The organism is Achromobacter sp. HZ34 (assembly GCF_002209485.1).
In the GTDB taxonomy this organism is placed as follows: domain Bacteria; phylum Pseudomonadota; class Gammaproteobacteria; order Burkholderiales; family Burkholderiaceae_B; genus Bordetella_C.
In genome coordinates, this window is the sequence record NZ_NJIX01000001.1 from 918,636 (window position 1) to 976,306 (window position 57,671).

Consider the following 57,671-nt stretch of genomic DNA (forward strand, 5'->3'; position numbering starts at 1 on the left):
CACCGAAGGGGTGCGCTTCCTGCCGCTGCGCGGCCCGGCGCCGCGCGCCTTGCTGGACCTGGCCTACCGCCGCCATTCGCCGTCGCAGGCGGCCCGCAATGCCGTCACGGTGATGATCGAAGCGGCCAGCGTGAAAGGTGCTTGAAGCTCCATCCCCGCAAGAGCAGGCACCACGACATCAAGCGCAGGGGCGCGAATGCCCGCCGCGCCGGGCGCCGGTGCATCATCCTTCGCGGCGCGGCAGGCCTATTACCATGTCATCGAATTGCGGCGGCGGCTCGTCCTGAAGGACTTTCTTCAGTGCCGAAAGAAAGCGCTTGGCCATCAGCGGCAGCGGTTGCAGGTCGGAATACGTGGCCCAGATGCCGATGTGCGCGGACGGGACGATGGGCCGCACGGCCACATGCGCCCGTGCCTGCGGTCCCACGCACCAGCTGTCCACCAGCGCCGGTCCCAGCCCCTGCTGGACGAAAGCCAGCGCGGTCACGGGCGAATGCACTTCGATGGCGGCCGGCGGGCGGCTCGGCGTGTAGCCCAGGAATGACGTCAGCACCCGGCCCAGCGGCGCATCGCTCGGATAACCGATCCACGCCGCCGCGGTGAACTCGGCGGGCGCCACGGCCTTACAGGCCGCCAGGGGATGCTCGCGCGGCATGATGCATACCACCTCGCTGCGGCCCAGTTCCACCGACACCAGGTTGGGATGCACCGGCGGCCGCATGGACACGGCGATATCCGCCTGCCCGCTTAGAAAATGCGCCGCCAACTCGTCATAGGTGGAACTGCGATAGTCCACCCTCGCCCCCGCGCGGCCCTGCCGCAACACGGCCAGCGCCTGCGGCACCATGCGCTGGCCGAAGCTGGCGCTGGAAATCACCCGCAGCGCGCCAGCGCCGGATTGCGCCAGGTTGGCAGCCAGTTCGTTGACCCGCTGGATGCCGCCATAGACCTGTTCGACCTCGGCGAACAGGCGGCGCGCCTCGGCGGTGGGAGTCAGGCGGCTGCGGCCGCGCTCGAACAGGGGGAAGCGCAGGCGGCTTTCCGTCAGGGCCAGCACCCGGCTGATGGCCGGCTGGGACACGTGCAGCATGCGCCCCGCGCCACTGATCGAACCGGACAGCATGATGGCGCGAAAAACCTCGATCTGGCGCAGATTCAACGGGGGCCGCGCCCCGCCCCCCGAGCCATCATCGGACAGCTCCGCAGCAAGGTCTGCAGCCGGGTCCGCGACCGCATCCGCAGCGATATCTCCGACCGCCGGATCAGCCAGGCCATCCGGCATGGAACCCGTCGACCGAGGTTCCAGATCGCCCTTCCTCCCCCCTTTGCGCGGTTTACGTGCAGTGTCTTGCATCGGGCCGCTGCCCCCTTTTCATCCGTTTGACGATAACGGCGGATTATAGGTTTTCCATATTTTTTGATATGCGGGTTCCTTCGGCCCGGTGCTAGTCTGCCGCCCTGTGTCGAACAAAACGTCACGCGTGAGGCCGCCCCTCCGCGCCGCTCGCGACGTGACGGCACCTCCACCTGCAAAAAACATCAAGGGAAACCTCCATGCCGCAACCGTTCTTCCGTCTGTCGACCTCCTTCCGCCTGCTGGGCGCCACCGTGGCGTTGGCGTGTGCCGCCGGCACTGCCCACGCTGCCGGCACCTGGCCCGATCATCCCGTGACCTTCGTCGTGCCTTCCGCCGCCGGTGGCTCGCCCGACGTGCTGTCGCGCCTGGTGACGACGCAACTGGCCAAGCAGGTGAACGGCTCGGTGATCATCGAAAACCGCCCCGGCGCCGCCGGCAATATCGGCATCAACCTGATCAAGCGTGCCGCGCCGGACGGCTACACCATCGGTTACGGCAACATCAACACCCTGGCGGTGAACCGTAGCCTGTTCAAGTCCCTGCCCTACGACGTGGACAAGGACCTGACCCCCATCGCCCACATGTTCGATCTGTACAACGTGCTGATCGTGCCGTCCAACTCTCCCGCGCATTCCGTGCAGGAACTGATCGACCTGGCGCACAAGCAGCCGGGCCGCCTGTCCTACGGCGCGCCGGGCATCGGCACCACCGGCCACATGGGCGGGGAATTGTTCAAGCACATGGCCAAGATCGACGTCATGTTCATTCCGTACAACGGTGGTCCTGCCGCCATCCAGGATCTGCTGGGTGGCCGCATCGACTATCTGTTCGCCAACTCGTCGGAAGCCGGTCCGCTGGTCAAGAGCGGCAAGGTGCGCGCGCTGGGCGTCAGCAGCCTGAAGCGCCTGGCCCTGTTCCCGGACGTGCCCACCCTGGACGAATCGGGCCTGAAGGGCTACGAGACCGTGGCCTGGGGCGGCGTGGTGGGACCGGCCAACACGCCGGCCGACGTGGTCGCCAAGATCAACAGTGAAATCGACACTGCGCTAAAGTCCAAGGACGTGCTGGACGGCCTGGCCACGCTGGGCGCCGTCCCGGCTGGCGGCAGCCCCGCCGAATTCAAGCAGTTGATCGACAGCGAAACGAAGAAGTGGCACGACATCATCGAGTCGGCCCACATCGAAAAGCTGGACTGATCACAGGAATCCGGACCGCCATGAATCAACAACCCGACCTCATCCTCGCCAACGCCACCATCGTCGACGGCAGCGGTGCCGACCGTTATGTGGCCGACATCGCCATCGCCGGTGAGCGCATCGCCGCCATCGGCCGCTTTCCCGACGCAACGGCGCCGCGCCTGGATGTGGCGGGCCTGGTCGTGGCCCCCGGCTTCATCGATTCCCACACCCACGACGACGGCTACCTGCTGGCGCATCCGGACATGACGCCCAAGGTCTCGCAGGGCATCACCACCGTGGTGACCGGCAACTGCGGCATCAGCCTGGCCCCCTTGCTGCCCGCGGCGGACACGCGGGTGCCGCAGCCGCTGGACCTGCTGGGACCGCCCGAATTGTTCCGCTATGCGCGCTTCGCCGACTGGATCGCCGACCTGCGCGCCACGCCCGCCGCCGTCAACGTGATTCCCCTGGTTGGCCACACCACCCTGCGCGTGGCCGCCATGGAAGACACCCAGCGCGCCGCCACCGGGCCGGAGATCGCCGCCATGCAGGCGATGATGGAAGAAGCCCTGCAGGCCGGCGCCTTCGGCATGTCCACCGGCACGTTCTACCCGCCGGCCGCGCATGCGCCCACCGAGGAAATCATGGCCGTGGGCGCGCCCATCCGCGCGCACGGCGGCCTGTACGCCACCCACCTGCGCGACGAAACCGACAAGATCGTCCCGGCCATGCAGGAAGCCCTGGACATCGGCCGCGAGCTGGATTGCCTGGTGGTGTTCTCGCACCACAAGCTGGCCGGCCAGGCCAACCACGGCCGTTCAGCCGAAACCCTGGCAATGATGGACCGCGCGGCCAAACTGCAACCGGTCTGCCTGGATTGCCACCCCTACCCCGCCACGTCCACCATGCTGCGGCTGGACCGCGTGCGCATCTCGCGCCGCACCATGATCACCTGGTCCACCGGCTATCCTGAAGCCAAGGGCCGCGATTTCGCCGACCTGATGGCCGAACTGGCGCTGGACGAGCAGCAATTGCTGGAAAAGCTGACGCCTGCCGGCGCCATCTACTTCCTGCTGGATGAGAACGACGTGCGCCGCATCATCGCGCACCCGGCCGCCATGGTGGGTTCGGACGGCCTGCCCTTCGACCCCCATCCGCACCCCCGCCAATGGGGCACTTTCACCAATGTCCTGCGCACGCTGGTGCGTGAACAGTCGGTGCTGACGCTGGAACAGGCCGTGCACAAGATGACCGGCCTGGCGGCCCGCAACTACGGCGTGGCCGAGCGGGGGTTGCTGCAGCCGGGCTATTATGCGGATCTGGTCCTGTTCGATCCCGAACAGGTCGGCGACCGCGCCACCTTCGAGGTGCCGGTACAGGCCAGCCAGGGCATCCAGGGTGTCTGGGTCAACGGCCAGCGCGTCTGGGCCGAGGGCGCGGCAGGCAGCGCCCGGCCCGGCCAGGTGCTGGCGCCCACGCGCGGCGGACAGGCCGCTGCCTGAGGCGTTGCGGCGACTGCGTGGCCTGGCGCGACGATACGCGCCGGTCGCCCGGGCGCCCATCCTGGCCGGCTGCTGCCCGCCCGCTGCGCCCCGCCGGCCAGGGACTCGCCTCAATCGGAGTATTTTTCGTGACGACATCCATATCCGGCCTTTACCTGGGCATACTCGGCGGCATGGGCCCCATGGCCGGCGCCGCTTTTGCCGAAAGGCTGGTGGCCCTGACGCCGGCCGCGCGCGACCAGGATCACATTCCCGCATTGCTGCTGAACGATCCCCGCGTGCCCGATCGCACGGCCGCCAAACTGGCCGGCGGTGAAGACCCCCTGCCCGCCATGGCACGCGGCGTCAAGCTGCTGACCGGCGCCGGCGCGCGCCTGATCGCCATCCCCTGCAACACCGCCCATCTCTGGTACGACGACCTGGTGGCGGCCTCGTCGGTGCCGGTTCTGCACATCATCGAGTCGGTGGTGGAAGACTTGCGCCGGCGCGGCATTCACGGCGGTCCCATCGGCCTGATGGGAACCGAAGGGACGCTGCGCATGGGCTTGTACCAGCAACATCTGGAACGCCATGGCTATGAATGCGTGGTGCCCACCGAAGAAGAAATGACGACGTACTGCACGCCGTCCATCGTGGCGGTGAAAGCCAACCGGCTGGCCGAGTCCTTCGAACCGGCCGCCGCCTGCGTCCGCGCCCTGGCCGCGCGCGGCGCGGTGGCCGTGGCGCTGGGCTGCACCGAACTGCCGCTGGCCATCCCGCACGACCGCCGCGCCGAGTTCGATGTGCCCTTGACCGACTCTATCGATGCCCTGGCGCTGGCCGTGATCCAGCGCTACCAGGAAGATACCGGCACGGCACGCCAGGCCGCGTAGGCACAGGGGCGGCGCCGTCCCGGCTCAGGCGCCCAGATATGCCTTGCGCACATCGGCGTTGACCAGCAGGTTGGCGCCGGTGTCGTGCAGCACCACTTTGCCGTTCTCCAGCACATAGCCGCGATCGGCCACCTGCAGCGCCTTGTTGGCGTTCTGTTCCACCAGGAACACCGTTACGCCCTGGTCACGGATGGTGCGGATGATGTCGAAGATCTGCGCAATGATCAGCGGCGCCAGGCCCAGCGTCGGCTCGTCCAGCAGCAACAGGCTGGGACGCGTCATCAGTGCCCGGCCGATGGCCAGCATCTGCTGCTCACCGCCCGACATGGTGCCGGCGCGCTGCTGGGCTCTTTCCTTCAAGCGGGGGAACAGATCGTACACATGGGCCAGCCCCTGCTGCATCTGCACCTTGTTGGCGAAGAAGCCACCCATCATCAGGTTCTCCTCCACCGTCAGGTCCTTGAACACGCGCCGGCCCTCGGGCGACACGGCGATACCGCTACGCATGATCTGGTGCGTGTCGGCCCGCGTGATGTCGCGCCCTTCGAAGGTGATGGTGCCGCTACGCGCCTGCGGCGTGCCGCAGATCGTCATCAGCAGCGTGGTCTTGCCGGCGCCGTTGGCACCGATCAGGGTAACGATCTCGCCCTTGTTCACTTCCACCGACACGCCGTTCAAGGCCTGGATGGCGCCGTAATAGGTGTGCACGTTGTCCAGCTTGAGCATGCTGTGCGCTTTGTCCGGATGCTGCATCATTCTTCTCCCAGATACGCTTTGATGACGCGCTCATCGCTGCGCACCTCCTGCGGGGTCCCGGTGGTGATGGGCTTGCCATGCTCCATGACCAGGATACGGTCGGAGATGCCCATGATCAGGCTCATGTCGTGCTCGATCAGCAGCACCGCCACGCCGAACTCGCGGCGCAGGCGGTCGATCAAGCGCTGCAGGTCCTGTTTTTCCTGGGGATTCAAGCCTGCCGCCGGCTCGTCCAGCATCAGCAGGCGGGGCTTGGTGATCATGCAACGGGCAATCTCCAGCCGGCGCTGGTGGCCATAGGCCAGGTTGCCCGCTTCGCGGTTGGCGTACTCGCGCAGCCCCATGAAATCCAGCCATTGGGCGGCGCGATTCAAGGCGTCGGCCTCGGCCTGGCGATAGGACTTCAGCTTGAGCAAGCCCGGCACCAGCCGCGTTTCCACTTGCGTGTGTTGCGCCACCAGCAGGTTTTCCAGCACGGTCAACTGCTTGAACAGGCGCACGTTCTGGAAGGTGCGCACCAGGCCATGCTGCGCCACGCGGTGGCTGGGCAGGCCGGTGATGGACGTGCCGTCCATTTCGATCTCGCCCTCGCTGGGGACATAGAACCCCCCCACGCAATTGAACACGGTGGTCTTGCCCGCGCCATTGGGACCGATGATGGCGAACACTTCATCGCGACGCACATCGAATGCCACATGGTCGACGGCCAGCAGGCCGCCGAAGCGCATGCACAGACCGGATACTCTCAGCAAAGCCTCGCTCATTTGTTGTCCAGCTCCACGTGAGGACGTTGCATCGGCAGCAAGCCTTGGGGCCGCCACATCATCATCAGCACCATGACCAGGCCGAACATCAGCATGCGGTACTCGGCGAATTCACGCGCCAGTTCCGGCAGCACCGTCAGCAGGATGGCGGCCAGGATCACGCCCACCTGCGAACCCATGCCGCCCAGCACCACGATGGCCAGGATCAGCGCGGATTCGATGAAGGTAAAGGATTCGGGATTCACCAGCCCCTGGCGCGCGGCGAAGAACGCCCCGCCGAAGCCGGCGAACATGGCGCCCAGGGTGAAGGCCGACAGCTTGATGCGGGTCGGATTCAGGCCCAGGGAACGGCAGGCGATCTCGTCTTCACGCAACGCTTCCCAGGCGCGTCCCACCGGCATGCGCTTGAGCCGGGTCGACACGAACAGCGTGATCAGGGCCAGCATCAGCGCCATCAGGTACAGCCAGACGATGACGTGCTGGTTCTGGAACGTCAGGCCCAGCATCTCGTGGAAGGTCTGGCGCCCTTCGACGCTGGACGAACGCGCCATCTCGATGCCGAATACCGACGGTTTGGGGATGCCGGAAATACCATCCGGGCCGCCCGTCAACCAGTTCAGGTTGATCAGCAGCAGGCGGATGATCTCGCCGAAGCCCAGCGTGACGATGGCCAGGTAATCGCCGCGCAGCCGCAGCACCGGAAAACCCAGCACGAAGCCGAACAGCGCCGACATGGCGCCGGCGAAAGGCAGCGCTTCCCAGAAGCCCCAGCCGCCCCAGTGGTACAGCAAGGCGTAGGTGTAGGCGCCCACCGCGTAGAACCCGACGAAACCCAGGTCGAGCAGGCCGGCGAAACCCACCACGATGTTCAGGCCCAGGCCCAGCATGACGTAGATCAGCACCAGCGTGGCGATGTCCACCGAGCTGCGGTCGCCGAAGAACGGCCACACGATGGCGATGACCACCAGCGCAATGGCCATCCACTTGTGGCCGCTGGCAGGCGCCGCCGGCAGCGTCGGCAGCGCGGACTTCATGCGCTTGAACGGCAGGCCCAGCCAGGGGCGCAGCAGCTGGCCGACGAAGACCACCGCCATGGCGATCAGGACATTGGTCCACTGCGGGTTCATCAGTGTGCGCGCGCCCTGGCGCACCAGCTGCAGGCCGAACACCGGCGTGACGATGACCGCGGTCATGATGGCCGCGATAAAAGCATTGCGTAGGTTTTGCGCCATCAGACTTTTTCCACCTCGGGTTTGCCCAACAGTCCAGTGGGGCGGAACAGCAGGATCAGCACCAGCAGCAGGAAGGCGACGATGTCCTTGTATTGGGACGACAGGTAGGCCGCGGCGAAGGTCTCCACCAGGCCCAGCAGCACGCCGCCCAGCATGGCGCCGGGTATGCTGCCGATGCCGCCCAGCACCGCCGCCGTGAAGGCCTTGATGCCGACGATGAAGCCGATGAAGGGATTGAGCTTGCCGATGGTGACGGCCACCAGCACCCCGCCCACGGCGGCCAGCATGGCGCCCAGCACGAAGGTGAAGGAGATCACCTTGTTGGTGTCGATGCCCAGCAGGTTGGCCATGTGCATGTCCTGCGAGCAGGCGCGCGAGGCGCGGCCCATGCGCGAATGGCGGATGTACAGCGACAGCCCGATCATCAGCACCACCGTCACCACGATGATCATCACGCGCGAATACGGGATGGTGACGTCGAAATCGCTGCCCATGTGGAATTGCAGCGCCCCCGAGAGGATATTGGGCACCGCCATGTCGCGCGCGCCCTGCCCCAGCGCCATCCAGTTCTGCAGGAAGATGGACATGCCGATGGCGGAAATCAGCGCCACCAGCCGCGGGCTGCCGCGCAAGGGCCGATAGGCCACGCGTTCCACCGCGAAACCGTAGGCGCCGGTCACGGCCATGGCGACCACCAGCATGGCGGCGACCATCAGGTAGACCGGCATGCCGCTTTGCGTGCCGATGGCCGTCAGCGTCACCAGGCCGACGTAGGCGCCGATCATATAGATCTCGCCGTGCGCGAAATTGATCATGCCGATGATGCCGTACACCATGGTGTAGCCGATGGCGATCAGGGCATAGATGGCACCCAGCGACAGTCCGTTGAAGAACTGTTGTGTCAATTGAGGAAGAAGGTCAGACATTATTACTTATGCTCCAAATAGATCCGGCCCCGGAAATTGCCCCCGGAGCCGGAAACCTGGATTCACTTCGTTGGAGACCCCGCCCAGACGGGGACGATCGCCATTACAGCTGGGTCTTCTTGCCGTCCTTGTCCCATTTGTAGACAGCGAACTCGAAGTTCTTCAAGTCGCCCTTGGCGTCGTATTCGACCTTGCCGATACCCGTGTTGAAGGTGTGCGAGTGCAGGTACTGGGCGACCTTGACGGGGTCTTCGCCCACTGCCTCGATGCCGTCGGCGATCAGTTGCACCGCCGCATAGGCAGGCATCTGGAAGGCGCCGTCCGGATCGCGCTTCTTGTCGTGGAAGGCCTTCACGATGCCTTCATTGCCGGGCATCTTGGTGAAGTCGGCCGGTAGCGTCACCAGCAGGCCGGCGATGGCCGGTCCGGCGATGGCCACCAGGTCCTGGTTGGCGGTGCCTTCCGGTCCCATGAACTGGACGTTCAGGCCCTGTTCACGCGACTGGCGCAGCAGCAGGCCCAGTTCGGGGTGATAGCCGCCGAAGTAGACGAAGTCCACACCCTGCGACTTGAGCTTGGTGATGACCGCCGAGTAATCGCTGTCGCCGACGTTGATACCCTCGAACAGCACGACGTTGACGCCGTCCTTGACCAGGGTGTCCTTGACCTGGGTGGCCACGCCCGAGCCGTAGGTCTGCTTGTCGTGCAGCACGGCGACCTTCTTGGGCTTGATGTTCTTGGCGATGTAGTTGGCGGCGAACGGGCCCTGCTGGTCGTCCCGGCCGATGGTGCGGAAGAACATCTTGGGCTTGGTGGTGTCGGTGACCAGGGGCGAGGTGGCGCCCGGGGTGATGCCGACGATGCCTTCCTGCTCGTAGACGTTGACCGCCGGCACGGTGACGCCGGAGCAGGCATGGGCGACGGCGAACTTGGCGCCCGAGTTCACCACCCGGTTGGCGGCGGGCACGGCCTGCTTGGGCTCGCAACCGTCATCGATGAGGATGGGTTCCAGCTTCTTGCCCTTGACGCCGCCTTTGGCGTTGATGGTTTCGATGGCGGTCAGCGCGCCCGCCTGGATCTGGTCACCGTATTGGGTATTCGGGCCCGTCATGGGCTGCGGAATGCCGATCTTGATGGTATCGGCGGCATGCACGGCGCCGGCCAGCGTAAGGGCCCCCAGTGCGAGTGCGAGGGGGGTAACGCGTTTCAACATCTTCATGCGAGGGTCTCCGCGAGGGTTGAGCGGCTCGGCACATGGCGTCGAGGGGAAATGATGGTTCCCCCCGTCGCATCGCGCGTCACCGGCTTCTTAAGCAAAACTCTAGGGCTAAACACGACGTGGCAGCCATTCTGAAAGCAAGCAGTCAGCCTGTCACTGCGTGTATTCCCCAGGTCCAGATATGTACAAACACAGGGAACTTGTGTCGCCAGGGTGGTAACGGGGCTGGCGCGCATGAAACGCGCAAAACAAAAGGCCCGGGTTTCTAACCCGGGCCTTTCCTGCGAACGCACCTGGCGCCTGCCTAGTCACGCTCAGGGCGAAGCAGGAGTCCTGTTCGTAGCGGATGGGCGCGCCAAGTTCCACATCAGGGCACGAAAAGGCGCCAGCATGCTGATATTCACCGCCAGCTTGACGGCGACGTCGCCCGTCATCCAGGTCACCCAGGGGGCGCCCGTGGCGGCGAAAGCGATGCTGAAGAACAGCGCGGTGTCGAGCAAGGCGCCCAGCACGCCGGACACCAGGGGGGCGCGCCACCAGCGCTGGTCGCGCAGGCGGTCGAACACCTGGATGTCGAGCAACTGGGCGCAGATATAGGCCACGCCGGAGGCCAGGGCAATGCGCGGGGACGCCAGCCAGACCGACACCGCCAGCGCGGCGGCGAAGCCGAACCAGGCGACGCGGCGCGCGGCACGGGGGCCGAAACGGCGGTTCAGGACGTCCGTCACCAGGAAAGCCAGGGGATAGGACAGGCCGCCCCAGGTCAGCCAGTGATTCAGGGGAATCTGCACCAGGACGTTGGAACCCACCACCACCAGGCCCATGCAGAAGACGGCCACCAGGAAATGGCCGGCCAGCATGGGTTCGTAGCCGCGGCGCTGCACGCTTGCCTTCATTTGCCGAATTCCTGGGCCAGTTCGCGCGAGCGCTGGGCGGCCGCGGCCATGGCGCGGGCCACCAGGGTCATGAAGCCGTTGTCGTCGAAGACCTTGAGGGCGGCGGCCGTGGTGCCGCCCTTGGAAGTCACCCGCTCGCGCAGCACGGAAGGCGAGTCGGTGGACTCCTTGGCCAGCCTGGTGGCGCCCTCGAAGGTGCCCAGGGCCAGTTGGCGGGCCTGCTCCGCGTCCAGCCCCACCGCCATGCCGCCCGCGATAAGGGCTTCCAGGAAGCGGAAGACGTAGGCCGGGCCGCTGCCCGACAAGGCGGTCACGGCGTCGATGCCGGCGTCGTCATCGACCCAGACGACCTGCCCCACCGATTCCAGCATGGTCTGCGCCAGGGCCCGGTCGGCCGCGCTGACGCCCGGCAGCGCCAGCATGCCGGTGACGCCCGCGCCGACCAGGGCCGGCGTATTGGGCATGCAACGCACCAGGTTGCGCCAGGGTTGGCCATCGGTGGCCAGCCACTGCGAGAGAACGTCGCCGCGCAGGCCGGCGGCCACGCTGATCACCAGGGTGCCGGGGCGCAGCCAGGGCTGGCAGGCCTTGACGGCGTCACGCATGTACTGCGGCTTGACGGCGAAGAACCAGACGTTGCACTGGGCCAGCCGTTCGTCCGGCTGGGTCGCGGTGGTGGCGCCCCGGGCCTGCCAGGCGGCGTGGCCGTCCGGGTTGATGTCGATGGCGTGGATCTGGCCGGGCGGGCAGATCTTGCCGGCCATGCCGATGGCCAGGGCGGTGGCCATGTTGCCGCCGCCGACGAAGGCGACCCGCAGGTCGCTGGAAGAGAGGTTCGTGTCCATGGTGGTGGATTGTAAGCTGGGGCCGCGGCCCGCATCGCGGCCGTGATCGGAGCCCCGGCCAGGTAGTGGGTTACCACAGCCCACTGAATCATTATCTGATGCCGATTCACGAATCTCAGGGCTACTCCGAATTTGACAGCCAACCGGGCTGGTGTAACAGTCACGAATTCGTCACAAACAATTCATATGGTGTCGTGCGCGTCGAGGACAACCCTCTGGCGGCACATTTGTGTAAATAGGAGGAATACCCCATGCGCTCCCACCGTCTAGCCCTCGCGGCAGCGGCCTTGATCGCCGCGTTCGGCGCGTCGTCGGCCCAGGCCGCCACTGAAATCCAGTTCTGGCACTCCATGGAAGGGGCCCTGGGCGACCGTGTCAATGAGATGGTCGATCAGTTCAACAAGAGCCAGTCCGACTATGTCGTGAAAGCCGTCTACAAAGGCAACTACGGTGAATCGATGAACGCCGGCATCGCCGCGTTCCGCGCCGGTAACGCCCCCGACATCCTGCAGGTCTTCGAAGTCGGCACCGCCACGATGATGTACGCCAAGGGCGCCATCAAGCCGGTCCAGCAGATGTCCGAGGAAGCCGGCGATCCCATCGATCCCAAGGCCTTCATCGGCGCGGTGGCGGGCTACTACTCGTCGTCCGACAACAAGCTGGTGTCGATGCCCTTCAACAGCTCGACCGTGGTCATGTACTACAACAAGGACGCCTTCAAGAAGGCCGGCCTTGATGCCGACAAGCCGCCCAAGACCTGGGAAGAACTGGCCGCCGCCACCAAGAAGCTGAAGGCCGCCGGGCAGGAATGCGGTTACACCACGTCATGGCCGTCCTGGGTCCAGCTGGAAACCTTCTCGGCCTGGCACAACGTGCCCTACGCCACCAAGGACAACGGCTTCGGCGGCCTCGACGCCCGCCTGGCCATCGATTCGCCGCTGCACCAGCGCCACCTGGAATTCCTGGCCAACCTGGCCAAGGACGGCGAGTTCATGTACGGCGGCCGCGGCGACGATCCCAACGCGCTGTTCATCTCGGGCAAGTGCGCCCTGATCACCGGCTCCAGCGGCCTGCGCGCCAACATCATCAAGAACGCCAAGTTCGAGTTCGGCACTGCCTCCGTGCCCTACTACGCCGACGTCAAGGGCGCGCCGCAGAACACCATCATCGGTGGCGCCTCGCTGTGGGTCTTCGGCAACAAGAAGCCCGAGGTCTACAAGGGCGTGACCAAGTTCTTCAAGTTCATCTCCAGCCCGGAAGTGGCCGCCAAGTGGCACCAGCAGACCGGCTACGTGCCGGTCACCAAGGCTGCCTATGAACTGACCGAGAAAGCCGGCTTCTACACCCAGAACCCCGGTACCGACGTCGGCGTCAAGCAGTTGAACGTGACCACCACCGCGCAGTCGCGCGGCGTGCGTTTGGGCTTCCTGCCGCAGATCCGTGAAATCGAGGACGCGGAAATCGAACGCATCGTTTCCGGCAAGGAAAGCGCCAAGGAAGGCCTGGCCAATGCCACGAAACGCGGCAACGAGTTGCTCGAAAAGTTCCAAAAAAGTGTAAAGTAGCGCGCTTTGCTCAGGGCTGAACCCCTGGGCATGCGTACAGATACACATGCGTCATCGAGTTCATGCGGATTGCCGGCTGGCCCGGCAATCCGCATTGTGTCGTTTGTCTGGATGCATCCACGGTGGTCCGAGCGCCTCGCGCCTGGACCATTACACGTTTGTTACCCCGCGCGCGCCGCCCCCGCGACGCGCTGCAAGGCATAGTCCGCCCCATGGAAAAACGCGTCGTATTCGGCCATAAGACCCTGCCCTACCTGCTGCTCTTGCCGCAGCTGATCATCACGGTCGTCTTCTTCTTCCTGCCCGCGGGACAGGCGATGTGGCAGTCGCTGCGCCTGGAAGACGCCTTCGGCCTGTCGTCGGAATTCGTCGGTCTGGCCAACTTCGCGGACCTGTTCCGGCAGACGGATTACCTCAATTCCTTCAAGACCACGGCAGTGTTCTCGTTCTTGGTAGCCTTCGTCGGTCTGTCGGTTTCGCTGCTGCTGGCCGTGATGGCCGATCGTGTGCTCAAGGGCGCCTCGGTTTACAAGACCTTGCTGATCTGGCCCTATGCCGTGGCGCCCGCCGTGGTCGGGGTGCTCTGGCTGTTCCTGTTCTCGCCGGCGGTGGGCATCCTGGCGGTTGCCCTGCGCAATATCGGCGTGGACTGGAATCCGCGCCTGAACGGCAACCAGGCCATGATGCTGGTGCTGATTGCCGCGGTGTGGAAGCAGATTTCGTACAACTTCCTGTTCTTCCTGGCCGGCCTGCAGTCCATCCCGCGTTCGCTGATCGAGGCGGCCGCCATCGACGGCGCTTCGCCCGTGCGCCGCTTCTGGACCATCGTGTTTCCCCTGCTGTCGCCCACCACCTTCTTCCTGCTGGTGGTGAACATCATCTATGCGTTCTTCGATACCTTCGCGGTGATCGACACCACCACCCAGGGCGGTCCGGGCACGTCCACGGCCATCCTGGTCTACAAGGTATACCGCGACGGTTTCGTCGGCCTGGACCTGGGGTCGTCAGCCGCGCAGTCGGTCATCCTGATGTTCATCGTCGTGGTCCTTACCGTGGTCCAGTTCCGCTACGTCGACCGCAAGGTCCAGTACTGATTTTTCCGAGGCATTAGGTTTATGGTTGAACGCCGTCCCTGGCTGGATGTACTGGCCCACGTAATTCTGCTCTGCGGCGTGGCCGTGGTGGCATTTCCCCTGTACGTCACTTTTGTCGCGTCCACGCAGACCGCGCAGGAGGTGGCGTCCGCGCCCATGTCGCTGATCCCGGGTTCGCACCTGGTCGGCAACTACATGCAGGCGCTGTTCGCCGGTTCCGGCGGCGGTTCCAGCGGTACGCCGGTGGCGCGCATGATGTACGTCAGCCTGGTCATGGCCTTGTCGATTTCCATCGGCAAGATCGTGATCTCCATGATGTCGGCCTTCGCGGTGGTGTACTTCCGTTTCCGCTTCCGCATGTTCTTCTTCTGGATGATCTTCGTCACGCTGATGCTGCCGGTGGAAGTGCGTATCGCGCCGACCTACAAGGTGGTGGCGGACCTGGGCCTGCTCAATAGCTACGCCGGCCTGGCCCTGCCCCTGATCGCGTCGGCCACCGCCACGTTCCTGTTCCGCCAGTTCTTCCTGACGGTGCCGGACGAACTGGTGGAAGCTGCCCGCATCGACGGTGCCGGCCCCATGCGCTTCTTCCGCGACGTGCTGCTGCCGCTGTCGAAGACCAGCATCGCGGCGCTGTTCGTGATCCAGTTCATCTACGGCTGGAACCAGTACCTGTGGCCGCTGCTGATCACCACCAAGGAAGACATGTACCCGGTGGTCATCGGCATCAAGCGCATGGTCAGCGGCGGCGACAGCGTGACCGAATGGAATCTCACCATGGCCACCGCCATGCTGGCCATGCTGCCGCCGGTGCTGGTCGTGATCCTCATGCAGAAATGGTTCGTCAAGGGCCTGGTGGATACGGAGAAGTGACGCTCACCCGTCCGTTCCGCACCCTGCCCCTCTGATCAAAGCTACAAACAGCGAACATCGTATGGCTACTCTCAGCTTCCGCAACGTCAAGAAAACCTATGCCGGCAATGTGCCGGTCATCCACGGCATCGATGTGGACATCGTGGATGGCGAGTTCGTCGTCATCGTCGGCCCGTCGGGCTGCGGCAAATCCACGCTCATGCGCATGGTGGCCGGCCTTGAAGAAGTCACCAGCGGCACCATCGAGATCGACGGCAAGGAGGTCAACAACCTGGAGCCGGCCGAGCGCGACATCGCCATGGTGTTCCAGAACTACGCCTTGTATCCGCACATGAGCGTGTTCCAGAACATGGCTTACGGCTTGAAGATCCGCAAGATGCCCAAGGACGAGATCCGCAAGCGCGTCGAAGCGGCCGCGCAGATCCTGGAACTGGGCCCCTTGCTGGAGCGCCGCCCGCGCCAGTTGTCCGGCGGCCAGCGCCAGCGCGTGGCCATGGGCCGTGCCATCGTGCGTGAACCCAAGGTGTTCCTGTTCGACGAGCCCCTGTCCAACCTGGACGCCAAGCTGCGCGTGGCCATGCGGCTGGAGCTGCTCAAGCTGCATCGCCGCCTGGGCACCACCAGCCTGTACGTGACCCACGACCAGGTGGAGGCCATGACGCTGGCGCATCGCATGATCGTCATGAACAAGGGTATCCCGGAGCAGATCGGCACGCCGATGGAAGTGTTCGAGAAGCCGGCTTCCACCTTCGTGGCCAGCTTCATCGGCTCGCCGCCGATGAACCTGGTCAACGTGCACGCCCATGGCGACGGCACGCTGAAGACCGACGACGGCCTGGACCTGGCGATCGCGCCCACGGCGGTACCCAGTGCCGTACGCGGCCGCGACGTCATCGTGGGCATGCGGCCGGAGCATCTGGTGCTTAACTCCCCCGGCCTGCGGGTCGAGGTGGAAATGGTGGAAACGCTGGGGTCCGAGCAATTGGTGCATGGCCGCTGCGGCAAGGCGTCGGTCGTGGTGCGCTGCACGACGCGGCAGATGCAGGAAGCGGTCATCAAGGCCGGCGACCAGTTGAACATCGGCCCCGACGGCCGCCATGAACTGCACTGGTTCGACGCTGTCAGCGGCAAGCGGATGCAGGGGACCTGAGCGGGCCTCTTGGCCAGGCGCCGCCCGCCTGCTTCAGGCGGTCTCCGGCCGCCTGGCAATGCGCGCCCTTGCCTCGGGTGTCGCCAGGCAGGTGGCTACTGCCTCATAGCCCGGCGCCCGCGGATAAGGCGCCACGCGCGTAGGCGGACTGTGGTTGGCGGGACACAGGATGATGGCCTCGTCGGGGCCCACCGCCGCCAGGTCCAGAATGGACGATGAGCGCGTCATCAGGAACAGGGGCCGTGCGCGCAGCGCTGCCCGCAACCGCAAATAGGCGATCAAGGCTTCCTGTGTGGGTTGGGACAGATCCTGCTCGACCATGTCGACCACCACGGCGCCACTGCCATCGGCCTCGAAGGCCGCCAGCAGCATGGCCAGGGCGTCCGACCTCTCGGCGCCGTCGCCCATCAGCCATACGATGGCCTGCTCGACCCGCTGGCGCAGGTCGGCATCGCCATCCAATGCGTGCAGGGCCGCTCTCGTGTTGTCGGCCGCCACACGGTCCAGACCCAGGAAGCGCGCCCCCGGCAGGCTCTCCGCGATGCGTAACGCCAATCGCGTCTTGCCGCTGCCCAGGGAGCCGATGATGTAGTTCAACGGCCGGATATCGGCCAGTTCGAAAGACTCGCCCGCCCACGGCCAGGGCAATTCGAAGGAAATGCCGGGCCATCGCTGACGGTCCCGCGAACTGCCCGCGATGTCCGCCAATTCTCTCCCTGCCGGCATCGTCCCTCGTGCCAGTCCGGACTGGATGTCGCGCAGCCTGTCCAGCCTGCGCACGCGTTCCAGGATCTCCCGGTCCAGCACCCCCTGCTGTTCGCGCAGGGCCGCCTCAAGGCTCTCGCTGGTGCCGTCCAGCACCGCGGCCACCTGGGCCAGGCTCAATCCCAATGCCCGCAGCGCCACCACCTCACCCGCGCGCGCCATGTCGTCGGGACCGTACAGCCGGTACCCCGCCGTGCTGCGGCCAGGCGTGACCAGCCCGTGCTGCTCGTAAAGCCGCAAGGCTTTGATGGACACCCCCAGGCGGCGGGCGGCTTCGGAGGCGATTACTTGAAGATCGTCCGGCTTCGTCATTGCAAACCTCATCGTTGTTGACCAGGAGCAGCCAGCATAAGGTCGGCCCCGAGGAACGGGTCAAGCGCCAGCCGACGGCCCGCGCCGCGCCTCAGGCTCCCTCCTCGGAGGCACAGAAGTGCAGCAGCCTCGCCGCTCAGATTAGGGCGCTCGAACCTGCGCGCCTCAGGACGTCCTCGGGCGTACGGTCAGGGACTGGCTGAGGACGGCGATGGGGCCTTCGGTGTCGTGGACGATGCTGTGGGTCACGCCCAGGCCGGTGGGGCCGAAGGCGACCTTGGTGTCGAAGCCCAGCCAGTCGCCCAGCGGCTGCCGGATCAGGTGAGCGGTCAGGTCGATGTTCGGAAATGCCACGTCGCTGGGTTGCGCGCGCGGGGTGACGCCGTTCGCGGTATCCAGCAGACCCAGCATCCGCGCGGTCGGACTGACATTACTGCCCGCCAGCAGTTGCACATCCGAATTGATCCAGCTGACCGCATTTCCCGGGCTCACTTCGTTGCGGCGCAGTTGTATGCTCGCGACGAAGCCGCCGGGCCAGACTTTGGACATGTCCACGGCGGGCAAGGCGTCCGGCGGCGGCAGACGTGGAAAGTCATCACCCACCACTGCGCTGGTGTCCGACGCAGCCATGAGCCAGGCCCGCAGCGTCAGTCCCACGCGCCCGGCGTGGGTCAGGCGGGCTTCCACCAATTCGATCGTCTTGCCTGGCCGGATGACCTCGATCTCCACGTCGCAGGCTTCCATGGGCAGGACACCGTAGATGTCATAGCTGGCACGGCCGATCCGCAGGCCATCCTGGCGGCGGGCATCGCGGTGCGCTTCCACCAGGTGGGCCAGCAGGCCGATTGCCGGCGCGATATGCTGCTCGGCGGGATTCCAGCCGCCGCCAACATGCAACGTAGGCACGAAGCGCGATGCGCTGACCGATTCGAAGTAGGAGGAAGGCCGGGTAGTATTTTGATTTTTCATGCGGCGTCGGAATAAGGGAGGTTTTGTGCTGAACGCGGACAATATTATGCGCATAAGACGTTTTCGGCTCGGCGACGAGCCCGCCCTCTTCCAGGTTTTCCACTCGGCCATCCACCTGATCGCCGCACGGGACTACACGCCCGAGCAGATCGAAGCCTGGGCGCCCGATGCAGGTTGGCGGCGCGATCGCCCTCTCTGTTGATGCAGATCAGGAAAGCGCACTGATGCGCCGCAGCATACGCGGGTAATATCAGCGGTAGCCGTCACCGCCATCTTCCTGGACAGGACGGACGTCCTCGGAGACATGCCATGGATCGAATCGAAAATCGTACCTATGCGGAATTGAACGTCGGCGACTCGGCAAGCCTTGCGCGTACGCTTTCGCATCGGGATATCGAACTTTTCTCCGTCGTGGCGGGCGATGCGGCGCCCATGAACCTGGACGCGGACGTCACCCATAGCGAACAGTTCCAGGCCACGGTGGCGCACGGCATGTGGGCAGTGGCCCTGCTCTCGACGGTGCTGGGCACCAAGCTGCCCGGACCGGGAACCATGTTCCTGGACCAGGCGCTGCACTTCGTTCAACCGATCGCCGTGGGCGATGCCATCACCGTATCGGTGCGAGTCATCGCCAAGGACGACGCGACGCATCGGGTGACGCTGGATTGCCGGGCGGTCAGGCAGAACGGCGAAGACGTCATCACCGGCGTGGTCCAGGTAGCCGCGCCCACGGAAAAAATCTCCCGGCCCAGGGCCACCCTGCCCGACGTCGAACTTGTCCAACGCGGCCGCGGCTACGAGCGCCTTATCGCGATGACGCGCGGTCTGGTCCCCTTGCGCACCGCCGTCGTCCATCCAGTGGATACGCCTTCGCTGGTCGGCGCCATCGAAGCCGCGCGCGCCGGGCTCATCGTGCCCGTGCTGATCGGCCCGCTCGCCAAAATCCAGGCCGCCGCCGAACGCGCGCAAATCGACCTGGCGCCCTACGAAGTCATCCCTACCGAACACAGCGAGGCCGCCGCCGAGCAAGCCGTGCGCATGGCGCGCGATGGCCAGGTGCAAGCCTTGATGAAGGGGTCGCTGCACACCGATGAACTGATGCGCGCCGTCGTCAGCGGCGCCGCGGGACTGCGCACGGCACGGCGCATCAGCCACGTCTTCGCCATCGACGCGCCGGCCTACCCCCGGCCCCTGTTCGTCACCGACGCCGCCATCAACGTGGCCCCGTCGTTGGAAGACAAGCGCGACATCATCCAGAACGCCATCGACCTGGTCCATGCCCTGGGTATTCCGCAACCACGGGTCGCCATTCTTTCGGCCGTCGAAACCGTCACCGCAAAATTGCGCTCGACGCTGGATGCCGCGGCGCTATGCAAGATGGCCGATCGGGGGCAGATCACGGGGGCCATCCTGGACGGCCCGCTTGCCTTCGACAACGCCGTCTCGGCCGCGGCGGCGGCGACCAAGGGCATCACCTCCCCGGTGGCCGGCCGCGCGGACATTTTCGTTGTGCCTGACCTGGAGGCGGGGAATATGCTGGCCAAGCAGCTGGAATATCTGGCCGGTGCCCAGATCGCCGGCATCGTGCTGGGCGCGCGCGTACCCATCATCCTGACCAGCCGCGCCGACGAGACCCTGGCCCGGCTGGGATCCTGCGCCATTGCCTTGCTGCTGGCGCATCATCAGACAGTGGTGTAAGGGGGTCTGAAAGCCCTGGCGCTGAAGACCAAAACGTCTCATCGTCCAGCGGTCCTCCGCAATACCGTGCAGCCGCCGCGGCGCGCGTCGTACCGCATTGGTTCGACGGCGACGTGCTGCCACACCCTCGCGCGGATCTGGCGGCGCTCCATGCGAGGCGGGTACCCGAGCCCCCGGGGCGGACCGTCCTGGTACGCGCACAAATCCTTTTCCCTCTTGAAGGCGAACTAATCGCCCTCCTTCGTTACCCACACGCGTTGGCGGTCAGTGGGGCGCGGATGGCGATCGCGTGTGCCTGGCCGCGGCGCCGGTGATTCCTCGCTGTCGAGGCTACGGCTGCCCGGGGCAACGCCGTCGCCATACCCAGCCAAGAGGAAGACACTCATGCCCATCGAACTCTGGATAGCCTTCGTCGCCACGTCGGCCGTACTGCTGATCATCCCCGGTCCGACCGTACTCACCATCATCAACTACTCGATCTCGCATGGGCGCCGCGCCAATGCATCCCTGGTGACCGCGGTGGCATTGGCCGACTCGACCGGCCTGACTTTATCGCTGCTGGGCCTGGGCGCCCTGCTGGCCGCTTCGCCGTTCTGGTTCAACGTGGTCAAGTATGCGGGCGGACTGTATCTGCTGTACCTGGGCTACCGGTCATTGCGTGCCGGCGCGGTGCCGGCGCAGCTGGGCAGTGGTTGCACCGCGGAGACGCGCTGGGAATTGAGCTTGAACGCTTATCTGGTGACCTTGCTCAATCCCCAGGCCATCGTTTTCTTCGTCGCCTTCCTGCCGCAATTCGTCGATCCCGATGGCAATGTGAGTCGCCAACTATTGATGCTGGCCATGACGTTCGTGGTCATGGGCATGATGAACTCCGCCTGCTACGCCGTCTTCGCCACTTCCGCCCGCCGCTTCCTGACCACCCGCCGTGCGCAACGCCTGTTCCAGATCACCGGCGGCGCCCTGCTGGTCGCCTGCGGCATCTGCGCCCTGGTGGCGGAACAGACGTGAACCTGAGCGTATATCAACTATGCTTGCCTACCGCCCGCGCGGCGCGGATGACCAGCGGGCCCAGTTCCTCGCGTGCCCGTTGCAGCGACCACCTCGGTTTGGGCACCGATATGTTCACCGCCCCGATCGCGGCGCCATGGTCGTCCTGGATGACAGCCGCCACGTTCAGATCGCCAGGGAAATACTCTTCGTCGGCATAGGCGTAATGGTCGTGCCGCGCCTCGTCGATCAATGCACGCAAGGCCGCCACGTCCGTGGTGGTCTTGGGGGTGTGCTCGATGCGCGCTACTTCGCGCAGCTTGCGCTCCAGTTCGGCCGGCGGTAATTGCGCCCACAGCGCCCGGCCGGAAGCCGATGCCACACAGGGAATCCTGGCGCCCGCCGGCAAATAGACAGGAATGTGCCGCGCCGGCGCCACGCGCATGACGAAGACCATATTGTCCTCGCCATCCGGCACGGCCAGGTTGACGATCTCTCCGCACTCCTGGTTCACCTGGTGCAGCACCGCGTGCGCATTCTGGAACAGGGGCTGGCGATAGAGATAGCTATACCCCAGGCCCACCGCCTTGACCGTCACGCTATAGCGCTTGCTGCGCGGATCCCGATACAGATAGCCCGTCTGCTCCAGCGTGTAGGCCACCCGCTGCGCCGACCCCAGGGTGATGCCGTTCTCCCGGGCGATTTCCTGCATGCTCAGCGATGCGTGCCCGCGAAAGGATTGCAGCACCGCCAGCCCTTTTTCCAAGGACTGGATCATCAGGGCGGAAGACTCGGACATGGTGTTTCCTGAAAATAAAGAACCGGAATTCCGGACACGAAGCCTGAACCTTAGGGAAACCCTTACGTTGTTGCGCTGGCCGACGCGCAGTATAAGTACGCCAATCGACTATCGCTATTCGTATCCAGTTATCGAACAGCGATAACACCATAAAACGACACGATGACGCAAGCGCTGCATACCCGCCCCCAGAATCCGCCAGCCGGCTCCCCCCGCCTGCCCATCGCGGTGGACGTCGCCATCGTCGGCGGCGGCATCATCGGCATCAGCACCGCCTACGCCCTGGCCCGCGCCGGCGTGCGCGTGGCCGTATTCGAAAAAGGCACCCTGGCCTGCGAGCAGTCCTCGCGCAACTGGGGCTGGGTCCGCACCCTGGGCCGCGACCTGCCCGAAGTCCCGCTGGCGCTACGCGCCAACCAGCTGTGGGGTGAAATCCAGTCCATGACCGATGTCGGCTTCCGGCGCAGCGGCATGCTCTATCTGCAGGAAAACCAGGACGACGCAGCCAATCACCAGACCTGGATAGACGGTGCCAGCCCCTATGGCATCGACGCCCACCTGCTGGACCGCCGCGCCGCCCGCCAACTGCTGCCGGAATCGCGCCGCGGCTGGACCGGGGCCATGTACAGCCCCACCGACGGCGTTGCCGAACCGCAACTGGCCACGGCGGCCATCGCCGCCCTCACCCGCGACGCCGGCGGCCTGATCTACGAAGGCTGCGCCGTGCGCGGCATCGAACGCAGCGCGGGACGGGTCAGCGCGCTGGTGACGGAAAGCGGTACCGTTGCCACCCCGGCGGTACTGGTCGCGGCCGGCGCCTGGTCGCGCCTGTTCTGCGGCAACCTCGGCGCCGACTTCCCCCAGCTGAAAGTACGCGGCTCGGTGCTACGCACCCAGCCCTTCAACGCCGGCCTGGATGCCGCGATCAACGGCAAGGATTTCACCTGCCGCAAGCGCGCCGACGGCGGCTACACGGTGTCGCAGTTCGGCGCGTCCATGGCGGACGTCGTGCCGGACAGCTTTCGCCTGATGCGCCATTTCATGCGCGCCTGGATGACCAACCGCAGCTTCGTGCGGCTGCGTTTCGGCAAGCGCTTCTTCGAGGAATGCGCCATCCCGCGCCACTTCCAGGCCGACCAGGTATCGCCTTTCGAACTGCACCGCGTGCTGGATCCGCAGCCTTCGCGCCGAGGCATCGCCCAGGCGTGGGAGCGCCTGCAGCACGCCTTCCCCGTGTTCAAGGATGCGCGGATCGCCCGCGCCTGGGCCGGCTATATCGATGTGACGCCCGACGCCATGCCGGTAATGGACCAGGTGCCGGGTCTGCCGGGGCTGTATCTGGCGTCCGGTTTCTCCGGCCACGGCTTCGGCATCGGCCCGGCCGCCGGCGAAGCGATGGCGCAAACGATACGCGGGCTCACCCCCAGCGTGGACCTGTACCCCTTCCGCTTCGATCGCTACGGCACCTGAGGCCGCACTCACCCGACCAAGACCGCATTCCACCCTCCCAGCAAAGGAAACACGACTCATGGACAGCCACAGCGCCGATCTGCATCGCCGCGCCACCATCATCGATGGCCTGGTTTTCTTCAGCGACGGCAGTACGCGCGACATGCTCGCCGGCGGCGTCAGCGCGATCAACGTCACCGTCAGCGAGATGGGCGCCGGTTTCGAGGAAGCGTTGAAGGACGCCATGGCCTGGCGCCAGCGCTGTGCCGCGCAGGACAGCCCGTGGCTGCTGGTGGAGTCCGCCGACGACATCGCCCGCGCCAAGCAGACCGGCAAGCTGGGCTTGATCATGGGCTGGCAGAACGGCAAGCCCCTGGGCGACCAGGTCGACCGCATTGCCCTGTTCCACACGCTGGGCATCCGCGTAATCCAGCTGACCTATAACGAAGCCAATCTGCTGGGCGACGGCTGCCTGGAAAAGCGCAACGCCGGCTTGAGCGACCTGGGCCTGAAGATGGTCGAGGAGATGAACCGCGTCGGCATCGCCATCGACCTCAGCCACTGCGCACCGCAAACCTGTCTGGACAGCGCGCGCCATAGCAGCAAGCCCGTGTTCCTGACGCATGCCAACGCCAATGCCGTGATCAAGCGCCCGCGCAACAAGTCGGACGAGGTGATCAAGGCCGTGGCCGACACCGGCGGCGTCATCGGCTGCAGCATCCACGCCTACCTGAGCTGGCGCGGCGATCCCCGCCAGCAGCCGCTGCTGGCCGACTTCGTGGCCAATGTGAAGCACATCGGCGAGCTGGTCGGCTATGAGCACGTGGGCATAGGCACCGACTTCCCCTCGGTGGACACCTACGAAGCCGTGCGCCACGTCATGGTGATGTCGCGCACCAAATACGCCAAGTCGGGCGGCGACTTCTCCGATGCCTTCGGCGACGTGATGGAGGCTCGCTATCCGGTGGAAACACCCACGCCGGCGCAATTTCCCGCCTTCACCGAAGCGCTGCACAAGGCCGGCCTTTCCGACAGCCAGATCCTGGGCGTGCTGGGCGGCAACTTCCAGCGCGCGCTGGGGCAAGCCTGGGGAACGGGCGGAACCACGGCCGGAAGCAAGGCCGGAACTACGGCTTGAACATCGCGGAGATCATCATGACCACATTGTCCAAAACCATCGCACGCCTGCTTCGGCCCCATCGCCTGGCCGTCACCGGCGCCGCGTCCGCAGCCTTGCTGATGGCCGCCGCCGTCATTGCGCCCACCACCGCCCGCGCTGCCGACGCCTACCCCGCCTATCCCGTGCACATCGTCGTGCCCTACCAGGCCGGCGGCTCCACCGACATCGTGATCCGCAAGTTCGCCGAGCTGGCCGCGCCCAGACTGGGCCAGCCCATCATCATCGAAAACCGCGGTGGCGCGGGCGCCACCCTGGGCGCGCGCGCCATCAAGACGGCGCGGCCCGACGGCTACATGCTGGCTATCCTGCCCAGCCCGGTATTCCGCATGCCGCATATCCAGGACATGGGCTACGACCCCGTGCACGATTTCACCTACATCATGATGCTGAGCGGCTACACGCTGGGTGTCGCCGTACCCACCGCCTCGCCGTACAAGACCTGGGCGGATTTCATCGGCTACGCCAAGGCGCATCCGAACGACATCACCTACGGCACGGCCAGCGTGGGCAGCGCCTCCAACGTCATGATGGAAGACATCGCCACGCGCAACGGCGTGACGTGGCGCCACATCCCCTACAAGGGTGAGTCCGACGTGCTCACCGCCGTCATGGGCGGCCAGGTGGCGGCGTATGCGGGCTCCACCACGGTGCAGCCGCTGGTGCAGGCCGGCAAGATGCGCATGCTGGTGACCTGGGGCGCGCAACGCAGCGCGCAGTATCCGGAAACGCCCACGCTGCACGAGCTGGACGGCACGCCGCCGGCCAACGCGCCCTTTGGCATCGCCGGCCCCAAGGACATGCCGCCCGCGGTCGTGGCTAAATTGCAGACCGTGCTGAAGCAGGTCGCCGAGACGGATGCCTTCAAGCAGATCCTGGCGCAATACGGGCAGGAACTCGTCTATATGGACGGCAAGGACTACGCTGCCTACGCGGCCAGGCAGTACGAGCTGGAAGCGGAGATCGTCCGCAAGCTGGGACTGGCGGCGAACAAGTAAGCGGCGGGAAGCAGCGCGCAGCAATAAGGAAGAAGTAGGAAGGAAGAAGTAAGAAGGCCCTCCGGCCGCGGCAGCATTCAAGGAGAGAACGATGATTGCCCATGTCCCTGCATCACTGCGGCAACGCGGCCCCCGCCGCCGCCGCATCCTTACCTTGAGCGCCGCCGCGCTGCTCACCTGCCTTGCCGGCGCCATGCAAGCGCCCTGCGCCCAGGCGGCCGGCGACGGCGCCAAGGGTTGGCCCGACAAGCCGATCCGCATGATCGTCGGCTATCCCCCGGGCGGCGGCACCGACACCGTGGCGCGCGTGCTGGCGCAAGCGCTGGGCAAGCAACTCAAGCAGTCCATCGTCGTGGAGAACCGCGCCGGCGCCAGCGGCACCATCGCCACGCAGCAGGTGATACGGTCCGACCCGGATGGCTACACGGTGCTGTTCGCCACGGCCTCGCCGCTGACCGGCGCCCCCCTGACCGTGAAGGGTCTTACCTACGACCCCATGAACGACCTGATCCCGGTGACGCGTATCGGCGGCGGCCCCTTCATCGTGGTCGCCAATCCGCAATTCCCGCCCAACAACCTGCCTGAACTGGTCACCTACGCCAAGGCGCATCCCGGTGAGGTCAACTACGCTTCGCCGGGCACCATGACGGCCAATTTCTTCTTCTCGGAATTGCTCAACCAGCAGGCCGGCATCAAGACCATGCACGTGCCGTACAAGGGCAGCGCGGCGCTGCTCAACGACGTGATGTCGGGACAGGTGCAGTACACCCTGGACACGCCCGGCACCACCCTGCCCCTGATCCACACTGGCAAACTCAAGGCCCTGGCCGTCTTCAGCCAGGGGCGGCTGACCGGCGCGCCCGACATTCCCACCGCCAAGGAATCCGGCTTCCCCGACCTGGTCGGCGGTTCCTGGTACGGCCTGCTGCTGCCCAAGGGCACACCGCCGGATATCGTCAACGCGCTGTACGCCGCCACCAGGACAGCCTTGGCCAGCGATGACGTCCGTCGCGCCATGGAAGCCCGCGACGTCATCGTCGAAGGCAGTTCGCCAGACCAGTTCCGCCAGTACCTGCAGACCGAATTCAAGCGCTGGAAAGGTCTGACGGAGAAACTAGGCATCGAGCCGCAATAACAGGAGACCGCCATGTCCACCACGCCCTACGCTCCCGACCTGACCGCCGGCAGCGCCCCCACTTCGATGCGCCCGGCCCTGGCCGGCCTGAACCACATGATCTCCGCCGGCCACTACCTGGCCACCCAGGCGGGCATGGACATCCTGCAAGCCGGCGGCAATGCGGTCGATGCGGGCGTGGCGGCCGGCATCGCACTGGGCGTTGTGCAGAGCGACATCGTCAACTTCGGCGGTGTGGCGCCCATCCTGGTCTACCAGGCGCAAACGGGCAAGGTGTGGAGCATCTCCGGCCTGGGCTACTGGCCCAAGGCCACCCGCCTGGAAACCTTCCTTGAAAAGCATGGCGGCACCATCCCCGCGGGCGTGCTGCGCACCGTCATTCCCGCCGCGCCCGATGCCTGGATCACCGCGCTGGAACGCTTCGGCACCATGAGCTTCGGCGAAGTCGCCGCCGGTGCCATCCGCCTGGCGCGCGCGGGCTTCGTCATGTACCCCCTGATGGCGGAAGTGCTGGCGGAGAACGCGAAGAACTACGCCCGCTGGCCGTCCAGTGCCGCCGTCTACCTGCCTGGCGGCAAGCCGCCCGCGGCCGGCGACATCTTCCGCCAGACCGACCTGGCCGACAGCATCCAGTACATGGCCGACGAGGAACGCGCGCGCCAGGGCGAAGGCCGGCTGGCCGGCCTGGCGGCCGCCCGCCGGGCTTTCTATGAAGGGGACATCGCCGCGGCCATCGTCAAGTATCACAAGGAAGAAGGCGGCCTGGTCACGCACGAGGACCTGCGCGATTTCTCCGTCGAGGTCGACCCGGCCCTGGTCACCGACTTCCGCGGCACGCGGGTGCACAGCTGCGGTTTCTGGTGCCAGGGACCGTCGCTGCTGCAGATGCTGAACATCCTGGAAACCAGCGATCTGCATGCGCTGGGGCACAACTCGGCGCCGTATGTGCACCTGTTGACCGAAGCCATCAAGCTGGCGTTCGCTGACCGCGAGGTGCATTACGGCGATCCCCGCCACAGCGCCGTGCCGCAGGACGCGCTGCTGTCCAAGGACTATGCGCGCCAACGGCTGGCCATGATAGATCCCCATCGCGCCGGGCCCGACATGCCGGCCGCTGGAAGGCTGCCCACCGCGCGCGACATCGACCTGCGCGCGGCCGGTCCCGACGACATGGCGCGCACCGATCCGCGCCTGGACACGTCCTACGTGGCCGTGGTGGACAAGGACGGCAACGCCTTCTCGGCCACGCCCAGCGATGGTTCCTACAACATACCGGTGATTCCCGGCACGGGCATCTGCGCGTCCGGACGCGGCAGCCAGTCCTGGGCCGAGGCGGGCCATCCCTGCGCCGTCGGTCCGGGCCGCCGGCCGCGCCTGACGCCGAATCCGTCGCTGGCGATCCGGCCGGGGCAATACGTGATGCCTTTCGGCACGCCGGGCGGCGACGTCCAATGCCAGGCCATGCTGCAGACCTTCCTGAACATGGAGATCTTCGGCATGGACGTGCAGCAGGCCATCGAGGCGCCACGCTTCGCCACCTTCAGCTTCCCCTCTTCATTCGAGCCGCACAACGCCATGCCGGGACGCCTGATGATCGAGGACCTGGTGGACCGGGGCGTGGGCGAGGCCTTGGCCGCCATGGGCCACACCGTCAAGTGGTGGCAGGACCGCAGCTGGCGCGCGGGCGCCATGTGCGCGGTGCGGCACGACCTGGCGACGGGCGTGCGCTGGGGCGGCGCGGATCCGCGCCGGCCGGCTTACGCCGCCGGGTGGTGACGGGTCACGCCACGTCGCGCTTCGACGGCGCCAGCGTAATGGGCCGCCCTGTCGTGCCGTGACGGCCTGTATGTGCAGGCCTATTCCAGATCCGGGTGGCGGTCCGCCAGGCGCTGGCGGCGTTGGCGCAGGGACGCCAGCCGCTCTTCCAGTTCCGTGATCTCGGCGTCGACTTCCTGCACCGTTTCCTCGATATGGTCGTAGGCCTGCTGCAGCAACACCTTGGCCTCGCGCCGGTTGGCCGCATTGGGCGTGTCGCCGCGCAGGGGCCGGTTGGCGGTTTCGGGCAGGAAGAACGAGGTCACCAGCCCGACCACGGCCGCGACCATCAGGTAATAGGCCGGCATCATCACGTTGTCGGTCCCTTCCACCATCCAGGCGGCAACCGTGGGCGTCAGGCCGGCCACGATGATGGCGACATTGAAGGAACTGGCCAGCGCGCTATAGCGGATGCGGGTGGGAAACAAGGCCGGCAGCGTGGCCGCCATCACGCCGGTCATGCAGTTCAGCAGGATCGCGATGCACAGCAGGCCCAGGAAGATCAGCCCCGTGTTGTCGCTGCCGATGAAGTGGAAGGCAGGAATGGCCAGCACCAGCAGGCCGATACTGCCTGCCAGCAGAAAGGGTTTGCGCCCCACCTTGTCGCTGAAGAAACCGACCACCGGCTGCACGAACAGCATGCCTATCATCACCACGACGATGATGAGCACGCCATGCTCCTCGGAATAGCCCAGGCTGCTGGACAGGTAGGTGGGCATATAGGTCAGCAGCATGTAGTAGGTGATGTTGGTCACCAGCACCACGCCTATGCAGACCAGCAAGGCCTTGCGGTACTTGGAAAAGATTTCCTTGAAGGACACCGTGGGCCGTTCCTGCACGGCATCGCGGTCTTCCTTTTCCATTTTTTCCAGCTGCTGGGTGAAGGCCGGGGTCTCCTCGGCGGCGTGCCGCAGGTACAGGCCCAGCAGGCCTAGCGGCCCCGCCACGAAAAACGGCAGGCGCCAGCCCCAGTCCAGGAAGGCCTGTTCCACCAGCGTGGAGTGCAGCAGCACCACCAGGCCCGCGCCCAGTACGAAGCCGGCGATGGAGCCGAAGTCCAGCCAACTGCCCAGGAAGCCGCGGCGGCGGTCCGGAGCGTATTCGGCGACGAAGATGGCGGCGCCTGTGTATTCGCCGCCTACCGAGAAGCCTTGGGCCAGCTTGCACGCCAACAGCAGCAGGGGCGCCCATAGGCCGATGGCCTCGTAGGAAGGAATCAGGCCGATGCAGAACGTGCTGATCGCCATGATGATGATGGTCAGCGACAGCACCTTCTGCCGGCCGAAGCGATCGCCCATGACGCCGAAGAACACGCCGCCCAGCGGCCGCACCAGGAAGGGCACGGAGAAGGTGCCCAGGGCGGCGATGGTCTGCACCGCCGGCGAGGCCTCCGGGAAGAAGACCTTGCCCAGGGCGGTGGCGACGAAACCGTATACGCCGAAGTCGAACCACTCCATGGCGTTGCCCAGCGCGGCGGCCGTGACGGCCTTCTTCAGCTTGGCGTTGTCGATGACGGTGATGTCGTCGATGCTCAGGGGTTGGACGGCGGCGGGATTGGTGGGGGGCTGGCTCATGGGACGTTCCTTGTCGGCCTGTCGTACCGACATTTTGTATGCGCCGCATAGAATCTGGCCAGGGCATGGCCAGGCCAGATCAAAATGGCGGAAATGTCCCCTGCTCTGCAGTTTGCGTGCCCGGTCAGCCGGAACGTCGATGCGCCCGCTCGCGCCGCCGCCGGTAGCGCGCTGCGAGAAGACCGTCCAGAACGTGCCACCGGCGCGGAAGCAGGCCGTCAGATCGTGCCTTAGACCAGGAGCGCCAGGAACGCTAGTTCCGGGAAAGGGGCGATAGCCCGAAAAAGGGGCGATGGGGTCTCCCCCATCATCAAAAAATTCTTCTATGAGAGAGGGTTCGAAGCCGCCAACCTCACCGCAAAAAAACAGCTAGAACCCCGCCTCGCGCTGCACGATGGCGACACCCTCTCGGATCCAGCGGCCAGCCAGGCTTTCACGCCCGGCCCCCAGGCTGGCCACGCCATTGAACTCGCGCGCCAGGGCAACCCCATCCGCGCAATCGCCCACCCGCACCCGCCAGGTCGCCTGCAAAGGCACCAGCTGATTCGTCTTGCGGTCCATTTCCGCGGGAATCGGCCCGCCATAGACGCTCGCCACCGCGGGCTCATCCAAAGCCCCCAGGTTCACCTTGTCCAGCGCCTGTACCTTGCAATGCAGCGCCGCCGCCTCGGCCAGTGAAGGAATGAAGGTGACGGCCTGCCCCGGTCGCACGCGGCTGACGTCGTATTCATCCACGTAGGCATCCCCCTTGATGCCCGCCGGCCCGATCACATCGAACAGATGCTCCCCGCGCGGCAGCCACGTCCCCGCGGCGGGCGCCTCGCCCGGCAGGTTCACGCGGCCATCGAAAGGCGCGCGTATCGTCAGATGATCGATCTGGGCCTGCAGCCCCGCCACGGCCTGCCGCGCGCCTTCCCAGCGCTTGCGCAGCGCCACGCCCTGCTGCCGCAAACGATCGTCGAAAGACTGCTGCTGCACCTTCCAACGCAAGGTGGCCTCCTCGGCCTGCGCCGCCTTGACCTGGTACGCCAGATCCGGCGACACCACCACCGCCAGGACGTCGCCCGCCGCCACCTGCTGCCCGTCGCGCGCAAAAGACTGCGCCGCCAGATACCCCGGCGCCGCCGTATACAGGCCCTGCGCCTGCGCCGGCCCGAACACCGCGGGCGCGCTGACACCGCCATGCCACGGCAGCACCAGGAATCCGATCAGCGCCAGCGCAACGATCACCGTGCGCGCCGTTTCCCGCCCCCACCGCAACTCCGCGCGCCGCTTCCACGAGACGGCGGCCTCCTGCGCGATCGGCCGCACGATGAACCAGCCGAACTCCACGCAGAACAGCAGCATCCCCAGCACCTTGAAGAAGGCGTGATAGACGATCAAGGCAATGGAGAAGAACACCGCCAGCCGGTACAACCAAGTGGCGAAGGAAAAACCGATCAGGAAGCGGCGCCGCGCGGGGCTGAAGGGTTCGGGCTGCGGATCACCGAAGCCGAACAGCACCTCGCGCAGCCACCAGCGTCCCAAGGCGAACGCGCGCTCGTGCAGGTTCGGCATATCCAGCCAATCCGACAGCAGGAAATAGCCGTCGAAGCGCATGAAGGGACTGGCGTTGATCGCCAGCGTCCCCACCCAGGACGTGGTCGCAAGCAGGAACGCCCCCGCCTTCAATGGCCCATCCGGCAGCAGGCTCCAGGCCAGCGTCGCGAAGGCCGCCAGCGCGATCTCCGTCAGCATCCCCGCCGCCCCGATGCGCAGGCGCCGTGCACGGCTGGAAACCTTCCACGCCTCCGTGGTGTCGGTGTAAAGCACCGGCAGCATCACCAGGAACGCCACCCCCATGGTCGGCACGCGGCAGCCATAGCGCTGCGCCGTGTAGGCATGGCCGAACTCGTGCAGCACCTTGGCGCAACCCAGCGCGATACCGACCGCGACGATGCCCTGCGCATCGGCATAGCCGTGGAAGGTATGAATGAATTCATCCCAATGCCGCGACACCAGGAACAGACCCGCCAACGCGCAGGCGCCGACCAGGTACCAGAAGACCTTGCTGTACGCGAACGCCACCACACCCGCGCTGCGCCGCAGGAAACCCATCGGATGCCACAACGGTATCCGTATCATCAGATAGTGCTTGAGCAGCCACATCGCGCTGCTCGATCGCGTGGCTTGCGCGTGCTGCGCCAGCCGATCGGTGTCCGTCGCCGAACGTGACACCAGCAGGTTCTGCTGGCTGAGCATGCGCAGCAAGGCTTCGACATCCGCCACCGTCACCTGCAGCGTGGTTTCGCGGTTCACGCAATCGACGATGGCCTGGGCGTCGTCCAGGCCCCAGCGCGCCAGGATCTCGAAGGCCGGCCAGCCGATCTGGAAGAAGCGGTTGGCGGCGGGATCGTGCAGCATCCACGTGGGCGCGCCCTCGGGCAGCGCGGCGCCGGGCGTCAGCGTCAGTTCCTGGCGAAGTTGCGGCAGTCTGTCCATGGCGCAAAGGGTTCGGCTTCAGGCGGCGGGCGCGCGCCCTACCAGCCCAGCCACTGGCGGGCCAGGGTCAGTGGCCGGCGCAGCACGTAGTAGATCAAGGGGACCCACTCGCCGCGGATGCGCGCGCTGCCCATCGCGCCCAAGGGCGGATGCGTGCCCGCGTCGGCATCGGCGAAGCTGGCCCGGACGCGGTAGGCCAGCACGCCATCCGGCGTGGGCTCGGCCCGGTACGCGACGGAATCGATGGTGGCTTCGTAGGAGGCGAGCGGAGAACTCTTGGGGTAAAGGGTGATGGCCTGGCCGGGTTTGACGTCGACGTTGTCGGCAACCGGGATGTAGGCCGTCAATTCCACGTGGGCGGGATCGGCCAGCAGCAGGATGCGTTCGCCCACCGACACCGCCTTGCCGGTCCATTCATTGGGGTCGCTGAACACCGCGACGCCCGCTCGCGTGGCACTCACCTGCACGCGCGCCAACTGCGCGGCGGTGTAGTCCAGCTGTACGGCGCTCTGGTCCAGCTTGCCCTTCTTGTCAGCCATGTCCAGGCGATTGCGGTCATCGGTCACCGCCAGTTGCGCGACCTGCCGATATTCTTCCTGCGCGGTATCGAAGTCCTTGCGCGCCGACGCGTAGCGCGATTTCAGCGTCGTCGCATCCAGGCCCAGCAGGGCCGTGCCGGCGGCAACCGCCTGGTTGGGCTGCACGTACAGATGGTCGATCACGCCGTCCAGCGGTGCCCGCACGACAAAAGGATTCTGGGCCGTGACTTCGGCCGGCGCCAGCACGGTCAGGCGCAAGGGGACCAGGCACAGCAGCACCAACGCCAGCAGCGCCAGGCGCTGGGTGCGCCCGGGCCGCAACACCTTGCGGGCATGGTCGCCCAACAGGGGGCGCGGGCCGAAGGCCTGCACGGCATGGCCCCACACCTGCGCCAACTCGGCCAGCAGGACACGCTCACTGGCCGTCCAGGCTTCGTCGCGTGCGAATACCACCGCGCCCAGCGTCTTGCCGTCGCGTCCCGGCAAGGGCAGCCACAAGGCGTGCGCCGGCCACCAGGCTTGCCATTCCGCCGTGACGTTCGGCGCGGCGGCTTGCAGATCGGCGGCCGTAAAGGCACGCGGACCCACCACCGGCGGTACGTCCACGCCGGCCAGGGCACCCCGGCCGAGCGCGCGGCACAGACTGTCGAGCCACTGCACATAAGGCGCGTTGGCGTCGCTATGCGGCAGGCCCGACACCGCGCTCACCTTGCCGGTGGCCTCGCCGCGCCACAAGGCGGCCTGGCGATAAGGGATCAGCGACAGCGTTTCATTGACGATGGTGAAGCCCAGCGTGGCATCGCTTTGCGCCGTACGCGCCCGTGCGGCCAGTTGCCACAGCAGCGCCAACTGCTGCGCGTCGATGTGCACCTTGCCGGCATCGTCCTGCGCCTGCGCGGCCTGGGCGGAGACCGATACGTCGGGACCACTTGCCATGATCATCAACGCGACGCGAACGTCGCCCAGCCGCTCATGCCGGGCAACAGATCCGGCATGCTACCCGTGATTTCGGCGGTCACGTCCACGGTCTGGGTGACCGGATCGACCTTGGCGCCGATACGCGCCACCTGGGCGGGATAGGTCTTGCCCACCTCATCCACCTGCACTTCCAGCTTGTGGCCGGGCTTGAGCCACGCCAGCCACTTGGACGGGACGATCATCTTCAATTCCAGGCGGCTGGTGTCGATCAGCGTCAGCACCGGCTTGCCCGGCTCGGCAAACTGCTGCGGCGCGGCCATGCGCTTGGACACGCGTCCGTCGAACGGCGCGGCAATGGCGCATTTGCTTACCGTGGCCTGCATGTACGCCACTTCCGCATTGGTGGCCTTGGCTTTGGCGGCAGCTTGCTGCACTTCCAGCTCGCCCACCGAATGCAGCTGCGCCAGGCGCTGGTTGACGCGCAGCAGGTCGCCGGCGGCGCCCGCCTCGGCTTGCGACTTGCGCAGTTGGGCGTTGTACAGGGAGCAGTCGAACGTAACCAGCGTCTGGCCCGCCTTGAAGGCGTCGCCGTCGCGCAAGGGCAAGGTGGCGATCTTGGCGGGAATCTCGCTGGAGATATCCACCTGGTCGCGCGATACGAGCTGGATGCGGATACGGTCGTCTTCGGCCGCGGGCGCGGGCGGCACCGCGCCCGGCGTGCCGGTGGCGGCAACAGGCGATAGCGCTGACGGCGCCGATGCAGACACAGGCGATGCGGCGCCGGCGTTCACGGCTACCGGCGGGTTACCGCCAGCGGCATCAGCCTGACCGAACGGCAATGCAAGCGGCAGGGCCAGCGCCAATGCCAAGGCCAGCGTGGCATGCGGCGGGCGTGCCAGCCGGCCTGCCCTGTCGATAAACGTCATTGCGCCTTCACCTCGGACGCGGCAGGCGCGGCGACGGCGCCGTTGCCCAGCGCGGCCCAGCGTTGCTGTTCGCTACGGATGGCCTGTTCCAGCGTATTCAGGTCCTTGGCCTGCACCGTGTCCGGCACCGGGTCCAGGCCCAGGGTCGCCAGCATCTGGCCATAGGCATTCTCCAGTTCGCCGTAGCTCTGGTACAAGCGCAATTCCGACATCATGGCCGCGGTGGCCGCGCGGATCTCGTCGAGCTTGCCCTGGGCGCTGGCCTGGGTGGCGTTGTGGGTGTGCTGCAGGATCTGCTGATCGACATCGTTCATCTGCTTGAGCAGGTTGAACTGGCGCTGCTTGGCGCCCAGCTGCGAACGGGCGACGTGTACCTGCGTCAGCACGGCCATGCTGAGCGCCAGCCTTTGCGTCTTGGCGACTGCCAGTTGCGCGTCGGCCGCGCCCGTGATGTTCTTGATGTTCAACAGATTCAGCAGGTTCCAGCTGACACTGACGCCGGCCGAACGCCAGTTGTTGTAGACCAGGAAACTGTTGCTGTCGTAATGCTGGCCCAGACTCAGCTCGATGCCGGGCAACAGCTTGGCCATCGCCTTGTGCGTCTCGTTGATGCTGATGCGTTCGTTGTAGCTGGCCTCGACCAGTTCAGGCCGGCGCTCCAGCGCCGTTTCTTCCATCTGCGGCATCGGCATGTCGAATTGCGGCACCGCGAAGTCGCGCGGCGGCGCCAGGGTGTAATCCTGGCCCGGATCGACGTTCATCAAGGACGCCAGGCGCGGCTTGGCCTGCTCCAGATTGTCGCGGATTTCCTCCAACTGGCGCATCAGCTCCAGCAATGCGTGCTGGTAGTTCAGCGTATCGACCGGCGCGCGCAGGTTCTCGCGTTGCGCCTGGCGCGAATCCTGCAGCGCCGTGCCGGCCTGGTCCAGCAGCGGGCCGATGCGGTCGCGCAGGCGCTGCGCACCGGTGGCCTGCCAGTAGGCTTCACGGACCTGCTGCATCAGCAGTTGCACGACCTTGCGGCGACGCTGCTCCAGCACCAGGACGTGATCGGCCTGTTCCTTGGCCTCGAAGTAGCTGACCCCGAAGTCCAGCAGGTTCCAGGAGAAAGACAGATCCGCCGTGCGGTTCGTCTTGTCCGTGGAATAGGAAGGCGCCAGGGACTGTTCATTCGTGAAGACGTTGGTCGATGACGACGCCAGCGGATGGTTGCGATTGTTGTAGCCGGCGGCGGTCGTCAGCTTGGGCAGCAGGTCGAAGTTGGACAAGTCCAGCTGGCGCTGGCCCAGCGCCTCTTCCATCATCTTCAGGCGATGGTCCAGGTTGTAGCGAATCGCCCGCGCCATCGCCTCGTCCAGCGTGATCGGACCCGCGATGGGCGGCTGCTGCGTAAACATCGTCGCGCGATCGTCACGCGCGGTCTGGGCCCGTTCGGCGTCGGTGAAAGGCGTCGGCTTTATCGCGCAGCCGGCCAACAATACCGTTACGAAAGACAGCGCCAGCAATGCCGGACGCGTGGGACGCGTCGCCATGGTCAGGGAATTCACTTTGGGTTGCTCTTCTACGTAGTATTGGAGTGAAGGTTCTGGAAAATTCATGCCTGCGGCGCGGTCGCGGTCGCGGCCGGCGCTGCCGGTACGATTGCAACGGCGGCCGGACGAGTGACGTGCAGCGTGGCGTGCGCACGGGCGAACTGCTCGGTCAGGGAAGGTTTGGCCGCGAACGCAATGCCGGCGCGCGCTGCCGTGCCGGCGCCGTTATCGCTGGCCGCCAGCGCTTCAGCCGTTCCGATCGCGGCTATCGGGCTTTCCGTATGCAGCACGGAGGCCGCGTCGGCGTGGCCGGGACGTCCACCGAATTCGATCGTCATGTCGCGCTGCGTCTGATTGCCATTGCTGTCGCGCACGATGATCTGGATGCGCAGTTCGGCGCCATTGGGCGGCGTCTTGCCGGCCAATGTCCCATGCACCGGATCGAAACGGACCCAGGCGGGCAGCGCCTGGCCATTGGCCTGGCGTACCTCGACGTGCGCGGTGGCCCCGTTGATGCCCGCCCCGGCCGCTGCCGGCAAAGGCAGGGACACCGAGAACGGCTGGTTCGGACCCGCGTTGACCCGGATGGCCTGGTCCGCGGCATTCAGCAGCACTTCGCCGACGTCGGGCACCGGGATCGCCGTCGCCGCATCCACGGACGTGCGGCTCAAGGAGCCATGCGCTGGCTGGCCGCCTACGGTGCCGAACGAACCCGGGCCGCTGCCCACGTCGCCGACATCCGTCGGCGAGAAGGTGATCGCGTTGACCATGGGCGGCATGCCCAGGGGCGGCGCGTCGGCGAAAGCGTCGATCACGATCAAGGGGTTGGAAATACCGCTGGTCAGGTCCAGGGGGAAGAACGGCATCGAGTCCGGCGCGAACTGCGTGCGGGACGCGCCCGGTCCCTGGCTCGCCGACGTGCCGTTGCCGCTACTGAATGGCGCCGGGGGCGGCAGCAGGGAGATAAGCGCTGGCGGCGCCGGATCGGCCGCAGGCGGGGTGGGCGGCACGACGACCGGCGGGGTGATGTCCATGGCCACCTGGCGGGTGAACGCCGCGCTTTCCTTGACGCCGTCATTGACCGTGAAGCTGATGGTACGCAACGTATCGGCCGGCAGCGTCGCCGTGTCCTTGTAGGTAACGGCGCGCAAGGCTGCCTGCCACTGCGCCAAGGTCGCGGTCGCGCCCTGTGACGTCAGCGTCAACGTTCCGGAAGCGGCATCGTAGGCGGCGGTGATGTTGCCCATGGATGCCCCGTCGTTGGCGAAGGCAAGCACGTCCTCGCCGGCATGGAAGCCGGCGCCCACCCGCACCGTGGCCGATGCCAAGGTCGTGCTGTCACGGTCCGACAGCGTGATGCCGGTATCGACCGCCACCGCCACCGGCGGGTTGACGCCGTCGAAGACGAAGGTCGGCGCGCCACTGGCGGTGGAACCCACGATGGCCGTCTGGTCGGTGGCGGCGACCGTGACCGCGCGCGTGAAACTGGCGCTGGTCTTGGTGCCGTCGCTGACCGTGAAGCCTATGGTCCGCGTGGCCGTGTCCGGCGTGACCGCGGTATCGGTGTAGGCCACCGCCCGCAACGCCGCCTGCCACTGCGCGACGGTAGCCGTGGCACCGTCCGAAGTCAGCGTCAAGGTGCCCGTGGCAGCATCATAGACGGCGCGGATGTTGCCCATCGTCGAACCATCGTTGGCGAAGGCCAGGACGTCTTCACCGGCATGGAAGCCGGCGCCGATTTGCACCGTGGCCGACGCCAGCGTCGCGTTATCGTGATCCGACACGGTCAGGCCGGCGTCCACCGCGACGGGCGTGGACGGCGCATTGTCGCCGGCCACGAAGGCGGCGGCGCCCGTGCTGCCGGTCGCGACGACGGGCGTCTGGTCGACGGCGGTCACTGTCACGTCGCGCGTGATAGCGGCGCTGCTCTTGGTGCCGTCATTGACGCTGAACCCGATGGTGCGCGTGGCCGTATCGGGCGAGAACGCCGTATCGGTGTAGGTGACCGCCTGCAAGGCGCTTTGCCATTGCGCCAGCGTGGCGGTGTGACCCGCTGAAGTCAGCGTCAACGTGCCTGTCACGGCATCGTAGGTGGCCGTGATATTGCCCATGGACGAACCGTCGTTGACGAAACCGAGCACGTCCTGGCCCGCATGGAAGCCGATGCCGATCTGCACGGTGGCCGTGGCCAGCGTGGTGTTGTCAGCGTCGCTCAGCGTGATGCCGGCGTCGACCGCCACTGGCGTGGACGGCGCGTTGTCGGCGGCCACGAACGCGGCGCTGCCGGTGCTGCTGCTCGAGATCAGCGGGCTCTGGTCGGTGGCGGCGACGGTCAGGTCGCGGGTGTAGACAGCGCTTGTCTTTGTCCCATCGTCGACGGAAAAATTTATCGAGCGCGTGGTCGTGTCCGGCGTGATAGCCGTGTCGAGATAGGTGACGGAGCGCAGCGCGGCCTGCCACTGCGCCAGGGTGGCCGAATGGTTCTGCGAGGTCAGCGTGAGCGTGCCGGTGCTGGCGTCGTAGCTGCCCGTGATGTCGCCCATCGTGCCGTCGTTGTAGAACGTGAGCACGTCCTCGCCGGCATGGAAGCCCGCGCCAATCTGCACGGTCGCCGAGTCCAGCGTGGTGTTATCGAGATCCATGAGCAGGATGTTGTTATCGACCGCGACTGGCGTGGAGGCGACATTGTCGCCCGCGACGAACGAGGCCGAACCGCTGCTGACGGTCGAGATCACCGGCGTCTGGTCGGTATCGGTCACGCTGACGGTGCGCGTCAATGCCGTGCTCGACTTGGTGCCGTCACTGATGGTGAATTGGATCGAGCGCTGCGTGTTGTCGGGTGTGATGGCCGTGTCGGTATAGGTCACCGCGCGCAGCGCGTTCTGCCACTGCAGCTGGGTTGCGCTCGAATCGGCCGAGGTCAGCGTCAACGTGCCGTGGACGGCGTCGTAGGTGGCCGAGATGTTGCCCATCGTGCCATCGTTGATGAAGCCGAGCACGTCCTCGCCAGCATGGAAGCCGGCGCCGATCTGCACGGTGGCCGAGTTCAGCGTGGGGTTATCGAGGTCGGCCACCACGATGTTGGTATCGATCGCGACCGGTGTGGACGCCGTGTTGTCGCCGGCCACGAACGGGGCGCTGCCGGTGCTGCTGGTGGACAACAGCGGGGTCTGGTCGCCGGGCGTGACGGTGATTAAGCGCGTCAGCACGTTGCTGAACTGCGGACCTGCGCTCAACGAGAAACTGACGGTGCGCGTCGCGCTGTTCGGCGTGACCAGCGTGTCCGTATAGGTGACCGAGCGCAGCGCGGCCTGCCATTGCGCGAGCGTGGCGGAGCCATCGCTGGAGATCAACGTCAGCGCGCCGGTCAACTGGTTGTAGTTGCCGGTGATGTTGCCCATCGTCAGGCCGTCATTGACGAACCAGAGCTGGTCCTCGCCACTGTGCAGGTTGCCGGTGATCGCGACCACCGCGCTGTCGACCACGTTGCCGAGCGGGTCGGCGACCGTCAAATTCGGATCGATCGCCACCGGTGTCGAGCTGGCATTGTCGCCCGCCACGAAGCTTACGCTGCCGGTGCTGGTGGTATCCAGCGCCGGGGCGGAACTGATAACGTCAACGCTGTAGTTGATCGGGGCGCTGGCCTTCACGCCGTCGTTGATGACGATGCTGAGCGTGCGCGTGCCGAGCGGCGCATCGGCGGCACCCGAGAACTGGATATTGTCCAGCACCCTCTGCCACTGGGCGATGGTGCCGCCGGTCGAGGTAATCGTCAGGGTTCCAGTTGTGCCATCGTAGGTGATGTTCATGCCGTTGGTCAGCGTCGACGTGGGCAAGCTGAACCCCAGCCTGTCGCCACTTTGCATACCGCTTGTCATCTGTACGGTAATGGTCATCGACACCAGCGTCGAGCCGCTCACGTTCAGGTCCGTAAGCGTGATGCCACTGTCGATAGCCGTGGGGGCTTGACCCGGCAGGTAGCTCAGATGGTTGTCGGTGGCGCCGAGCAACGGGGTCTGGTGGGTTGCGTTCACCACGATGACCTTGTTCGAACCGCTACTATCCTTTGTGCCATCGTTGGCGCTGAAACTGATGCTGCGGTTCGCGGTTTGCGGCACGGCGGCCGTATCGACGTAGGTGACCGAACGCAGCGCCGCCTGCCACTGCGCAATGGTCGAGGCGCCGGCCGAGGTCAGCGTCAATGTGCCGGTACTGGCGTCGAAATGCGCCTGGATGTCGCCGAATGCGCCGCTGCCCAGGGCGAGCACGTCCTCGCCGTTCTGGTAGTTACCGGTGATCTTCACGGTAGCCGACGCCATGGTCGCCGAGTCCTGGTCTGTCAGCGTTACACCGGCATCCACCACGACTGGCGTGGAGGGAGCGTTGTCGGCCGAGGTAAAGGTGACGGTGCCGCCGGTATCGGTAACGACCGGCGACTGTTCGGTCAGCACAACATCGACCGAACGCTGGAAGCTGGTACTGGTCTTCGCACCGTCGCTGACGGAGAAGCTGATGATGCGCTGCGTGGTACCGGGCGCCGAGGCGGTGTCCGTGTAGGTGATCGAACGCAGCGCGGACTGCCATTGCGCAATCGTCGCCGTGCCATTCAACGAGCTCAGCGCCAGCACGCCGTTCGAGTACGAGCCTGTGATGTTGCCCATCGTCGAGCTGTCGTTGGTGAACAGCAGGAGGTCGCCGTTCGAGTCGTAGCCGGTCGAGATGACGACGTCGGCGTGGGTCAGCGTGCTGTTGTCCAGGTCTGAAAGCGTGATGCCGCCGTCGATCACGATGGGGGTAGAACTGGCGTTATCGCCCTGTGTGAAGGTCGCGTTGCCGTTGCTGCCGTGAATCATCGGCGTCTGGTCGATGTCGGTCACCGTCACGGTGGTGGTGACCCCCGTGCTGGACTTCGTGCCGTCGCTGACGACGAAACTGACGGTGCGTGAGGCGTTGCCCGGCGTGACGGCCGTCGACTTGTAGGAAACGGCTTCCAGCGCGTTCTGCCACTGCATGAGCGTGGCCTGGTTACCTGACGAGGTCAGAATCATCACACCGTTCGTGTAGGTGGCAGAAATATTGCCGTACAGGGCGGTGTTGTTATTATTGAAAGCAAGGACGTCGGTCGCCTCGTAGTGGCTGGTGATGGTGATCACCGCCTCCTGCAGCGGCCCGCCGTCGAGATCGGTCACGCTGATGGCATCGTTCACGATGACTGCCGTGGATGCCGCGTTGTCGCCCGCGACAAACGCCACCGTATTGCCACCCGCGCCGAGGACCGGAGTCTGGTCGGTGGCCGTCACTGCCACGGTACGCGTGGCCACCGAACTCGTCAGCGTGCCATCGTTGATCTGGTAGCTCACGGTACGCGTGAAGGTCGACGGCACCACCAGGTCGTTCGTGAACTTGATCGATGCCAGCGCATTCTGCCACTGCAGCAGGCTGGCGCCACCCGCGGAGGTCAACGTCAGGATACCGGTACCCGAGTCATAGACGCCGGAAATATCGCCCATCGTCGACGGATTGCCGGCGAATACCAGTTCGTCATGATTGATCTGGAAGTTCCCCGTGATGGAGACCGTCGCGCTGACCAGGGTCGAACTGTTGCCATCGGCCAGCAGGACGCCGGCATCGACCGCGACCGGCGTCGAGGTGGCGTTGTCGCCGCTCACGAACTGGGCGGAGCCCACATCGGTCGTTACCGTGGGACCCGCGACCACCGTGAGGCTGCGGTGCACCACCAGGCTGGTCTTCGTTCCATCGTCGATCGAGTAGGTAATATCACGCGTGCTGGAGACCGCGGCACTCGTACTGAACGTGATCGAATCGAGCGCGGCCTGCCATTGGGCCAGTGTCGAGCCCGAAGATGTCAGTGTCAGGACACCACCGGAATAGCTCGCGCTGATACCGTTCTGGGCGATGAAGTTCAGGATATCGCCGGAATGAAAGCCGGTCCCGATCGTGATGGTTGCCTTCGTCAGCGTAGTACTGTCGGCGTCGGTCACTGTCAAGCCGCTATCTATCGAGACGGCGCTGGAGCCCACCGTATAGGTTGGCGTGGGGGCGCCGCTGACGGTGAGGACCGGAGACTGCTCAGCCTTTGTGATCGTCACCGTCCGCGTCACAGCAGTGCTGGTGGCCGAGGTGCTGTCGGTGACCGTGTACGTGATCGTGCGCGTCGCGGTGGATAGCGATCCGAACGACGAGAGATTCGAGAACTTGATCGACCGAAGTGCCTGCTGGTAATCCGCCAGCGACGCGGAACCGGTCAGCGTCAGTACGCCTCCGGTGTAGGCCGCCGAAATGCCGTTCTGCGCGGTGAAAAGAAGAATATCGCTGGAACTGTAGTTGCCCGAGATTCTTACGGTCGCCCCGGTCAGCGTCGTGGTATTCGGATCGGCCAGCGTCAGGCCGGCGTCCACGGCGACGGGGGTGGCACTGGTGCCGACGCCACTGTCGCCCGAGGTCCAGGCCGCCGAACCGCTACTCGTAGTGACGGTTGGCACTGCGGGGACGACTTCCTGATAGGTAAGGTTGTCCAGCGATGGCGACATGTATCCACCGCCGCTTTCTACATCGAGGATCTGCACGGAATGCACATTCGCGAAGTTGACGTTGCCCGAAACATCGACGGTATTGGTGAAATTATCCCCGCCGGGATTTGTCGTCGTAAAGATTACGACCGCCTTGGACATGTCGCCGTCCGGAACCAGATACAGCGTGCCCGCGGTTGCCGCATCCAGGTCGAACCTGCTCAACGTGAATGCATTGCCGTCGGCCATGGTGATAGTCACCGAATACAATGGCACCGAGTTGTCGCCGACGTCGAACATCAGCGTTCCATCCGTAGGTCCGGATGAGAGAAAGGGAGCTCCGTGAGGATCGCCGTATTGGGGGCTGCCTGGCGCGCCGTTGGTATAGATGGTGGTGACCAAGCCGGTCGCGTCGGTGGCATAGGTCACGCCGTTGAGCGTGAACGTCGAATTAGTGGTGGAGAACCCCAAGCTGCTGTCGTAGCTCTCGACAGTCTGGACCAGTAATGCGTCGTACTGCGCCTGCGCCGCGGCCGATTCGATCACCGCGGTATGGGTCTTACCGGCCTGGTATTCCAGTGTCCAGTTGCCGCCCAGGGCAGCGGCTCCCGTCGCGTCCGTGGATGCGGCAACGTTCAAATGCGTCAGTGCCGCGATCTGCTGGACCAGGTGCTGTCCGTCGGCGCTCTCGGCCACGTCGCAGCCGTAGATCAGGAAGTCGCCGCCGGGATTCATGGCGGCGCCGATGCGCGTCAGTTGGGCGCTTTCGGCCGCCAGGTCAGACGCGTTGAGCCAGGTCGAACCCGCCTGGATCATGCCGTCCGTGCCATGCGAAATCAGGTGGATGGCGTCCGCGCCGGGATGGGCCTGCAGATAATCCGCCATCTGCGCGAAGCCGTCCGTGCCGGCATTCAGCACCACATATTGCGTGCCCTGCGGCAGGCCTGCGATCAAGGCCTGGATATCCGACACGCTGGGATCGATGAACACCACCGAATGCGCCGTGGTATCGGTGGCGATCGCATCCGCCACCAACAGCGTCTTCTGGGTGTCGACGGTGCTGTTCGTGCTGGTCTCGCTGACCTTGGCGTCATTCACCGCGCCGTCCGTGCCCTTGCCGCGGCCGGAAAGACCGGCGTCGCTCTTGCCGCCATCGCCGTTCCTGGCACCGCCCTGCCCCACATCATGTTCAGCGATGGTCCTGGGCGCGGCGGGCGCCGTCGCGTCGTTCGCCGTGGCCGCGCCGGGATGCGCATCGCCGGCGGCATGCGTCTGGGCGGCATGCGGCTGCGCCATGGCTGCTACCGAAGCGTCATAGACCACCCGAGGTTCCAGCGCCATCAGCAAGGGAGTGGGCGCCACGCCGGATTTCGATCGCGCGTCTGCGCCCGTCTTGGCGCCCCCCGAAAACCCCAGGCGTTTCAGGAACTGCTGAACTGTATTCATTGCGGCCACTCCCATACCCCAGCATTGCTCGGCGGCCACGCTTCGAAGCATTGTGTTACACCGCTCTAGGCCGGCGGCCACAAAGCTCAACGAAGCCCAGCGATCTCGGACTTAATTTGAAATTTTTTCGTAAATTTCGTGGCCGAAATAATAGCCAGAATGCTGTGGAAGCGGCACCCTCTTCAGTACAGAATTTTGCAACGATGCAGGCGTACGACACAGATGCCCGCAAAATGCCGGCACAAAGCAAGATTTTTTCTTACAGGAAGCTGATTTCCCTTAGGCGCGGCAGTCTAGGAGCAGCCTTCACAAAGCTGCAACAATTTCTCCATGCCGGGGAACAGCCCGAACTGGCAGGCGCCGGCGGATACGCGTCGATGTCTTGAAGGCGATGCGCGCCCGACGTTCACCCAGCCGCGCGCGCCTGCTCTTCCGTTCCCACCGTCTCCTCGCTCTGTGGCCCCCAGGAATCCCGGTGCGTGCTCAGCGCCAGCAGGCGATCCCGCGCGATGGACTGTTCCAGCGTCTCCTGGGCCCGTTTGGCCACCGTGATGCGCAAGCCTTCATCCTCGAAATTCGCGGTGGTCTCTTCCAGCATATTGACGTTGTTGCGCCGGAACGCATCCGCCACCTCACGCGCCTCGTAGGCATCCATGCCCAGCGCCTGCAAGGCGTGCCGCCCCGCGGTCAAGGCCGACTCGAACACTTCGCGCTCGACTACCTCGACCCCGCGCTGGCGCAGCTGGTAGTAATGCACCGCGTCGCGCGCCCGCGCCACGATGCGCAGATTGGGGAACTGCTCTTGCACCAGATCCACCAGGCGCAGGTTGTCCGACACGGTATCGATGGCGTTCACCAACACCCGTGCCCGCCCGGCACCCGCCGTCTCCAGCAGTTCGGCGCGCGTGGCGTCGCCGTAGAACACCTTCATACCGAACTTGCGCAGGGTCTCGATATTGTCAGGATCGTGATCCAGCACCACCACCTTCACGCCATTGGCCAGCAGCAAACGGCCGGCGATCTGGCCGAAGCGGCCGAAGCCCGCGATGATGACGCTGGCGCCATCGTCATCGATCTCGTCGTCCGCCCGCTGCTGCCGCGGCCGGCGCCGTTCCAATACATCCAGCACCGCCAATACGATAGGCGTGGCCGCCATGGACAGCGCCACCGCCAGCGTCAACAGCTTGGCCCAGTCGTCCGGCAGCACGCCAGCATCGTGCGCACTGCCGAACACCACGAAAGCGAATTCACTGCCCTGGCCCAGCAGCGTGGCGAACAGCACGCAACGACCACCGCCTATGCCCAGCACATGGGACATGGCCCACAGCAACACGAACTTGGCCACCAGGAAGGCCAGCAACAGCCCCAACACCTGCCAGGGATGGGACAGCAGCGTGCCGAAGTCGATCGACATGCCGACGCCGATGAAGAACAGCCCCAGCAGCAAGCCCTTGAACGGCTGGATATCGCTTTCCAGCGCGTGCCGGTATTCTGAGCTGGCCAGCAGCACCCCGGCCAGGAACGCCCCCATGGCCATGGACAGCCCGGCGCTTTCCATCAGTTGGCCCACGCCGATCACCAGGAACAAGGCCACCGCGCTGAACACTTCGCGCAGGCCGGAGCGCGCCACGAAACGCAGCAGCGGGCGCGCCAGATAACGGCCGCCCACCACCGCGATGGCCAGGGCGATGACGATCTTCAAGGTCGCCAGCCACAAGGAGTCGCCCGCGCCGCCCTGCCCGCCGGCCAGCAGCGGGATCAGGGCCACCAGGGGAATGGCCGCCAGGTCCTGGAACAGCAGCACCGCGAAGGCGCGCTGTCCCAGCACGGTCTGCTGCAGGCTGCGTTCGTTCATGGCCTGCACGGCGATGGCCGTGGAGGACAGCGCCAGCGTCATCCCCACCAGCAGCGCCACGCGCCAGTCCAGCCCCTGCCACCAGACCAGGGCGCCCAGCGCCATGCCGCACACCGCCATCTGCAGCGCACCGCCGCCGAATACCGGCACCCGCAGGTTCCACAGCCGCCGCGGGTCCAGTTCCAGGCCGATCAGGAACAACATCAGGACGACGCCGATCTCGGCGAAATGCAGGATCTCCGTCGGATCGTCCACCACCCGCAGGCCCCACGGGCCGATCACGCAGCCCGCGATCAGGTAACCCAGCACCGAGCCCATGCGCGCCCGCACCGCCAGCGGCACGAACACCACCGTGACGCCCAGGTAGACCAGGCCCTGCAACAGCAATTGCTCATTCATGGCGGGCTCCGGCGGTGGTGGCAGGGGTAGCGGCAGCGGCAGCGGCAGCAGCAGCGGCGGCGGCGGTGCCGCCGGCCACGCCGGCGGCGATGGCGGCCACGCTCCCAGCGCTGCTCGCCCCGAACGCCGCGGCCGCATCCGCACGGCTGCCCGCATTCGCGTACTGACCGAGCAGCGCTTCCAGCTGCTCCCGATAACGCATCCCGGCCCCGGCCAATTGGTCCTGCGACAAGGCGGTGACACCATGCAGGGAAAACGGCTCCAGCCAACGCATGCCGCATTGCTCGCCAGCACTGCGCAGCGGTTGCCCCAACATACCCAGGTGATTCTCCCCGCAACAGCTGAAATTACCTTCGTCGCCGCCCGTGGTCACCGTCCACATCACGTCCTTGCCGCTCAACACGCCCCCGTTCCTGCCATAGGCCCAGCCGTATTGCAGCACCTTGTCCATCCACAGCCGGAACAGCGCGGGCGAGCCATACCAATGCAGCGGATGCTGCCAGATCACCAGGCGTGCCGACGCCAGCGCCTGCTGCTCGGCCGCGACATCGATGCTGAAGTCAGGATAGAGGTCGTAAAGCGATCGCACCTGCACGCTGTCCATGCCCTCCAGGGCATCGAGCAAGGCATTGTTGGCGCGCGAATGGCGCGGATAGGGATGGGCGTAAATAATGACGATCATTGGTGATCCTGGGGGGCAACAGCGTGATATCAAACGATGTTAGCCTTGGCGTTTGTGTTACGCGAGGCTGGCATGGCAATCACGCAAGTGGATCTTATCGGAGCGCCCACCGACGTCGGCGCAAGCATACGGGGTGCCTCGATGGGTCCCGAAGCCTTGCGCGTGGCCAACCTGCCGCCGGCCCTGGAACGCCAGGGCATGCGCGTGGCCGACGCCGGCAACCTCGCCGGACCGACCAATCCCTGGCATCCCCCGCGCGACGGCTTTCGTCATCTGGAAGAGGTGGCGCACTGGAACCGGGCGGTCCACGAAGCGGTGTTGGGCTCCTTGCAAGCGGGGCATTTTCCCATACTGATGGGCGGTGATCATTGCCTGGCCATCGGGTCGATCAGCGCCGTGGCGCAATATTGCCGCGCGGCCGGCCGCAAACTGATCGTCTTGTGGCTGGACGCCCATGCCGATGCCAACACCCACGACATCACCCCCACCGGCAATATCCACGGCATGCCGGTGGCCTGTCTGTGCGGCCAGGGCCCCGATGCCCTGACCCGCCTCAGCGATGCCTATCCGGCGGTGGACGCCTCGGCCATACGCCAGGTCGGCATCCGCAGCGTCGACGCGGAAGAGAAACGCCAGTTGCGCGCCCTGGGCTTGCGCGTCTTCGACATGCGCCACATCGACGAAAACGGCATGCGCCTGACCATGGAGCAGGCCCTTGCCGAGGTCGACGAGAACACCCACCTGCATGTCAGCTTCGACGCGGACTTCCTGGATTCGGTGGTGGCGCCGGGAGTCGGCACGCCGGTCCTGGGCGGTCCGACCTACCGGGAAGCGCAATTGTGCATGGAGATGATCGCCGATACCGGGCGCCTGTCTTCGCTGGACCTGATGGAGTTGAACCCGGCCTGCGACGTGCGCAACCAGACGGCGGAAGTGGTGGTCGACCTGGTGGAAAGCCTCTTCGGCAAGTCGACGCTGATCCGCCGATAACGCGTGGTCCTTGAGTGCTTCACACTCTGTTGCGATAATTGCCGGCCTTGCCCGACAGAACCGTCTGTCGGGCGCCAAGGTTTATCCCTCAACAGACACTGCATCCACGAGACCTCAACATGAACCGAAACGACGACGCCGGCAAGCTGATCCTACGCCTGGTACTGGGCATCCTGATCCTGCTGCATGGCATCAGCAAAATGACGCATGGCGTCGGCTTCATCGTCAACATGGTCCAACAGCACGGTTTGCCTTCGTTCGTGGCCTACCTGGTCTACATAGGCGAAGTCATCGCCCCGATCCTCGTCATCGTTGGCGTGTTCGCCCGCCTGGGTGGCCTGATCATCGCCATCAACATGCTGTTCGCCTTCGGCCTGGTGCATTCCGGCCAGCTGTTCCAGATCAACGGACAAGGCGGCTGGCAGCTGGAGCTGCAGGGCATGTACCTGGCGGCGGCACTGGCTATCGCCCTGTTCGGCGCGGGCCGCTTCAGCCTGGGCGGCGCCAACGGCCGCTACAACTAAGCCGCATCCTCCACTAAGCCGCATCCTCCACTAAGCCGCATCCTCCGCCTTGAACGGGCCGGGCCGTTTCGAACGGCCGGCCCGGCGTTACTCCAATCGCCAGGCGTCGCCCTGGCCGAAATCAGCTAGCGCGGCCCGCTCCCGCTGCCGGGAGTGAGCAGCTTGCGCATCAATGCGCCCGGATCGGGTTGGCCTGGGTTCCGCTTGCTTTCTGGTCCATGCCCACGTAGCCGTCCATATAGGCCCGGCCCGAGCAGCGCACCATGGCCACGCAAGCCTGGGTCTTTTCCTTGTCATTGCAGGTCAGGCGGGCCTGGTCGCGGGCGGTTTGCGGCTCCGGATTCAACACGGTGTAGTTATGGCCGGTTTCCTTGGGTCCCCCCTTGGGCCAGGCCAGGCCCACGCAAGTGTCCTTGTAGGTCAGAAGCGTGGAGCACCCCGTGCACTTTTCCCACTCGATCAAGCTCTTGACCGCCTCTTTCTCGCTGGGATAGTCGTCCGCGTACATGGCATTACCCGTGTTGGTTTCCGCGATGGTGCCCCAGTACTGACGTTTGTCGAGCTTGGCGGACAAGGCTTCCAGGTCGGCCGGCCTGGCGCGTGCCGCGGCGGCGTTGTGCGTGGGGCTGTAGCCAGGCCCCACGCAGACCGGCAACATGGTCAGCCGGCATTTGCCGGCGGCGCTTTGCGCCGTGCATTTGCGGATGGCGGCCTTGGCGGCGATTTCAGGCCCGGCGCTATTGCCGGGAAACAGATCGTGGTTGATATTGGCCGCCCACGCCTGGCAGCTATCGGCGAACCAGCCCAGCGCCTTGCAACCGTCGCCACCCTTGCGGCGGCACTCCGCCACGGCGGCGGCCTCGGCCTCCTTGCCACTGGCCGCGGGCAGCGTCCAGAACATCTTTTTCTGATCCTTGTCGGTTGCCGTGCCGCCATATTGGCGCGTGTCGGCGCCATGGGCGACGGGCGCCAGCATCAGGGAGCACAGCGTGAGCACGGCGCAGGCGGCGCGCAGAAGGGAAGGCAAATGGCGGGGCACGGTCATCATCGGTTTGCAAGAGGTAGACGGGATGGCGGCATGGCAACAAGGCGGAACGGCGGCAGGACGCCATCCCGCGGATGGAACAGCATGGTAGCGGCGTTGGCGCACGGGGCCGCATTCGTCCCGGCATATTGCGTAACAATTTTCATGACATTTTCTTCATATTCCGTGACGAATTGCGGAGAGAATGGCGAGCTTCGGTAACGTATAGCTGAATATTCCCCTTACCGGGTCATGGGAATGGGCGACTCCACTCCCTGCCAACGGTTACCGAGAGAAACAAAATGCCCTCGCCACGCGCCTTGCTCCCCGCGTGGCGCGCCCTGGCTCACTCTGCCCACGGGAGCATGGAAACGTCGCCATGAAGTCCAGCAAGAACGTTAAGCGCCAATCCGCACGGTATGCCTTGGGAGCGATGCTGCTGACCGCGCTGGCCACATTGGCAGGTTGCGCGCCCACCGGCGGCAGCTCCACCCTGCCCTCGCTAGGCAAGATGTTCTCGTCCGGCCTGTCGTTTTCGCCCAGCGTCAACGTGGCCAAGAACATGGAAGGCCATACGATCGATGACGCCATCACAGCCTTGGGCGAACCGAACAAGACCTCTCCGGACGGCGACAGCATGATTCTGGAATGGAGCGATTACCAGACCTCGCCGTATCAGGCCTGGGTGGTCGACGGTTCCAGTTCGCAGATGGTCGGCATGATTCCCGCCAGCAACGGCGTCGCCGCCACGCCGGTGATGCAGACCACCAACTATGGGCATTACGAGAATCGCACGGCCGTTTATCAGTGCGGTGTCTATATGCGCATGAAGGACAGCGTCATCACCGAAACCAAGGTACAAGGCAATGTGTGCCCCGACTTCATCGGCGCATTGCGCAAGTGGGCCGGCGAGAAAGAAGACAAGAACTACATGAATTAAGCGATGGCGACGGGCTGAGCCGGTCATTGCGATTGCGGCCGGCGCGCGCGGGGCGCGGTTGCGTACAGGGGGCGCACACTCGCCGTGCTAACGACTCGACACGTCCTACCCGTGCCTGGATACGCTCCGCGACACGGGTAGGAATTCGTAACCCCGTCCACATTTCAAATCGGTTTCAAGCGCCCCACAGCCTTCTTGCGTCTCCCTACACTGGAATCGTCCGCATGCATGTATGTGCGATCCATCAGGAGTTCAGCATGAAGAAGTTTATTGCCTTGATTGCCGTTGCCTGCTCGCTTAGCGCGTTGAGCGGTTGCATTGTCGTTCCGGCCGGCGGCGGCGGCGGTCACTACCACCATGGCGGATACCGTTACTATCCGGCTCCGACTCCCTATTACTACGGGCGTTGAGGCCAGGCGGTGTTCCGATCAGGGCCTGTACCGAGACCATGACAACAGGGCGAACGGCGAGAGCCGGTCGATGCTCGCATGAAGACGCATAAATCCTTCCACTCCAGTGGCTACGGCCCGGCGCCCCGGGGCGCCGGCGTTTTTGTCTTGACGTTGGCCCTGGGCTTGTCAGCCTGGGCACCGATGGTCGCGCAGGCGCAGGCGGCCGATCCTTATCCGTCCAACTATCCCGCCTATCCCGCCGGGCAGGTGCCTTACCCGCAGGTCGACCAGAATGGCAATCCGGTCGATGCGCAGGGGCAGCCTTATCCGGCGGATGCCCAAGGGCAGCAGTATCAGCAGGGGCAAGCATATCCCGCGCAGCAGCAGGCTTATCCGGCGCAGCAGCAGGCTTATCCGGCGCAGCAACAGGCCTATCCCGCCGATCAGCAAGGCCAGGGGGCGGTCGATCCGTCCAATGCCAACCTGGCGCCGGTCATCGCGGTACAGGAGGCCCCGCCACCGCTACCGGTCTACGAACAGCCGCCGGTGCCGGGCGATGGGTATATCTGGGTGCCGGGGTATTGGGCGCGGAATTACTACGGCTTCTATTGGGTGCCAGGCGCCTGGGTGCTGCCGCCCTATCAAGGCGCATTGTGGACGCCCGGCTACTGGGGCTTCGACACGGGTTATTACCGCTGGTCGCCCGGCTATTGGGGCCCACATATCGGTTTCTACGGCGGCATCAATTACGGCTTCGGGTATTTCGGCACGGGGTATTCCGGCGGGTATTGGCGTGACCGGCACTTCTACTACAACCGCGCGGTGACCCGCGTCGGCCCGTCGCACATCACCTATGTCTATAACCACGACGTCAAGTACGACAAGCACGACCGGGTGAGCTATCACGGCGGTCCTGGCGGCATCAACCGGCGCCCCGATCCGCATGAAGTGGCGGCCCAGCGCGAACGGCATATGCCACCGTTGGCGATGCAGGACCGTCACGCCTACGACGCCGGCCGCGAGCGCGGGCAGTTCGTCAACACCAACCATGGGCGGCCTTCGCAAGCGGCGTTCGACCATCCGATGGGCAACGGCAACAACTGGGCCAAGCCGCCCGGCAGCGACCGCCCAGGAGGGCCGGGCGCACAGCCCAGCGCCCCCGGCCAGCGCCCGGGTGGTGCCGGGCCGCAAGGTGGGCCGATGAACCCGGCGCAGCAGCGCCAGTTCCAGCAGCAGCAGGCTGACCAGCAGCGCCAGCAACAACAGCAGCAGGCCAACCAGCAGCGCCAGCAGCAGCAACAGCAGGCCGACCAGGCGCGCCAGCAGCAACAGCGGGCGGCGGAGCAACAGCGCACGCAAGCCCAATTGTCCGGCCGCCAGCAAGAGGCCAACCAGCGCCAGAACCAGATGCAGCGCGAACAGGCGCAGCAACAGCAGTTGCAGCAACAGCAGCAAAACCAGCAGCAGATGCAGTTGCAACAACAGCAGCGCGCGCAACAGCAGGAGCAGAACCAGCGCCAGCAGAATCTGCAGCAGCAGCAACGGCAGAACCAGCAGCAATTGCAGCAGCAACAGCAGGCGCAGCAACAGCAGCAGCAACGCATGCAGCAGATGCAGGACCAGCAGCGCCAGCAGACGCAACAAATGCAGCAGCAGCGTGAACAGCAACTGCGCCAGCAAACGCAGCAGCAACAGCAGCAACAGCAGCAGGTCCAGCGCGAGCAACAGCAGCGGCAGCAGATGCAGCAACAGCAGATGCAGCAACAACAGCAGCAGCGCCAGCAGATGCAGCAACAGCAGCAGATACAGCAGCAACGCCAGCAGCAGCAGCAGCAGCAGCAGCAGCAGCAGCAACAACAACAACAACAACAACGCCAGCAGCAACAACAGCACCAGCAACGGGAGCAGCAACAGCGCCAACCGCAGTCGGACCGTCGCGACCAGCATCAGGACCGCCATGAACAACGGCGTGATTCACGCCAGGCGCAGAATGGCTGAATCCGCAGCGGCTGGTCCCGGATCGGCGCACCATCCGTCTGGCCGCTGGCCCTGACGTCGTCTCCTGCCGCCAGGCAGGAGACAACGAAAAACGCGGACGGGCGGCGCCACTCGCTCCTATAATCGACCGGTCCGGATCGCAGTACCCGATACCCGATCCCGCCCCTCTACCCTCAGGTGCGATCATGAAGAAACGTCTGACTGCCGCTGTCCTCGCATGCTCAATGATGGTCCTGCCGTCGGCCTGGGCCGCGCTGCCCAACGGTGCCAGCGCGCCTGAATTCAAGACCCAGGCGGCTCAGGGCGGTGATACTTTCCAGTTCGACCTGAACGATGCCCTGCGCAAAGGCCCCCTGGTCCTGTACTTCTTCCCCGCCGCCTTCACCAAAGGCTGCACCATAGAAGCCCATGACTTCGCCGAAGCGGTGCCGGAATACCAGAAACTGGGCGCGCGCGTGATCGGCATCTCCGCCGACAGCATCGACGTGCTCAAGCCCTTTTCCGTCAGTGAATGCCAGAGCAAATTCCCCGTCGCCGCCGATGGCGACGGCAAGATCATGCGGGCCTATGATGCCGTGCACGACCGCAATGCAGAGCGCGCCCAGCGCATCTCCTACGTCATCACGCCGGACCGCAAGGTGATCTATTCCTACGCCGACTCCGATCCCGACAAGCACGTCGCCAACACCCTGGAAGCCCTGCGCACCTGGCGTGCACAGCACCCCGCCAAGGATTGAAGCAAGCGCTTCAAAGCCGGGGACCAGCCCCTGCATGCTCCTCGCACAGGCGCAGCAAGCCGCGGAAGCAGCCGCCTGGTCCCATTGCGCCACCCTGCTACCCTGGCAGGATCTCTTCCAGCACATCCGCGGGCCGGCATAGCCGCGCCCCGCGTTCCGTGACCACGAAAGGACGATTGATCAGGATGGGATGCGCGATCATCGCGTCCAGCAACTGGTCGTCGCCTACGCCTTCCGCACCCAGGTTCAATTCCTGGTAAATCGCTTCCTTGCTGCGCACGGCGTCACGCACCGACAGGCCCGCCTGCTTGATCATGGCCGCCAAGGCCTCGCGCGTCGGCGGCGTCTTCAGGTACTCGACGACGACAGGCTCGATCCCCGCCTGCTGCAGATGACCCAGAACGGTACGCGACGTGCCGCAGCGCGGATTGTGATAGATGGTTGTGGACATGGTGGACCTCTGGCTGTCTCGTTATCGCGCGCGAGCCAGCGCGCGGGTATCAGTGACGATACACCCGCGCGCACCGTCCGGCGCCGCAAGTCTACAGAAAATCCGTGCGCTACGGTCTCAGCTGAAAGGCCAGACCGTTTGATGGGTGCCGGGCGGCACCGACGGCCGCGTCCAGCGCGGCGGCGTCACGGAAAAACGCGCCGCATGGCGCACCGCGGTCAGACGGCCGAAACCGGAATCCGTGGTTTCCAGGTAAGGATCCAGCGGCGGCAAGGGACAGCTCAGCCCGGCGGCCTGGCGCGGCAATCCACGTAGCCAACGCCCGGTCTGCGCCAGCGACACCCGCACATGCCAGCTGCCACCTTCCGTGGCCTGGCGCGCCAACGCGGCTTGCGCGCCGAACGCCATCAGGTAGCCGGTGGCATAGTCGAGAATCTGCGTGGGCAGCGGCTTCGGCGCCTCCTGGCGGGCGGCTTGCGCTTCGGCGTGATTGAAACCGCTGGCCGTCTGCACCAGGGAATCGAAACCGCGGCGCCGGGCCCAGGGCCCCACATGGCCATAGGCGGACAGGGAGACGTACACGATGCCCGGCCGGATGCGCGCCACGTCCTCCGCGCCGAAGCCCAGGTCCGCCAGCGCGCCAGGCCGATAAGCCTGCGTGAAGATGTTCGCGCTGCGCAAGAGATTGCCCAGCGTAATGCGGCCGGTGGCCGTGTCCAGATCCGCCAGCACCGACAGCTTGCCGCGGCTGGTTTCCGCGATTGCATCGATATTCGGCAAATTGGGGGAATTCAAAAGCATGACATCCGCGCCATAGGCGGCCAGCGTGCGGCCGCCCACGGGGCCCGCCAGGATGCGTGTCAGGTCCAGCACGCGGATATCCTTGAGCGGGCGCGGGTCGGCGCCATAGCTGGGCAGCGCACGCGGCGGTGCGTCGCCGATGCGTTCGATGCTGACCACGGGCAGTTGCGACACCGCGATGCCCTGCGGATGGTGATCCCATTCGTCGAAGGAGCGCATCGCGGCCACCACCAGGCCGGCATCGGCGGCGGCTTGTTCGAATTCAAAGGAATTCCAGCGCGACAGTGCTTTCTCGACCATGCGCCGGTCCACCGTCGCGCCGGTCGGACACCCCAACAGCGCCAGCGCGCCGTCGCGATGATGGGCGAAGTTGGCATGTATACGTACCCAGTTGCCGTCGGCGCAGCGATACACACCCGTAATCTTGTCGTAGCGCGCGGAAGGCACGCCATCCAGCGAGTAATAGCCCCGCGTTTCCTGCGCCGCATGGCGCATGTCGACGGTGACGCGCTGGCGCTTGCCGCCGCCGCGCAGATGCCAGATTTCCGCTGCGGCCAGTGCCGCCGCGCCCATGCTGTATTGCGCCGCCATGCCTACGGAAAAGGACGAAGGCAGTACCGGGTCGGCCCCAGGTAGATCGATGTAGTCCAGTGCTTCGCCCGGCAAATCGACCAGCCGCCACAATGCGTCCAGCGCACCGTGCGTTGCCTTACGGTTGGAAGAACCCCCTCTGAAAAAGGGTGGACGAAAATCCATCAAGTATCCCATTGCGGCTGCCAAAGCTAGTCCCATTGCATTACAAGTCGGCCGCAACGCGAGCGTCAACCTGGTACGGCGTGACGCGTGTTTCATGGTTTGACCAAAGCATCCCTGCGCTATGGACGCACGCGGAGAAAAGTCCGGCCAGGCGTCATGCACCCGTCACATTCATTTGCGATTTGTGGCCCATCCCTACGCCTTCGGCCGGTCCGATGTGACGTCAGACCAACACTTTTTGCACGGGCCTTGCGGGGCATTTCGAGCACCCTGGCCGGGCGCGGACGCCCCGCCTTGTGAGATCATCCCGGCCATACCTAAACGCACGTGGCCAAGTGCCCCGGCCGGGCGCTCCCGGCCAGGCGCTTCCAGCCAGGCGCCCCCGGCTAGGCGCCCCCCACCATTCGGCCTCTACGGCACACAGGAGAACGACCGCATGAACCACCCCGACGGCCGCAACGCCCTTTGGTGGATACGTACCGACCTGCGGCTGCGCGACAACCCCGCCTTGTCCGCCGCCCTGGAAGACGGCCCCGCGCTGGCGCTGTTCATCGTGTCCGCCGCCCAATGGCAGTCGCACGGGGATGCGGCCATCAAGATCGACTTCTGGCGGCGTAACCTGCTGTCCCTGGCCGAAACGCTGGCCGACCGCAACATCCCGCTCAAATTCCTGACCGTGGACAAGTGGTCCGAAGTGCCGCGTGCCCTGGCCGGCTTCTGCCGCGACCACGATGTCGCCACCGTGCACGCCAATGTCGAATGGGCCATCAACGAACGCCGCCGCGACTACGATGCGGGCGAGCGGCTGGCGCAAGACGAGATCGCGCTGTCGCTGCACCAGGGCAACACCCTGCTGAAGCCGGGCAGCATCGTGACGGGCAAAGGCGAGTGCTACAAGGTATTGACGCCCTTCTCACGCGCTTGCCGCGAACGCCTGATCAGCGCGCCACCGCAGCCGCTGCCGATGCCGCGCGCACAAAAGGACGCGCCGACGGCCGGCAAGAACGGCGGCGGCCATGGCAGCGACAAGGGAGACAGCCAGGGCAAGGGGCACGGCCACGCCATCGCCGCCGACAGCGTGCCGGACGAGGCGGCCTTCCTGGGCCGCCGCAAGGCGCCCGCCGACAGGATGCGCGAACGGTGGCCGGCCGGCGAAGACGCGGCGCACCAGCGCCTGGACGCTTTTGCCGCCGACGATATCGGCGCCTATGAACAGGCACGGGACCGGCCCGATCACGACGGCACCAGCCGTTTGTCGCCCTACCTGGCCGCGGGCGTCGTGTCGGCCGGCCAGTGCCTGCATCGCGCCTTGATCGCCAACCAGGGCGAGATCGACAGCGGCAAGCAGGGTGTACGCACGTGGATCACCGAACTGCTTTGGCGTGAGTTCTACCAGCATCTGCTGGCCGCCTACCCCGCCCTGTCCATGCATCAGCCCATGCGGCCGGAAACCAACGCGGTTCCCTGGCGCAATGCCGCCGGCGACCTGGAAGCCTGGCGCGCGGGCCGCACCGGTTTTCCCATCATCGACGCCGCCATGCGGCAGATGGCCGCCATCGGCTGGATGCACAATCGCCTGCGCATGGTGGTGGCCATGTTCCTTACCAAGAATCTGCTGATCGACTGGCGCGCCGGCGAGGCCTGGTTCATGGAAAGCCTGGTCGACGGCGAACTGGGGGCCAATAACGGCGGCTGGCAATGGAGCGCCTCCACCGGGGCGGACGCCGTACCCTACTTCCGCATCTTCAATCCGGAATCGCAGTCGCGCAAATTCGATCCTCAAGGGCAGTTCCTGCGTACCTGGCTGCCTGAATTGGCCGAGCTGGATGGGCGCGCCATCCAT

At 65.6% G+C, this 57,671-nt stretch carries 46 protein-coding genes (2 of these 46 cut by a window edge); 24 read left to right on the forward strand and 22 right to left on the reverse strand.

All coding sequences use genetic code 11. The features are described from left to right. Window positions 1–145, forward strand: the 3' end of a protein-coding gene (locus tag CEY05_RS03875; protein WP_088596228.1) for a LysR family transcriptional regulator. 755 nt of this gene lie to the left of the window's left edge; the window shows 145 of its 900 coding nt (coding positions 756–900); its start codon lies beyond the left edge, outside the window; the stop codon is at window positions 143–145. A 78-nt stretch (window positions 146–223) separates the two neighbouring features. Here CEY05_RS03875 and CEY05_RS03880 read toward each other — a convergent pair whose 3' ends face one another. Beyond that, entirely contained in the window at window positions 224–1,159 is a 936-nt protein-coding gene (locus CEY05_RS03880) for a LysR family transcriptional regulator (protein ID WP_369825876.1), read from the reverse strand. Between the two features lie 395 nt (window positions 1,160–1,554). On the opposite strand from CEY05_RS03880, the gene CEY05_RS03885 reads away from it, so the two are divergent. From CEY05_RS03885 to CEY05_RS03895, 3 genes are all read left to right on the forward strand, one after another. After that, complete coding sequence (locus tag CEY05_RS03885) at window positions 1,555–2,553, forward strand: tripartite tricarboxylate transporter substrate binding protein (protein WP_088596047.1); 999 nt, start codon at window positions 1,555–1,557, stop codon at window positions 2,551–2,553. A gap of 20 nt (window positions 2,554–2,573) precedes the next feature. Then, entirely contained in the window at window positions 2,574–4,037 is a 1,464-nt protein-coding gene (locus CEY05_RS03890) for an amidohydrolase family protein (RefSeq protein ID WP_088596048.1), read from the forward strand. 128 nt (window positions 4,038–4,165) lie between these two features. Further along, window positions 4,166–4,909, forward strand: a complete 744-nt coding sequence (locus tag CEY05_RS03895; RefSeq protein WP_198952664.1) for an aspartate/glutamate racemase family protein — start codon at window positions 4,166–4,168, stop codon at window positions 4,907–4,909. A 24-nt stretch (window positions 4,910–4,933) separates the two neighbouring features. Here the strand turns inward: CEY05_RS03895 and CEY05_RS03900 are convergent, their stop codons facing one another. From CEY05_RS03900 to proC, 7 genes are all read right to left on the reverse strand, one after another. Beyond that, on the reverse strand, window positions 4,934–5,635 hold the full coding sequence (locus CEY05_RS03900) for an ABC transporter ATP-binding protein (RefSeq protein WP_088596230.1): 702 nt from the start codon (window positions 5,633–5,635) through the stop codon (window positions 4,934–4,936). Window positions 5,636–5,661: 26 nt separating this feature from the next. Next, window positions 5,662–6,429, reverse strand: coding sequence for a high-affinity branched-chain amino acid ABC transporter ATP-binding protein LivG (gene livG / locus CEY05_RS03905; RefSeq protein ID WP_088596049.1), 768 nt, complete (start codon window positions 6,427–6,429; stop codon window positions 5,662–5,664). Continuing rightward, window positions 6,426–7,661 (reverse strand): high-affinity branched-chain amino acid ABC transporter permease LivM, encoded by a 1,236-nt coding sequence (locus CEY05_RS03910; protein WP_088596050.1) that lies wholly within the window; start codon window positions 7,659–7,661, stop codon window positions 6,426–6,428. Before CEY05_RS03910 ends, livG begins: the two co-directional genes overlap by 4 nt. Continuing rightward, on the reverse strand, window positions 7,661–8,587 hold the full coding sequence (livH, locus tag CEY05_RS03915) for a high-affinity branched-chain amino acid ABC transporter permease LivH (RefSeq protein ID WP_088596051.1): 927 nt from the start codon (window positions 8,585–8,587) through the stop codon (window positions 7,661–7,663). Before livH ends, CEY05_RS03910 begins: the two co-directional genes overlap by 1 nt. 103 nt (window positions 8,588–8,690) lie before the next feature. Next, complete coding sequence (locus CEY05_RS03920) at window positions 8,691–9,806, reverse strand: branched-chain amino acid ABC transporter substrate-binding protein (RefSeq protein ID WP_088596052.1); 1,116 nt, start codon at window positions 9,804–9,806, stop codon at window positions 8,691–8,693. A 314-nt stretch (window positions 9,807–10,120) separates the two neighbouring features. After that, complete coding sequence (locus tag CEY05_RS03925) at window positions 10,121–10,702, reverse strand: queuosine precursor transporter (RefSeq protein WP_088596053.1); 582 nt, start codon at window positions 10,700–10,702, stop codon at window positions 10,121–10,123. Then, window positions 10,699–11,547, reverse strand: a complete 849-nt coding sequence (gene proC, locus CEY05_RS03930; protein WP_088596054.1) for a pyrroline-5-carboxylate reductase — start codon at window positions 11,545–11,547, stop codon at window positions 10,699–10,701. Before proC ends, CEY05_RS03925 begins: the two co-directional genes overlap by 4 nt. A gap of 251 nt (window positions 11,548–11,798) precedes the next feature. Here proC and ugpB point away from each other — a divergent pair, with 251 nt between their 5' ends. From ugpB to CEY05_RS03950, 4 genes are all read left to right on the forward strand, one after another. Continuing rightward, entirely contained in the window at window positions 11,799–13,112 is a 1,314-nt protein-coding gene (ugpB, locus tag CEY05_RS03935; protein ID WP_088596055.1) for a sn-glycerol-3-phosphate ABC transporter substrate-binding protein UgpB, read from the forward strand. A 212-nt stretch (window positions 13,113–13,324) separates the two neighbouring features. Beyond that, a complete protein-coding gene (gene ugpA, locus CEY05_RS03940) occupies window positions 13,325–14,206 on the forward strand; it encodes a sn-glycerol-3-phosphate ABC transporter permease UgpA (RefSeq protein ID WP_088596056.1) in 882 nt (293 codons plus the stop codon). 21 nt (window positions 14,207–14,227) lie between these two features. Continuing rightward, the gene (gene ugpE / locus CEY05_RS03945; RefSeq protein WP_088596057.1) at window positions 14,228–15,079 is read left to right on the forward strand and encodes a sn-glycerol-3-phosphate ABC transporter permease UgpE; all 852 of its coding nucleotides are present in this window, start codon (window positions 14,228–14,230) and stop codon (window positions 15,077–15,079) included. Window positions 15,080–15,140: 61 nt separating this feature from the next. Continuing rightward, window positions 15,141–16,229, forward strand: coding sequence for a sn-glycerol-3-phosphate import ATP-binding protein UgpC (locus CEY05_RS03950; RefSeq protein ID WP_088596058.1), 1,089 nt, complete (start codon window positions 15,141–15,143; stop codon window positions 16,227–16,229). A gap of 33 nt (window positions 16,230–16,262) precedes the next feature. Here the strand turns inward: CEY05_RS03950 and CEY05_RS03955 are convergent, their stop codons facing one another. Both CEY05_RS03955 and CEY05_RS03960 read right to left on the reverse strand, forming a co-directional pair. Further along, on the reverse strand, window positions 16,263–17,306 hold the full coding sequence (locus CEY05_RS03955) for a MerR family transcriptional regulator (RefSeq protein ID WP_088596059.1): 1,044 nt from the start codon (window positions 17,304–17,306) through the stop codon (window positions 16,263–16,265). A 165-nt stretch (window positions 17,307–17,471) separates the two neighbouring features. Beyond that, window positions 17,472–18,275, reverse strand: coding sequence for a thioesterase family protein (locus tag CEY05_RS03960; protein WP_088596060.1), 804 nt, complete (start codon window positions 18,273–18,275; stop codon window positions 17,472–17,474). Window positions 18,276–18,321: 46 nt separating this feature from the next. Between CEY05_RS03960 and CEY05_RS03965 the strand changes: the two genes are divergently transcribed. The 3 genes from CEY05_RS03965 to CEY05_RS03975 all read left to right on the forward strand — a co-directional run bounded on the left by CEY05_RS03965 (window position 18,322) and on the right by CEY05_RS03975 (window position 20,981). Beyond that, the gene (locus CEY05_RS03965) at window positions 18,322–18,477 is read left to right on the forward strand and encodes a hypothetical protein (protein ID WP_369825877.1); all 156 of its coding nucleotides are present in this window, start codon (window positions 18,322–18,324) and stop codon (window positions 18,475–18,477) included. A 107-nt stretch (window positions 18,478–18,584) separates the two neighbouring features. Next, window positions 18,585–19,973, forward strand: a complete 1,389-nt coding sequence (locus tag CEY05_RS03970) for a bifunctional enoyl-CoA hydratase/phosphate acetyltransferase (RefSeq protein WP_088596061.1) — start codon at window positions 18,585–18,587, stop codon at window positions 19,971–19,973. A 384-nt stretch (window positions 19,974–20,357) separates the two neighbouring features. Further along, window positions 20,358–20,981, forward strand: coding sequence for a LysE family translocator (locus tag CEY05_RS03975; RefSeq protein ID WP_088596062.1), 624 nt, complete (start codon window positions 20,358–20,360; stop codon window positions 20,979–20,981). 13 nt (window positions 20,982–20,994) lie between these two features. Here CEY05_RS03975 and CEY05_RS03980 read toward each other — a convergent pair whose 3' ends face one another. Then, the gene (locus CEY05_RS03980; RefSeq protein ID WP_233161338.1) at window positions 20,995–21,759 is read right to left on the reverse strand and encodes an IclR family transcriptional regulator; all 765 of its coding nucleotides are present in this window, start codon (window positions 21,757–21,759) and stop codon (window positions 20,995–20,997) included. A 162-nt stretch (window positions 21,760–21,921) separates the two neighbouring features. Between CEY05_RS03980 and CEY05_RS03985 the strand changes: the two genes are divergently transcribed. From CEY05_RS03985 to CEY05_RS04005, 5 genes are all read left to right on the forward strand, one after another. After that, window positions 21,922–23,229, forward strand: a complete 1,308-nt coding sequence (locus CEY05_RS03985) for an FAD-binding oxidoreductase (protein ID WP_088596063.1) — start codon at window positions 21,922–21,924, stop codon at window positions 23,227–23,229. A gap of 58 nt (window positions 23,230–23,287) precedes the next feature. Further along, complete coding sequence (locus CEY05_RS03990) at window positions 23,288–24,346, forward strand: dipeptidase (protein ID WP_233161339.1); 1,059 nt, start codon at window positions 23,288–23,290, stop codon at window positions 24,344–24,346. Between the two features lie 17 nt (window positions 24,347–24,363). After that, window positions 24,364–25,383: a tripartite tricarboxylate transporter substrate binding protein gene (locus CEY05_RS03995; protein ID WP_088596232.1), complete on the forward strand. Its 1,020-nt coding sequence runs from the start codon at window positions 24,364–24,366 to the stop codon at window positions 25,381–25,383. A 91-nt stretch (window positions 25,384–25,474) separates the two neighbouring features. Beyond that, window positions 25,475–26,518, forward strand: a complete 1,044-nt coding sequence (locus tag CEY05_RS04000; RefSeq protein WP_088596064.1) for a tripartite tricarboxylate transporter substrate binding protein — start codon at window positions 25,475–25,477, stop codon at window positions 26,516–26,518. A gap of 12 nt (window positions 26,519–26,530) precedes the next feature. Next, complete coding sequence (locus CEY05_RS04005) at window positions 26,531–28,294, forward strand: gamma-glutamyltransferase family protein (protein WP_088596065.1); 1,764 nt, start codon at window positions 26,531–26,533, stop codon at window positions 28,292–28,294. 80 nt (window positions 28,295–28,374) lie between these two features. Here the strand turns inward: CEY05_RS04005 and proP are convergent, their stop codons facing one another. The 6 genes from proP to CEY05_RS04035 form a co-directional block, all read right to left on the reverse strand. Further along, entirely contained in the window at window positions 28,375–29,907 is a 1,533-nt protein-coding gene (gene proP, locus CEY05_RS04010; protein ID WP_088596066.1) for a glycine betaine/L-proline transporter ProP, read from the reverse strand. A 369-nt stretch (window positions 29,908–30,276) separates the two neighbouring features. Next, on the reverse strand, window positions 30,277–32,388 hold the full coding sequence (locus tag CEY05_RS04015; protein ID WP_088596067.1) for an HlyD family efflux transporter periplasmic adaptor subunit: 2,112 nt from the start codon (window positions 32,386–32,388) through the stop codon (window positions 30,277–30,279). A gap of 38 nt (window positions 32,389–32,426) precedes the next feature. After that, window positions 32,427–33,863, reverse strand: a complete 1,437-nt coding sequence (locus CEY05_RS04020; protein ID WP_088596233.1) for an efflux RND transporter periplasmic adaptor subunit — start codon at window positions 33,861–33,863, stop codon at window positions 32,427–32,429. 5 nt (window positions 33,864–33,868) lie between these two features. After that, complete coding sequence (locus CEY05_RS04025) at window positions 33,869–34,771, reverse strand: efflux RND transporter periplasmic adaptor subunit (RefSeq protein ID WP_088596068.1); 903 nt, start codon at window positions 34,769–34,771, stop codon at window positions 33,869–33,871. Further along, window positions 34,768–36,303 (reverse strand): TolC family protein, encoded by a 1,536-nt coding sequence (locus CEY05_RS04030; protein ID WP_369825890.1) that lies wholly within the window; start codon window positions 36,301–36,303, stop codon window positions 34,768–34,770. Before CEY05_RS04030 ends, CEY05_RS04025 begins: the two co-directional genes overlap by 4 nt. 62 nt (window positions 36,304–36,365) lie before the next feature. After that, a complete protein-coding gene (locus CEY05_RS04035) occupies window positions 36,366–44,279 on the reverse strand; it encodes a DUF4347 domain-containing protein (RefSeq protein WP_088596070.1) in 7,914 nt (2,637 codons plus the stop codon). Window positions 44,280–44,395: 116 nt separating this feature from the next. Between CEY05_RS04035 and CEY05_RS30775 the strand changes: the two genes are divergently transcribed. Then, window positions 44,396–44,665, forward strand: a complete 270-nt coding sequence (locus CEY05_RS30775; RefSeq protein WP_143220274.1) for a hypothetical protein — start codon at window positions 44,396–44,398, stop codon at window positions 44,663–44,665. Between the two features lie 20 nt (window positions 44,666–44,685). Here the strand turns inward: CEY05_RS30775 and kefC are convergent, their stop codons facing one another. Then, entirely contained in the window at window positions 44,686–46,533 is a 1,848-nt protein-coding gene (gene kefC, locus CEY05_RS04040; RefSeq protein ID WP_088596071.1) for a glutathione-regulated potassium-efflux system protein KefC, read from the reverse strand. Continuing rightward, a complete protein-coding gene (kefF, locus tag CEY05_RS04045; protein WP_088596072.1) occupies window positions 46,526–47,215 on the reverse strand; it encodes a glutathione-regulated potassium-efflux system oxidoreductase KefF in 690 nt (229 codons plus the stop codon). The genes kefC and kefF overlap by 8 nt, the downstream gene beginning before the upstream one ends. 72 nt (window positions 47,216–47,287) lie before the next feature. Here kefF and rocF point away from each other — a divergent pair, with 72 nt between their 5' ends. Together rocF and CEY05_RS04055 are read left to right on the forward strand one after the other, a co-directional pair. Beyond that, window positions 47,288–48,205, forward strand: a complete 918-nt coding sequence (gene rocF, locus CEY05_RS04050) for an arginase (RefSeq protein WP_088596073.1) — start codon at window positions 47,288–47,290, stop codon at window positions 48,203–48,205. 119 nt (window positions 48,206–48,324) lie between these two features. After that, window positions 48,325–48,729, forward strand: coding sequence for a DoxX family protein (locus CEY05_RS04055; protein ID WP_088596074.1), 405 nt, complete (start codon window positions 48,325–48,327; stop codon window positions 48,727–48,729). Window positions 48,730–48,898: 169 nt separating this feature from the next. Here CEY05_RS04055 and CEY05_RS04060 read toward each other — a convergent pair whose 3' ends face one another. Then, window positions 48,899–49,777 (reverse strand): DUF4189 domain-containing protein, encoded by an 879-nt coding sequence (locus tag CEY05_RS04060; RefSeq protein ID WP_233161341.1) that lies wholly within the window; start codon window positions 49,775–49,777, stop codon window positions 48,899–48,901. 355 nt (window positions 49,778–50,132) lie between these two features. Here CEY05_RS04060 and CEY05_RS04065 point away from each other — a divergent pair, with 355 nt between their 5' ends. The 4 genes from CEY05_RS04065 (at window position 50,133) to CEY05_RS04085 (ending at window position 53,820) form a co-directional block, all read left to right on the forward strand. Next, window positions 50,133–50,693, forward strand: a complete 561-nt coding sequence (locus CEY05_RS04065) for a hypothetical protein (protein ID WP_233161342.1) — start codon at window positions 50,133–50,135, stop codon at window positions 50,691–50,693. 257 nt (window positions 50,694–50,950) lie between these two features. Beyond that, a complete protein-coding gene (locus tag CEY05_RS31400) occupies window positions 50,951–51,103 on the forward strand; it encodes a hypothetical protein (protein ID WP_198952665.1) in 153 nt (50 codons plus the stop codon). A gap of 78 nt (window positions 51,104–51,181) precedes the next feature. Then, window positions 51,182–53,083 carry a YXWGXW repeat-containing protein gene (locus tag CEY05_RS31630; RefSeq protein WP_158219247.1) on the forward strand — a complete coding sequence of 634 codons (1,902 nt, stop codon included), beginning with the start codon at window positions 51,182–51,184 and terminating at the stop codon, window positions 53,081–53,083. A 185-nt stretch (window positions 53,084–53,268) separates the two neighbouring features. Beyond that, complete coding sequence (locus CEY05_RS04085) at window positions 53,269–53,820, forward strand: peroxiredoxin (RefSeq protein ID WP_088596076.1); 552 nt, start codon at window positions 53,269–53,271, stop codon at window positions 53,818–53,820. Window positions 53,821–53,917: 97 nt separating this feature from the next. Here CEY05_RS04085 and arsC read toward each other — a convergent pair whose 3' ends face one another. Together arsC and CEY05_RS04095 are read right to left on the reverse strand one after the other, a co-directional pair. Continuing rightward, the gene (gene arsC, locus CEY05_RS04090) at window positions 53,918–54,271 is read right to left on the reverse strand and encodes an arsenate reductase (glutaredoxin) (protein ID WP_088596077.1); all 354 of its coding nucleotides are present in this window, start codon (window positions 54,269–54,271) and stop codon (window positions 53,918–53,920) included. A gap of 117 nt (window positions 54,272–54,388) precedes the next feature. Beyond that, window positions 54,389–55,840 (reverse strand): CoA transferase, encoded by a 1,452-nt coding sequence (locus tag CEY05_RS04095; RefSeq protein WP_088596078.1) that lies wholly within the window; start codon window positions 55,838–55,840, stop codon window positions 54,389–54,391. Between the two features lie 424 nt (window positions 55,841–56,264). Between CEY05_RS04095 and CEY05_RS04100 the strand changes: the two genes are divergently transcribed. Further along, window positions 56,265–57,671: the 5' portion of a deoxyribodipyrimidine photo-lyase gene (locus CEY05_RS04100; protein WP_088596079.1), read on the forward strand. Its footprint extends 138 nt past the window's final position; 1,407 of the gene's 1,545 nt are visible here — the first part of the coding sequence; its start codon is at window positions 56,265–56,267; its stop codon lies beyond the right edge, outside the window.

Excerpts from the sequence above, each read along its gene's own strand:
- CEY05_RS04060 (WP_233161341.1), bottom strand. The coding sequence starts at position 49,777 with ATGATGACCGTGCCCCGCCATTTGCCTTCCCTTCTGCGCGCCGCCTGC.
- CEY05_RS04065 (WP_233161342.1), top strand. The coding sequence starts at position 50,133 with ATGAAGTCCAGCAAGAACGTTAAGCGCCAATCCGCACGGTATGCCTTG.
- proP (WP_088596066.1), bottom strand. The coding sequence starts at position 29,907 with ATGAGCCAGCCCCCCACCAATCCCGCCGCCGTCCAACCCCTGAGCATC.
- ugpA (WP_088596056.1), top strand. The coding sequence starts at position 13,325 with ATGGAAAAACGCGTCGTATTCGGCCATAAGACCCTGCCCTACCTGCTG.
- CEY05_RS03965 (WP_369825877.1), top strand. The coding sequence starts at position 18,322 with ATGCGCATAAGACGTTTTCGGCTCGGCGACGAGCCCGCCCTCTTCCAG.
- CEY05_RS03890 (WP_088596048.1), top strand. The coding sequence starts at position 2,574 with ATGAATCAACAACCCGACCTCATCCTCGCCAACGCCACCATCGTCGAC.
- livH (WP_088596051.1), bottom strand. The coding sequence starts at position 8,587 with ATGTCTGACCTTCTTCCTCAATTGACACAACAGTTCTTCAACGGACTG.
- CEY05_RS03985 (WP_088596063.1), top strand. The coding sequence starts at position 21,922 with ATGACGCAAGCGCTGCATACCCGCCCCCAGAATCCGCCAGCCGGCTCC.
- CEY05_RS03960 (WP_088596060.1), bottom strand. The coding sequence starts at position 18,275 with ATGAAAAATCAAAATACTACCCGGCCTTCCTCCTACTTCGAATCGGTC.
- CEY05_RS04030 (WP_369825890.1), bottom strand. The coding sequence starts at position 36,303 with ATGGCGACGCGTCCCACGCGTCCGGCATTGCTGGCGCTGTCTTTCGTA.
- CEY05_RS04000 (WP_088596064.1), top strand. The coding sequence starts at position 25,475 with ATGATTGCCCATGTCCCTGCATCACTGCGGCAACGCGGCCCCCGCCGC.
- CEY05_RS03920 (WP_088596052.1), bottom strand. The coding sequence starts at position 9,806 with ATGAAGATGTTGAAACGCGTTACCCCCCTCGCACTCGCACTGGGGGCC.
- CEY05_RS03975 (WP_088596062.1), top strand. The coding sequence starts at position 20,358 with ATGCCCATCGAACTCTGGATAGCCTTCGTCGCCACGTCGGCCGTACTG.
- CEY05_RS04020 (WP_088596233.1), bottom strand. The coding sequence starts at position 33,863 with ATGGCAAGTGGTCCCGACGTATCGGTCTCCGCCCAGGCCGCGCAGGCG.
- CEY05_RS03970 (WP_088596061.1), top strand. The coding sequence starts at position 18,585 with ATGGATCGAATCGAAAATCGTACCTATGCGGAATTGAACGTCGGCGAC.
- kefC (WP_088596071.1), bottom strand. The coding sequence starts at position 46,533 with ATGAATGAGCAATTGCTGTTGCAGGGCCTGGTCTACCTGGGCGTCACG.
- CEY05_RS04005 (WP_088596065.1), top strand. The coding sequence starts at position 26,531 with ATGTCCACCACGCCCTACGCTCCCGACCTGACCGCCGGCAGCGCCCCC.
- CEY05_RS04055 (WP_088596074.1), top strand. The coding sequence starts at position 48,325 with ATGAACCGAAACGACGACGCCGGCAAGCTGATCCTACGCCTGGTACTG.
- CEY05_RS03950 (WP_088596058.1), top strand. The coding sequence starts at position 15,141 with ATGGCTACTCTCAGCTTCCGCAACGTCAAGAAAACCTATGCCGGCAAT.
- livG (WP_088596049.1), bottom strand. The coding sequence starts at position 6,429 with ATGAGCGAGGCTTTGCTGAGAGTATCCGGTCTGTGCATGCGCTTCGGC.
- CEY05_RS03900 (WP_088596230.1), bottom strand. The coding sequence starts at position 5,635 with ATGCTCAAGCTGGACAACGTGCACACCTATTACGGCGCCATCCAGGCC.
- proC (WP_088596054.1), bottom strand. The coding sequence starts at position 11,547 with ATGGACACGAACCTCTCTTCCAGCGACCTGCGGGTCGCCTTCGTCGGC.
- ugpE (WP_088596057.1), top strand. The coding sequence starts at position 14,228 with ATGGTTGAACGCCGTCCCTGGCTGGATGTACTGGCCCACGTAATTCTG.
- ugpB (WP_088596055.1), top strand. The coding sequence starts at position 11,799 with ATGCGCTCCCACCGTCTAGCCCTCGCGGCAGCGGCCTTGATCGCCGCG.
- CEY05_RS03885 (WP_088596047.1), top strand. The coding sequence starts at position 1,555 with ATGCCGCAACCGTTCTTCCGTCTGTCGACCTCCTTCCGCCTGCTGGGC.
- arsC (WP_088596077.1), bottom strand. The coding sequence starts at position 54,271 with ATGTCCACAACCATCTATCACAATCCGCGCTGCGGCACGTCGCGTACC.
- CEY05_RS31630 (WP_158219247.1), top strand. The coding sequence starts at position 51,182 with ATGAAGACGCATAAATCCTTCCACTCCAGTGGCTACGGCCCGGCGCCC.
- CEY05_RS03925 (WP_088596053.1), bottom strand. The coding sequence starts at position 10,702 with ATGAAGGCAAGCGTGCAGCGCCGCGGCTACGAACCCATGCTGGCCGGC.
- CEY05_RS03990 (WP_233161339.1), top strand. The coding sequence starts at position 23,288 with ATGGACAGCCACAGCGCCGATCTGCATCGCCGCGCCACCATCATCGAT.
- CEY05_RS03910 (WP_088596050.1), bottom strand. The coding sequence starts at position 7,661 with ATGGCGCAAAACCTACGCAATGCTTTTATCGCGGCCATCATGACCGCG.
- CEY05_RS04015 (WP_088596067.1), bottom strand. The coding sequence starts at position 32,388 with ATGGACAGACTGCCGCAACTTCGCCAGGAACTGACGCTGACGCCCGGC.
- CEY05_RS04025 (WP_088596068.1), bottom strand. The coding sequence starts at position 34,771 with ATGACGTTTATCGACAGGGCAGGCCGGCTGGCACGCCCGCCGCATGCC.
- CEY05_RS03955 (WP_088596059.1), bottom strand. The coding sequence starts at position 17,306 with ATGACGAAGCCGGACGATCTTCAAGTAATCGCCTCCGAAGCCGCCCGC.
- CEY05_RS03995 (WP_088596232.1), top strand. The coding sequence starts at position 24,364 with ATGACCACATTGTCCAAAACCATCGCACGCCTGCTTCGGCCCCATCGC.
- kefF (WP_088596072.1), bottom strand. The coding sequence starts at position 47,215 with ATGATCGTCATTATTTACGCCCATCCCTATCCGCGCCATTCGCGCGCC.
- CEY05_RS04095 (WP_088596078.1), bottom strand. The coding sequence starts at position 55,840 with ATGGGATACTTGATGGATTTTCGTCCACCCTTTTTCAGAGGGGGTTCT.
- CEY05_RS31400 (WP_198952665.1), top strand. The coding sequence starts at position 50,951 with ATGAAGAAGTTTATTGCCTTGATTGCCGTTGCCTGCTCGCTTAGCGCG.
- CEY05_RS04085 (WP_088596076.1), top strand. The coding sequence starts at position 53,269 with ATGAAGAAACGTCTGACTGCCGCTGTCCTCGCATGCTCAATGATGGTC.
- CEY05_RS03980 (WP_233161338.1), bottom strand. The coding sequence starts at position 21,759 with ATGTCCGAGTCTTCCGCCCTGATGATCCAGTCCTTGGAAAAAGGGCTG.
- CEY05_RS04035 (WP_088596070.1), bottom strand. The coding sequence starts at position 44,279 with ATGAATACAGTTCAGCAGTTCCTGAAACGCCTGGGGTTTTCGGGGGGC.
- rocF (WP_088596073.1), top strand. The coding sequence starts at position 47,288 with ATGGCAATCACGCAAGTGGATCTTATCGGAGCGCCCACCGACGTCGGC.